This window comes from Microbacterium sp. MM2322, assembly GCF_964186585.1.
In the GTDB taxonomy this organism is placed as follows: Bacteria; Actinomycetota; Actinomycetes; order Actinomycetales; family Microbacteriaceae; genus Microbacterium.
In genome coordinates, this window is sequence record NZ_OZ075067.1 from 2,887,963 (window position 1) to 2,943,589 (window position 55,627).

The following is a 55,627-nucleotide window of genomic DNA, read 5'->3' on the forward strand; positions in this document are numbered from 1 at the left end:
CTCGACGAGTACGTCGGCCTGCCGGTCGACCACCCCGAGAGCTACCACGCGGTCATCGCCCGTGAAGTGACGGGCCCGCTGGGTCTCGACGCGACGCGGGTCCACGTCCCCGAGGGAGCGGCAGCCGACCCGGCCCAGGCGGCGGCCCGCTACGAGGCCGCGATCGCCGCGGCCGGCGGCGTCGACCTGCAGATTCTCGGCATCGGGGCGAACGGCCACATCGGCTTCAACGAGCCCGGCTCGCCAGCGGACTCCCGCACGCGGGTCGTCGAACTCGCCCCGCGGACCGTCGCCGACAATGCGCGGTTCTTCGACGGCGATGCCGGTCGCGTCCCGACCCACGCCCTCACGCAGGGGATCGGCACGATCCTCGACGCCCGCGAGATCGTCCTCATCGCGTGGGGTGAGTCGAAGGCCGACGCCGTGGCCCGCGCTGTCGAGGGACCGCAGACCGCGGACCTCCCGGCATCCTTCCTGCAGCGCCACGATCGTGTGACGCTGGTGCTCGATGACGCGGCCGCCGCGAAGCTGAGCGCCGCGTCGCTTGCCGTGGAGGTGACCCGATGACCGCCCCCGTCTTCGACGTCGCCCGCATCGGGCCCGGCGAGGGCTCGGTCGCTCCGCGGACCCGGCTGCGATCCGACGCCCCCAGCCAGTCGCTCGACGGTCGCTGGAGCTTCCGTCTCTCCCCCTCGCCCGCGCTCGCGCCGCACGACGGCTGGACGAAGGGCGAGACCGACGGCTGGGACCAGATCAGCGTCCCCGCGCACTGGAACATGAGCGGCTTCGGCACCCCCGCGTACTCGAATGTGCAGTTCCCGTTCCCCATCGACCCGCCCCACCCGCCCGACGAGAACCCCGTCGGCGACTACGTGCGCCGGATCGACGTCGACGGCGCGATCCGACAGGTGACGGATGCCGGGGGCCGCGTGCTCCTGCGCTTCGACGGGATCGAGTCGGCCGCCGACGTCTTCGTCAACGGCACGCGCCTCGGCTCGACCCGGGGCAGCCGCCTGACGCACGAGTTCGACGTCACCGACCACCTCACCGGCACCGGGGACGTCGTCGCCGTGCGCGTCGCGCAGTTCTCGGACGGGACCTACCTCGAGAACCAGGACATGTGGTGGCTGCCGGGCATCTTCCGGAGCGTCACCCTGCTCGCCCGCCCCGTCGGCGGCATCGACGACGCGGTCGTCACGGGCGACTTCGACTACGAGACCGGGCGGGGTGCGGTCGAGGTCACCACGTCGGCCGACGCCGTTCTCGAGATCCGCGAGCTCGGCCTCCGCGCCGAGGTCCCCGCCGGGCGCAGCACGGTCGACGCGGGCGAGGTCGGGCCTTGGTCCGCCGAGACGCCGCGCCTCTACACCGCGACCCTCCGCACGGCATCCGAGACCGTGTCGGTGCGCATCGGCTTCCGCCGTGTCCGCGCCGACGACGGCGTGCTGACGCTTAACGGGCGCCCGATCATGCTCCGCGGCGTGAACCGTCACGAGCACGACCCCGACCGCGGGCGGGTGCACACGACCGAGCTCGCGCGGCGCGACCTCGTGCTCATGAAGCAGCACAACATCAACGCGGTCCGGACGTCCCACTACCCGCCGCATCCGGAGCTCCTCGACCTCGCCGACGAGCTCGGCCTGTACGTCATCGACGAGTGCGACCTCGAGACGCACGAGTACGAGTACGTGTCGTGGCGCGGCAACCCGAGCGACGACCCGGCGTGGGAGGCATCCTTCGTCGACCGCATCCGTCGCACCGTCACGCGCGACCGCACCCACCCGAGCGTCATCATGTGGTCGCTCGGCAACGAGTCGGGCGCCGGCTGCAACATCCGCGCGATGGCGCGGTGGGTGCGCGAGAACGACGACACCCGCCTCATCCACTACGAAGGCGACCACTCCAGCCGCGACACCGACGTGTACTCGCGGATGTACGCCTCTCACGACGAGGTCCGGCAGATCGGCGAGGAGGCGGACGAGATCGCACCCGCCGACATCGGCGCGGCCGAGCTGCGGCGCCGGTCGCTGCCGTTCGTGCACTGCGAGTTCGGCCACGCGATGGGCAACAGCCCCGGCGGGGTGAAGGAGTACTGGGAGCTCTACGAGCGCTTCCCGCGCCTCGCGGGTGGGTTCATCTGGGAGTGGATCGAGCACGCGATCGCCGTCGAGGACGAGCACGGCCGGCGCGCCTTCCGCTACGGCGGCGACTTCGGCGAATCGGTCCACGACCACAACTTCGTGATCGACGGCCTCATCAGCGCCGACCGCGACGTCCGCCCCGGCCTCGTCGACTACGCCGCGATCATCGCGCCCGTCGTGATCAGCGTCGACGGCGACCGTCGCGGCATCCGTCTCGAGAACCGTTACGACCACGTCGACACGACCCACCTCGCCTTCCGCTGGCGGCGCGAGGTGGACGGTGAGGTCGTGGCACGGGGCGAACTCGACGTGCCCGCGATCGCGCCGCGGCAGCGCGGAGTCGTGGCGCTTCCCGCCGAGGCGCGCGCGGTCTCCGCCTCGAGCGTCGCCGACGTGCTGACGATCGACGCCGTGCTCCGCGACGCGACGAGCTGGGCCACGGCCGGCCACGTGGTCGCGACGGGCCAGCGGGTGGATGCCGGGGCTCCCCGCGTGGGTGCGCCGGCAGCCCCCGACCAGGGCGGCTTCGACCGGCGCGGTCGGCCGCTGCGACTCGGCTCGCTCGACGTGGTCGAGGGCCCCGGCATCGGGATCTGGCGCGCGCCGACCGACAACGACCTCTTCCCCGGGTGGGACGAACCGACCCTGCCGCCGATGGCAGAGCGGTGGGCGCTCGCGCGGATCGACCGGATGCAGACCCGCGTCCGCGGCATCCACTCGGACGCCGCTGCCCTCGTCGTCGACACGCGCGTCGGCGCGCCCTCGTTCGACAGCGGCGTCGATGCGCTGTGGCGCTGGTCCGACGTACCCGAGGGCCGGCTGCTCGAACTCGACCTCCGCAGCATCGGGTCGTGGGACAACGCCTGGATCGAGAAGGCGCCGTTCGCGTGGACCGTCGACTGGGCCCGCCTCGGCATCGACGTGGCCTTCGCGGGAGCCCCGGTGGGCATGGAGTTCGCGGGTTACGGCCCGGGGCCGAGCTACCCCGACACCGATTCGGGCGTGCACTTCGGGTGGTTCGAGGCCGGCGCCGACGAGCTCGTCACCCCGCACGTCCGCCCGCAGGAGAGCGGATCGCGCCGAGGCGTGCGGACCGCCGTCATCCGGACCACCGAGGGCGCCGTCCGCGTGAGTGTCGTCGGCGGCGAGGCCCTCGATTCCGGTGTCGCACTCACCGTCTCGCCGTGGGACCGGACGACCCTCAGCATGACCTCCCACGCGTCGCTCCTGCCGACGCCGACCGCCACGCACGTGTCGATCGACATCGCGCAGTCGGGCGTCGGCACGGCCACGTGCGGACCGGGCGTGCTGCCGCGGCACCGTCTGCCCGCGCGCGACGCGTCGTTCGCGCTGCTGTTCGAGGCGGTGTAGCCGGGGTCAGTCGCGGGGCCAGGATGCTGCGAGCTTGCCGAGCAGCCGGACGAGTTCCGCGCGCTCCTCGTCGCTGAAATCGGCGAGCGCCGCGGAGAGGCGCTCCCGTCGCTCGCCGCGGAAGTCGCCCGCTCGCCGCCGCCCCTCGGAGGTCAGCGCGATGCGCGTGCGTCGAGCGTCGTCGGGGTCGGCGTCGCGTTGGGCGAGTCGCAGCTCGACGGCCTGCTGCACCAGGCGGGATGCCCGGGGCTGATCGACGCCGATGGTCTCCGCGATCTCGCTCACCGAGAGGGGCTGCTCGGCGTGCACGAGTGCGTCGAGCAGGCGGATGCGTGCGGGGGCCCCCGCGAGCCTGGCGGCCGGGCCGAAGCCGCGCTCGCCCCGCATCCACGGCGGGCCGGGCATGTCCGCGTGGGGACCGTGCGCGTGAGGCCCACCGGGGTGGTGGCGCCGATGCGGTCCTCGACCGCGCATCTGCGCGAAGGCGGCGAGCAGGGCGTCGAGGTCGCCGGTCGGGTCGGTCACCCCTCGACGATACCGCGTCGAGCCGGATACATGTCACTTGACATGCGTCGGCATTGCATGTCACACTGCATGTACTTGCACCATGACATGCAATGGTCATCACGGACAGTCCGTCGGTGACACGACGTCCCGAAAGGACACCCCATGAACACCTCAACCAACGACACCCTCGGATTCCGCCTCAAGCTCGTCCACCGCCTCTGGGCGCGCGAGCTGCACGACAAGCGGGTCGAGGCCGGCCCCGATGCACGACGCGACGAGATCGTCGCCGCCGTGCAGGCCCGCGTCTCTGCCGCCGTCCCCGAGGAGGACTACGACACCCTGCTGCGCTCGCTCGACGCGATCGCACGGGAACTCGGCTGGGACGAATCCCAGCCGATGCCTCCCCGCCCTGATCGCGGCCACCGGCGCGGCCCGTTCGGACGCGGCTTCGGTCGCGGGTTCGGCGCCGGATTCGGACCCGGGTTCGGTCCCGGCCACCGGTTCGCGCACTCCGACGCCGAGCACGACGAGCCCCACGGGCACGGCCACCACGGTCACCACGGCCGCGGCTGCGGCGAGCGGCGCGGTTCCGCGCAGCATCCCGCCGTCGCCGAGGCCTTCGAGCGCGGCTTCAGCCGCGGCTACGAGCAGGCCCAGCGCGACTGATCGTGGTCAGTTCCCCTTCGCGCCGGCGTCGGACGATCCGACGTCGGTGCGGTGGAAGTTCTGGAACGAACGGGATGCCGTCGGCCCCCGCTGCCCCTGGTACCGGTTCTTGTACGGGCCGGTGCCGTAGGGGTTCTCGGCGGGCGAGGTCAGGCGGAAGAAGCAGAACTGCCCGATCTTCATGCCGGGCCACAGCTTGATCGGCAGGGTCGCGACGTTGGCGAGCTCGAGCGTCACGTGACCCGAGAACCCGGGGTCGATGAACCCCGCGGTCGAGTGGGTGATGAGCCCCAGGCGGCCGAGCGAGCTCTTGCCCTCGAGGCGTGCCGCGACGTCGTCGGGCAGGGTGATCTGCTCGAACGTCGCCCCGAGCGCGAACTCGCCGGGGTGCAGGATGAACGGCTCGTCGGGCGCGACCTCGATGAGGCGCGTCAGCTCGGGCTGATCCTCGGCCGGGTCGATGAACGGGTACTTGTGGTTGTCGAACAACCGGAAGTACCGATCGAGCCGCACGTCGACGCTCGAGGGCTGGACCATCGCCGGGTCCCACGGGTCGAGGCCGATACGGCCACCGTCGATCTCGAGCCGGATGTCACGATCGCTGAGCAGCACGCGGCCAGCCTACTGGCCGCGGCCCGCCCGCATGCCCGCGCGTCCGGCCGCTCGGCTACCTGCCGAATGCACGACCGCCGGGGCGTGTGTTGTCACCACGGGGCTTCGAGGCCACAGCAGCCCCACCGGTCGTGCACACGTCACCGGGCCGCGCGTCAGCGCGCGCTGCGGACGACCGAGATGCTGCGCGGCGGGACGACGACACCGGATGCCGCAGCCTCCCCGACGAGCACGTCGCCGACCACCGGCGCCACGACCTCGTCGTCAGTGCGGTTCGAGAGGAACACGTACCGGGCGGCGGCATCCCCGCGCTCGATGACATCGAGTCGGCCGGCGGCGGACCGCGGATCACCGGCAAGCGCCTCCAGCCCGAGGCCCGCGAGCACCACCCGCACGCCGTCCCGCCCGATGTCAGCCGAGACATACGTCGCGCTTCCGCCGCCGGCCAGGCGCCGGCGCGTGACCGCGGCCGCCCCCGCGAGGTCTCCCTCGGTGTAGGTGTCGAGCACCTCGACGTCGTCGCCGACGTGGACGATCCGCTCGGTCCAGCCGCGGGCCACGGCTCCCGAGGCGAGCGCGACCTGCTCGTCCGGGAGCAGCGGCACGAACTCCTCGACGAGGATGCCGAGCATCTCGCGCAGCGCCCCGGGGTATCCGCCGAGCCAGACGCGGTCGTTGGCGTCGACGATGCCGGAGAAGTACGTCGTGACGAGGTGGCCACCGGCATCCGTGTACGCCTCGAGACGCGCACGCAACTCGGACGGCATGACGTGGAGCACCGGCGCGATCAGCACCTCGTATCCCTCGAACGATGCGCCGACAGGGATGACGTCCGCGCGGACGCCGAGGTCGAGGAGCGCGCGGTACCAGGCGAGGGTCTCGTCGTCGTAGGCGGGCGAGTCCGACGGGTGCGCGTCGCGCCCGCTGACCCACCACGACTCGTAGTCGAAGACGATCGCGACGCGCGCCTTCTCGCGGCGCGAGCCGTGCACGGGCGACAGGTCGCGGAGCGCGCCGCCGAGCGCGACGACGTCGCGGAAGACGCGGCTGTTCTCACCCGCGTGCGGCACCATGCCGGAGTGGTACCGCTCGCCGCCGGCGCGCGACTGGCGCCACTGGAAGTAGCAGACGGCGTCGGCGCCGTGTCCGACGTGGGTCAGCGCATCGCGGACGAGCTCACCCGAGCGTTTGGGCGGGTTCACTTCGCGCCAGTTCACGGCGCTCGTCGCGTGCTCCATGAGGAACCAGGGCAGACCACCGGCGATGTTGCCGGTGAGGTTCGCCCAGAACGACAGGTCGTCGCGGCCGTGCTCACCCGGGCGCAGGTAGTGGTCGTTCGAGACGAAGTCGACGTCGGGCACCCACGACGGGTAGTCGATGTCGCGGACGTTCTGCGCGACCATGAAGTTCGTCGTCAGCGGGATGCCGGGGGTCACCTCGGCGAGCACGGCGGCTTCGGCGCGGAGGTGGTCACGGACGGCATCCGACGAGAAGCGCTCGAAGTCGAGCTGCTGCCCGGGGTTGCGGATCGTGGGCGCCGAGCGAGGCGGCAGGATCTCGTCCCACTCCTCGTAGTGCTGGGACCAGAACGCCGTGCCCCACGCGTCGTTGAGGGCGTCGATCGTGCCGTACCGGGCTTCGAGCCAGACGCGGAACGCGCGGGCGGCGTCGTCGGAGTAGTCGTAGAGGTTGTGGCATCCGAGCTCGTTCGAGATGTGCCACGCGACGACGGCGGGGTGGTCGCCGTACCGCTCGGCGAGCGCCCGGACGAGACGCAACGCGTATTCACGGAACACGGGCGACGTGGGCCGCCAGTGCTGGCGCGCGCCCGGCCAGAGGATCGTGCCGTCGACGGTCTGCGGCAGGATCTCGGGATGCCGCCGGGCCATCCACGACGGCGGCGAGGCGGTCGCGGTGGCGAGGTCGACGTCGATGCCGTTCGCGTGCAGCAGGTCGATGATGTCGTCGAGCCACGCGAAGTCCCACTCACCGGGGCGCGGTTCGAGCAGTCCCCACGAGAAGATGCCGAGCGAGACGATGTTGACGCCCGCCTCGCGCATGAGTCGGACGTCGTCGTCCCAGACCTCGCGCGGCCACTGCTCGGGGTTGTAGTCGGCGCCGTAGCGCATGGTCCCGGGCTCCTGCGAGCCGTCCTTCACCCAGCGATAGTTCTGCACGCAACCACGCTAGCTCAAAAACGTGCACCTGCACGGTTTCGCGTGATCTAGTGTTCGACTATGACCGATGCACCGGCCCGCGGACCGTACGCGAAGTCCGCCGCGCGGCGCAGCGAGATCATCGCGACCGCCACGGCCGTCTTCGGCACGCACGGGTACCGCGGCGGATCGCTCCGGCAGATCGCGAAGCAGCTCGATCTCGGCCTGACGACCGTCATGCACCACTTCCCCACGAAGGTGTCGCTCCTCGCCGCGGTCCTCTCGCAGGAGGATGCCGCCGACACGGACTTCCTCGACCGATCCGCCCGCGACGGCTTCATCCCGACGGTGCTCGCGATCGTCGAGCGGAACATCGGCCGGCGCGAGCTCGTCCGCATGTTCACCGTGGTGCAGGCCGAGGCGACCCACGCCGACCACGAGGCGCACGCGTGGCTGCAGGCGCGCTACGCGTCGGTGATCCCCGACTACCGCGATGCGATCGAGCACGACCGCTCGCTCGGTCGCCTGGCGACGACGCAGGACGCGACGATGCTCGCGGATCTCGTCATCGGCACGTGGGAGGGCATCCAGGTGCGCTGGCTCGCCGACGACACCGATCCGGTCGCCGCGATGCATGTCGCGCTCGAGGCACTGCTCCAGCCGACGGCGGGCTGACCGCGATCAGCGGCGCGGGTCGATCATCGTCATCCCGGCGGGCGACGCCGAGTCCATGACCGGCAGGAGCTCGGCTGCCTGCTCGAGCGACACCGTCCGCTCGATGAGGTCCTGCGGGCGGAGCGTTCCACGGACGATGAGCTGCAGCATCCCGGGATAGTCCTCGGCCGCCATGCCGTGACTGCCGAGGAGGTCGAGCTCCCACGCGATGGCGCGCGCGAGCGGTGCAGGGGTGAGACCGGATGCCGAGGGCAGCAGCCCGACCTGCACGTGCCGGCCGCGGCGGCGGAGGCTGTGGATCGCGTCGGCGCAGGTCTGCTCGCTGCCGACGGCGTCGACGGAGACGTGCGCGCCGCCACCGGTGAGCGCATTGACGGCCGCGGGAACGTCGCTGCCGTCGGCGACGATGACCTCGTCTGCACCCAGCGACCGCGCGACGTCGAGCGCCGCGGTCGAGCGGTCGACGGCGACGACCTTCGCGCCGAGCGCCTTCGCGATCATGACGGCGCTGAGTCCGACGCCGCCCGCCCCGACGATGACGACCCACTCGTCCGTTGTCAGACGGGCGCGCGACGTGAGCGCGCGATAGGCGGTGGCGAAGCGGCATCCGAGTGCAGCGGCAGAGGCGAACGAGATCGACGCGGGGACGGCGACGAGGTTGCGGTCGGCGGCGTGGACGACCACTCGCTCGGCGAACGATCCCCCGTGGGTGAACCCGGGCTGCTGCTGGTGGGGGCACACCTGCGCGTTGCCGCTGAGGCACCATTCGCACCGGCCGCATCCGCAGACGAACGGCACGGTCACGCGATCGCCGACCGTCCAGCGTTCGACGCCCGAGCCGACCTGGGCGACGATGCCGGCCAGCTCGTGGCCCGGGATGTGCGGCAGCGCGATGTCGTCGTGCCCTGCCCAGGCGTGCCAGTCGCTGCGGCAGAGGCCCGTCGCGTGGACCTCGATGACGGCGCCGCCCTCGGGGGCGGTCGGCTCGGGCACCTCGGTGACCACGAGGGGTCCTGCGATCTCTGCCATCACCATCGCGCGCATGCCTCGATTCTGCCGCGCGGCGGTGGTGCGTCAGGACCGGGTCAGGTCGACGAGCACGGCGATGACGTCGTCGAGGACCGCCGGGCGTGCGCCGGGCCGGAAGACGACTCCCATGTCGCGCGCCGCCCGGGGATCATCGATGGGGCGTTGCACGCAGCCGTCGAGCGGATGCGGCACCTCGGGGCCGAGGGCGATCCCGAGTCCCGCCGCGACGAGACCGTGCAGGGTGCGGAGGTCGTCGCCCTCGAACGCGATATCGAGCGCGGCACCCTCGGCGGCGAACAGCTGCTCGAGGGTGCGGCGGAGCCCGTAGCCGGGCTTGAGGGTGACGTGCGTCTCGCCGACGACGTCGGCGAGGGTGATGCGCGCAGCCGTCGCGAGCCGGTGCCCCGCGGGCACGACGGCGACGAGCGGTTCGTCGTAGAGGTGCACCGTCTGGCCTGCGGGATGCGTCGCCGCAGCGCCCGACACGATCGCGAGGTCCGTGCGCCCCGAGTCGAGCTCGGCGAGGCACGCATCGCGGGCGCCCTGCCAGAGCTCGACCCGGATGTCCGGCCGCTCCTCGCGCAGGCGACGGACGAGCCGCGGGACGAGGTGCTCGCCGAGCGAGTTCTGGAACGCGAGTCCGACCGTCGAGCGCGCGCCGTCGAGTGAGTCGAGGGCGTCCTGCGCGGCGCGGAGCGAGACCCGGACGGCGGGCAGCATCCGTCGAGCGGCATCGGTGAGACGGATGCCGCGCCCGTCCGGGATCACCAGGGCAACGCCGAGCCGCGCCTCGAGCTGCCGCAGGGCGCGGCTCACGGTCGGCTGCGGCACGCCGAGCGACTCGGCGGCCCGCGTGACGTGCTCGTCGTCGCCGAGCGCCTCGAGGAGGGGCAGGTGCGGGAGGAGGTCGGTCAGGCGATCACGACTCATTCGGGAATGCTATCGGTGCACGTCGTTTGCCATTGGATCCGTATCTGACGGATGCCTACCGTAGAGCGAGTGACGACTGTCGGCATCCCTCCCCTCACCGCATCGCCGCGGCGGCTCGGCGCAGCGATGTGGACGACGGGCATCGCGACGTTCGGTGTGCTCTATGCACCGCAGGGGCTGCTGACCGGCATCGCCGAGACCTACGTCCTCACCGCCGCCGACGCGTCATGGGTGGTGTCGGCGGCGACCCTCGGGCTCGCGCTCGCGATCCTGCCGTGGGCGCTCGCGGCAGATCGATTCGGTCGGCGACGGATGCTGCGGGCCGCCGCCGTGGCCGCCGCGGTCATCGCCATCGCGTCGCCTCTGCTGCCGGGGTTCGCGGGGCTGCTCGTCGGGCGGTTCCTGCTCGGGGCGGCGCTCGGCGGCATCCCGGCCCTGGCGGTCGCCTATCTGCACGAGGCTGCCGGGCCGCAGCGAGCGGGCGTCGCCGCGGGAGCGTACGTGGCGGCGACGAGCGTCGGCGGCCTCGCAGGACGGCTGGTCGCCGCACCCGTGGGCGAGCTCGTCGGGTGGCGCTGGTCGCTGGAACTGCTCGGCACCCTCGCCGCGGCGCTGACGATCGTGTTCGCCGTGCTGCTGCCGGCGACCGAGGCACATCGCCCGGTGCCGCTCCGGCGAAGCCTGCGAATCCTGGGACGGCAGGCCGTGAACCCCCGGGCGCTGCCGCTGTACGCGATCGGGGCGATGGTCGTCGGCGCGATGGTCGCGGTGTTCAACGCCCTCGGGTTCCGGCTCGAAGCCGCGCCGTACTTCCTCTCGGCGGCCGCAGTCTCGCTCGTGTTCCTGACGTACCTGTCGGGCACGGTGACCTCGCGGATGTCGGGCGCCCTCGTCCAGCGCTTCGGGACACGGATGCCGCTGGTCGCCGGTGGCCTCGCGATGACGGTCGGCGCGGCCGTGACGCTGGCGAGCAGCGTGGTCGTCATCGTGCTGGGCGTTCTGCTGATCACGGCGGGGATGTTCCTCGCGCACGCGACCGCGAACGCCGCGACCGCACGGGCCGGTGGATCGGGTCGGCAACACGCCGTCGCGGTGTACAGCGTCGCGTACTACCTCGGCTCGAGCGTGCTCGGAACGGTCGGCGCGGCGGCGTGGACGACGGGCGGGTGGTTCGCGTTGGCCGGGCTCGTCGCCGTGCTCGGGGTTCTGGTCGTGGTCGCTTCCGTCAAGGTGCGGGACTAAGTCCAGCCGGTTCGCTACAGTTCCGGGCATGAACAGCTATGGAGATTACGCAGGGCTCGGCGTCGGTCTGATCATCCTGATGGTCGTCCTCTACGTGGGCTTCATCGCCCTCATGATCTGGGTGGGCTACCTCATCCAGCGCACCGCAGTGAAGAACGGGATGCTGCGCGCCATGCAGGAGAGCGGGATGACTTTCGCCCCGCGACCCGGACCGCCGTACCCCGGAGCGGTAAACCCGGGCGCTCAGCCCCCGCATCCCGGCCAGGCGCCACAGGTGGGTCAGCCGCCGCGTCCCGCCCAGCCGCCGGTGGGAGGCCAGCCGCCCGTTCCCCCGACCACGCCTCCGCACACTCCGCCGGTGCCCCCGACGAGCGAGTGAGCGCCACGACGGACGGACGCCTCCGAGCCTTGCTAGGCTGACGGGGTGCCTCCGGGCGCACGGGGCTGTAGTTCAATGGCAGAACTTCTGCTTCCCAAGCAGATAGCGCGGGTTCGATTCCCGTCAGCCCCTCCACAGTTCCCCTCTGTCTCACGAGGGGCGCCCGAACGAGATCGCTGTGGGCTGGGCTTCCTGCGACGCAATACAGCACTGGCCACGCCTCGTCGAAGAATGCAGGAGCCATCAGTCCAATCTCGGCCAGCCCGCGCAAGGGCTCGCAACCGAACGCGCGCGGGCATGCACACGACACGCCTCGAGCGCGCACTGCTCTCGCGCCGACCGGCTATCGTGCGGCGCGACCGCAGGCCGTCTGACCTGCCGCCGTTCGCCCACTAGCGTCACCCCGCCGTGGCGGCTCCCTAGGGTGGTCCTGTGGCTGACCTAGTGCGCGAGGATGACCTAGACGACGAGTCCTACCAGATTCGAGAGGTACTAGCGCAGTACGGCGCGGCCATGTATCAAGCGCAGGTTCTAGAGAGTGGACTGATCAACGTCCTTGCCATCGCCGAGGGAAACGGCATCCCCAACGCGACAGTCCGTGACTTCGACGCGGTCATCGACGCTGCTTCACGGAAGACGATGGGCGCCCTGCTGCGGAAACTTCAGCCACATCTCGGCAGCGACACCGAACTAGTCGAGGATCTTCAGGCTGGCCTGCGGCTACGCAATCGTCTGGCCCATTCCTTCTTCGGTGAATACTCGGTCGGCTTCACCCGCCCGGAGGGTCGTGAGTCGATGCTCGTCGAGCTCCACATTGCGATCGAGCGCTTCGAAGGACTTGATCGGAGGCTCGACCCAGTGCTCGGACGATATCTCGACGCCCGCGGCATCGACGAGGCAGGGCGGTCCGAGCTTCTTGCTGCCGCGCAGACTGAATTGATCCGCAGGTATGAAGAGGAAGAACGCGGGCAATAGTCGCCGCGCTTCTCGGGGAATCTGTCATTCCCAGTGTGCGCCAAACGCACGGCCACAGACCGGCCCGCGTGCGGCCGGGCGTCATCGCGAGGGGCGCTCCGGACGTGGCCAACTCCTCTGGTGGCATGTCGGGTCCACCGTGCCTGAGTTCGCGACAGTTCCGGGCCGCGCGTCTGCCATACTCGGCCACGTGGAGGACGGAATGGACTGGGCGACGGTGCTCGACGATCGCACCGGCTGGCTGCTGCCTGGCGTGCATGAAGTCGAGATGGAAGACGTCTACCGTGAGTTCGCGGCGGACGGCGGAAGCGATCGCCGCACGGCCTGGCTGGCGCTTGAACAACTTCTCACGCACCTGAAGGAGCTCTTCCCCAGCGGCAGGCTGCTGCTCGCCGGCACCTTCGTGTCCCGACAGGGAGGCCCGTGCGAGGCCCTCGAGGTTGCGATCATTCCCGATGAGCCGAGCGCGATGGAACATTGGAGCGACAACGAGGAGCACCGCTTCCAGTTGTGCATGTCGCTCCACGATGTAATCGTCGCTTCACTGGGGCCCGAGTACTTCGAGGTGCTGCACCCGTTTGGCGGGCGGATGGAGTCCTATTTCGTAGTGCCCAAGGATGCCGATCAAGTCGTCATGTGGATGGGTACCGTTACCCTTCCGACAGGCGACGATGTCCCTGGGTATCGAGGAGTGGTGGAGGTGGTCTGGTGATCCGCGACGAGATCGACAGTCTCCTTTCCACGATCGGCACCAACACGCGCGTTGACAAATATCGACGCGGCTCGCTCCTCGCCCTCAGGAAGAAGTTCAGTCCTCCCACCACACAACTGCGCGTCGACATCGACGGCCCCGTGACTGCGACGATCATCGCGAACGTCACGTCCGCGCTCCAGCGGGCCACTGCTCTGGCAGCGAAGGCGCTGCTGTACCCGTCGAACGCGGCCATCACCGTGCAGGCCGGGCTTCTCGATCGCGCACCGCTCGTACCGGTCGGGCAGTCTCGGGGCACGCTCTATTTCGAGTTCCCCACGACCGATGTCGACCCTGACGCGATGGAGCGTTCTCCCATGGCTCACCTTGCCGAAAGCGCCGTGCGGGAGCTGATCGAGATCCTTCCTGAGAACTCCGACGATAGTCAGACCCTCCGCGCGCTCCCGCTCCGCAGGCCGCAGTACAGGTCGGCGGTGAAGTCGCTTGCCGAGGCCCTAGGCGGTACGTCGTCGATGTCGATGTCGCTGACCCCCACAGGCGAGTCAGAGCAGCAATACTCCGTGCTCACGATCGAACAGGCCCGAGAAGTCCCTGATCTCCTTTCCGACGCTCAGGACAAGAAGGACACGCTGACTGTCTACGGAATCATGGATGGCATGCGTACCCGCCGCCGCTTGTTCTACATCGAAGAACGAGACAGCGGCCACGAATTCTACGGCGCAATCGATGAATCACAACTGTCGACCGTGATGGAACTGGTCAGCCAGGCGGTGGTCGCGCGCATCGAACGACTCGTCACGCTGCGCGCTGACGGGTCGAAGTCTCACCCGAGCTACTCCCTGATCTCCGTGGCGCCGGATACGCGCTTGCTGTAACGAACGCTGGCGAGCTTGCGATCGCGAACCGATTCGGGACCGCTCGCACGCGGAGAAGCTCCGTAACCGCGCCATGTTCGACGCAGGATCAGCTATCCACCGCACGCCCGGGCAGGGTTACCTACTTGCTCGTGGGGAGCACCGCGAGCAGCCTCATGCCGATGCGAATCTGGCAGTCGTCCTTCACAAGGGGCGTCAAGGCAGCGGTGAGCTCGTCTAGCGCTCCATGTGGCCGGGCCTCGCCCGCAAGGGGTCGCTAGGGACGACGACGGCGGTCCGCTGCTTCCAGGCGTAACCGTTCCAAAAAATTCTCCGAAAGAGCCCAGCCATCAGCTCGACGGCGCACAAGAGCCGCGATCCGGGCCTTTTGATCCGCGATGGTACGAGACACCTGAAGGACCTCCACTACCGCATCGATGATCTCATCACCGGTCAACCTCGACTCCCAGTTAGCCACTTCGACCGCCGCCGCGGCCCGTGCGCGCTTCAGGGTGTCTCGCGGAAACATGAGATCCGCGACCAGGTTGGGGTGGGCGTCCATGACGATTTGAGCCTGCGCAGTGCGCCGATTCGTAGTTTCGCCTCGAAACGCGGGCGCTTCGAGTATGAGCTCAAGCAATTTCTGACTCGCTGAGCGGCTACTCACTAGCCGCAACTCGTGGCCAACTCGGTCGATTCCCCGCGCTTGATACTCCGCAAGCTCCTCTTCCTCGGTGAGATCGTCGTGCCACCGAGCAGTAGCGAGCCACTCCCATATCAGGCCATCCGCGGCCCATCGCAGAGAGACGCTTACCAGCTCGCCATCGTGGTCCTCCGCGATCCGTCGAAGGCTCTCGTTGGGCGCGTCGAACTGCGATGCATCAAAAGCCTCGGACGCGAGGAAGGCCACCTTCGGCGAACTGAGCGACACAATTTCGACGAGCTCGTCCACGCCTACCTGCGGGTAGGCAAACAAGATGTCCGGCCCCCTGGACGTGACCTCGGCGACTGACACAGGCACGCCTGCGTCAGCTGCGCCGCTACTGACGCTCACAGCGAGGTCATTCAGCTCCACTCACTAAACGTATATCGCCTACCGCATGCCGACTAGAGTGCAGACCACAGCCTGGACAATCAGCACCGCAAGGGAAATTCGTGCATCCACGTACCTGGGTTGAAGGCAACGAACTCTGGGCTCGGTTCTGTGAGGCTCACGAGGCAGCCGTCGCGGCAGAGTCCGATGTCGAGATTCCTCGCGTTCGGATCGACAAGATCGTTCGCGGCGCGGATGAACTCGAGTCATCCGTCACGCAGGACACGGGCATCATGCAGCGACTGTGTGAACTCGACCCCGCCTTCCTCGACGAAGACGGTTTGGACCTTCTCGACACTCTCCTCGGCCGACCGATGGATGAATGGGAAGACGACGCTACTGACTTCACTCAGCGATATGGGTCCGCCGGTTTTCTGATCGCCCCCGCCATCTACTTCGCGGGCGTCGAGCAGCAGGACCGCGCCCACGACGGGGAGGCGGGCCCCTACACCGGCGAGTATCTTCGCGAGCCTGAGGATCAGCGGCAGCGACTGCTGCACCGCGTGGGCGGAGTGCCGACAACCGTCCCCGGCGTCGACACACCTGACTCCGTGTTCCTGATGCAGGTCGACCTCCTGTGCCTTCACGACGCCTTCTCGTGGGACGAGTCCATCGCGTCGTTCCTGGAGGATTCGCTGCTCCCTTCTGGTGGCGTGCTCCAGCTGTTCCACACCACGACGGGCGACAGCACCACGGACCCCTTTCTCCGCGGCGGCGGTGCGCAGGTCCTCCACCTGCCCGAGACTCAACTCCGGGATCGCGATGATCCCCGTCTTGAGGCGACCGATTATCCAGTCAGCCTCCCTTCCCCGTCTGTCTTTCCGACCTTCGCGCTCGCCAGTCGCCGCGAGGCCGACACCGACCTCGCGGTCAGCCTGCAGAACGAGGCAGACCGCGCTGCGGGCCTGCGGGGTGGTGTCGACGTCCCGACGCATCGGCATCAAACTGCGCCGCGGTGGAGTCGCATCCTCGGGCTTCCGGACCTCTCCTATGGTCTGGATGATGGCGACCGGGACGTCCTGAAAAAGGAACTTCCCCTCAGTGGGGACGACCGCCACGTCCTCCTCTTCAACCTCGCCTCCGACCGCCAGTTCGATGGCGTGTTCGGAGACGGCGGGCGACTCGAGGTCTGGATGAGAAGAACTGATCTCGCGGAGGCACGATTCAGCGAGGTCGTCTCTTTCCTGAGATCGCCGTAGCGAGGGTGGCGATGACGTGGATCCTCAGCGCGAGCCACGCCGCGGTTACAGCCTCTGATCAGGGGCATCCTTCGACTAAGTGTCGGCAAAAATGAGAATCGCCACCCACCAAACGGCCTTGCCCGCAAACGTCTCGCCGCTCCGTAAGTAGCGCCAAGGTGGGCACACCCTGGCCACATATTGATCACAAGCACCCTGATCCATCCTGCATGCTGATTACGCATCCGCTGGTCTACTTCGCATAGTTCCGGGCCCCTGCGAACATCCCCGCATCACCACGGAGTCGATAGCGCGGGTTCGATTCCCGTCAGCCCCTCCACTTGTCACTTCTCACTCGAGTACGGACACAGAAGCCTATGGATGGCTACGGTGAACGACATGGGCTGGAACGATCGCGTACCGCAGGACCGGGCCACCGCACAGATCGTCATCGTCTTCGGTGGCATCGTCATCGTCCTCAGCGTGCTGCTGCTCTTCTCGATCATCGCGAACGGCGACCCAGGACACCTCAGCCGCCGCGGCATCCCCGTGTGGCTTCTGACCGTCCTCGCCGCTGCTTTCGGCGGGTGGCTCATCTGGAAGGGCGTCGCCATCTGGCGCGCCGATGAGCGCCGCGAGAAGTAGATCGGAGGTCACCCCGCGTCGGCATCAGTCTCGTCCTGCGGCATCCGCGGCTGGCTCGCCAGCCACATCGACCGCCAAAAGGCGACCTGGAACACGACGAACGCAACGATCCACAGCACCATCCAGAGCGAACGAAGCGGGCCTTCACCACTCGCGAAAAGGGCGATCGATCCGATCCACACGACCAGGCTGATGATCTGGACCAGCCGAAGCCTGCGGATGCTTCCCATGGCGTCACCATAGGGGTCGAATGGCGTCGTGACGAGACCGTCCCCTAGATGTTCGCGAGGACGGCGAGCGTGAGCACGAGGACGACGACGGAGAGCGTCAACACGGTCCAGCCCCACCGAGTCGACCCCGTGGCGATCGGGGGCCGGGAATCTTCGACGCCGAGCCGCTCTCGTATCTCGGCGGCCTCCCACTCCAGCCGGTCGCGGTGCTCGAAGTTGGCGTAGTTGCACCCGAGGGACAGCCGCGACACTTCGATGAGCTCCACCCGGGTCTCTTCCAGCCGCTCGCGGTACCGCTGAGGCCCGGGATCCGCGGATGCCGGGGTCATCGCCCCAACGTAGCTGCCGGCCGCTCCGCGGCATCCACCTCGTCAACGGTCCCGACACTGTCGTATGCGTCGAACAGTTCCGGAGAGCCCCACACGGTCTTCGACGCGGTGCCATCCGGCCACAGCACGATGACGTCTGCCGGTCCGAGCCACACTCTGCTGATCTCGATCTTCCGCCCGTCCGTCAGGACGAACCGAGTCGACTGCGTCTGCCCACCGGCGAGGTCGTCCAGGGCAGACGGGGAGGCGTCGGTCACCGGCATGTCGGAGTACGCGCGCACGAACTCGCTCAGGACCTCAGGATTGTCGATCGTCAAGCGCTCGATCGTGTCGGGCACGTCACCCCACGGGTACTGGTAGTACTCGACGGAGGCGACGTCGTCCGCCGAGATCCCGAGCGACTTCTCCGCCGTCGGAGCGCATCCGGCGAGCAGGGTTACGCAGATCGCGCTTGCGGCCAGAGTCGCAATCTTGGTTGTTTTCATGTGAGACGAAACCTCGTGTGTGATCCGACCGTGGCCCCACTCAGGACGATGTTGGTGTATTCAGCCCAACCGTAATGGGTGATCGGATACCCGCTGTTGGTTTCGCCATCTGCAACAACGGCGTGGGCGGTCTTCTTCTAGTTCGAGGTTGCCCCTCTGATCGTCCGCACGGCGCGTGCACCGCGACCACCTCAGACGAGGCTCGCGACCAGTGCCTCCACCCGCCCGCGGATGTCGTCGCGGACCTCTCGGACGACTTCGATCGGCTGGCCGGCAGGGTCGGTGAGCGCCCAGTCTTCGTAGCGCTTGCCGGGGAAGATCGGGCATGCGTCGCCGCATCCCATCGTGATGACGACATCGGCGTGACGGACGGCGTCGGTCGTGAGGATCTGCGGCACGGCGCCGGTGAGGTCGATTCCTTCTTCTGCCATGACCGCGACGGCGTTGGGGTTGATGGCGTTGCCGGGCTCGCTCCCTGCGGAGAAGACGTCGATGCGGTCGCCGGCGATGTCGCGGAGGTATCCGGCGGCCATCTGCGAGCGGCCGGCATTGTGGACGCAGACGAAGAGGACGGCGGGCTTGGTGGTGTCGGTCATGAGTGCTCCGGTCAGCGAGTGGTGGTGAGGGTGGCGAGGAGGATGTCGACGCGGCGGGCGATGTCGTCACTGATGGCGGCGACACCCTCTGCGGAGGCGAGAGCGGGGTCGCCGACGGTCCAGTCTTCGTAGCGGACGCCGGGGATGATGGGGCAGACGTCTCCGCAGCCCATGGTGATGACGACGTCGGCAGCCCGGACGGCATCGTCGGTGAGCGGCTTGGGGAATCTGAGTTCCTGGTCGCCGTCGGGGATCAGCTCGTCGAGGAGGGGCTGCACGTTCGGGTGGATGTCGTTGGCCGGAGTAGAACCGGCGGAGCGGGCGATGACGGCCCCGGCGGAGCGCTGGTTGACGAGGGCCGCGGCGAGCTGGGACCTGCCGGCATTCGCCACGCAGACGAAGAGCACCTGCGGGAGCCCGGTGTCGCGGTCGCGCGTGATGTCGATGAGCCGCTGACGCGCGAATCGCTCGGTGAGTGACAGCAGGTGGGTTTTCACCCGGGCAGCCTTTGCGAGCGACGTGTAGGACTCGCGGACGATGGTCGCGACGAGCCCCCCGCTGAGGCTCGGGTAGAGCCCGCCGAGAGCTTCGGCGAGGTGGGTGAGGGCGTCGTCGACGTCTTCGAGCCCGGTGTGCTCGGGGCGGACGGTCGGGATGACGGCCGCGGGAGCGAACGAGTCGAGCAGGGTGGTGACGGCGGGGCGAAGTGCAGGGTCGATCCGGTACCAGACCCACGTTCCGCGTCGCTCGGATGTCAGCACGCCGGTGTCTCGCAGCACTTTCAGGTGGTGCGAGACGGTCGGCTGCGACACCTCCGCCAGCTCGGCGAGGTCGCACACACACGACTCCCCGCGGGCATCCGTGGCGATGGCGGACAGCATCCGCAGCCGCAGCGGGTCCGACAGGGCCTTCAACGTGGTGGCGAGGGCGGTGGCCGCCGCTTCCCCGATGGCGTGCGTTGACGAGGGTGCGCAGGTGTCGTCGTTCGTGGTGGAGGTGAGTGTGGAACTCATCGTCGAGTCCTTTCTATGACTGCTTCTGCAGAGAGCGCGTACGGGTCGGTGTGGAACCAGGTGCGCGCCGCCCACAGCGAGACGTAGACCAGGCCGACGAGCACCGGCACCTCGATGAGCGGTCCGACGACGCCGGCGAGGGCTTGGCCGGAGGTGGCACCGAAGGTGCCGATCGCGACGGCGATGGCCAGCTCGAAGTTGTTCCCCGCCGCGGTGAAAGCGAGCGTCGAGGAGCGGGCGTAGCCCAGGCCGAGGGTCTTCCCCGTGAAGAGGCCGACGAACCACATCACAGCGAAGTACACGAGCAACGGCACGGCGATGCGCAGGACGTCCACCGGCCGCGACGTGACCTGCTCACCCTGGAGGGCGAACAGCAGAACGATCGTGAACAGCAGCCCGTACAGCGCCCACGGCCCGATCTTGAGCAGGAACGTCTCTTCGTACCAGGCACGCCCCTTCCGGCGCTCCCCGATGAAACGGGACGCGAAACCGGCGATCAGTGGGATGCCGAGGAAGACGAGCACGTTCAGCGCGATCTGCCAGATCGAGACATCGAGGCCCTGACTGTCGAACCCCAGCCAGCCGGGGAGGACCGTGAGGTAGAACCACCCCAGGAGCGAGAACGCGACAACTTGGAACACCGAGTTGATCGCCACGAGGACCGCAGCGGCCTCCCGGTCACCGCAGGCGAGATCGTTCCAGATGACGACCATGGCGATGCACCGGGCCAGGCCGACGATGATCAGCCCCGTCCGGTATTCGGGGAGGTCGGGTAGGAACGTCCAGGCGAGAGCGAACATGAGCGCGGGGCCGGCGATCCAGTTCAGCGCGAGCGACGAGATCAGCAGCTTCTTGTCGCCCGTCACCGCGGCGACTTTGTCGTAGCGGACCTTCGCGAGAACCGGGTACATCATGACCAGCAGCCCGAGCGCGATCGGTACGGAAATGCCGCCCACCTCGAGGTGGGACAGCAACTCGGACAACCCGGGGACGAACCTCCCGAGGAGGATGCCCGCGACCATGGCGAGGCCGATCCACAGCGGCAGCCACCGGTCGAGCGTCGACAGCCGGCGGGTCGCTGGCGCAGCGACGCTCATGCGAAGTCCGCCTGAAGCGCGAGCTCAACCTCTTGAATCGACATGCTTCTATATTGACAGACACCTATCCAGGACGCAATCGTGACCCCATCCGTCCGCTTCGCGAAGCGGTCTCGCAGACGATCCGGCGATCAGAGCCACTTCTTGCGCTTGAAGATGGCGTGGAGCGCCACCCCTCCGAGCACCATCGCCACGACAGCCAGGGGGTAGCCCAGCGGCCAATCGAGTTCGGGCATGTGGGTGAAGTTCATGCCGTAGATGGTGCCGATGAGTGTGGGGGCGAAGAGGATCGCGGCCCACGAGGAGATCTTCTTGATCTCCTCGTTTTGAGCGAGTCCCGTCTCGGAGAGCTTTCTCGTCTCCTCGTTCTGAGCGAGGCTGGCCTCCGAGAGACGGCGCATCTCGTCGTTCTGCTGCTGAGTCACCAGTGTCGAGTGGACGGTGAGAGCGTTTTCCAGGAGCGACCGGAATCCGTCGACCCGCTCCGTGATCCGGATGACGTGATCCAGGACGTCGCGAAGTGACCGCTGCAGCTCGAGGTCCACGCGGTACTTGTCGGCGCCGCGCTGCAGCGCGTCGAGCATGTCGCGGAGCGGCCGGGTTGCGCGCTGGAAGGAGATGACCTCCCCCAGCAGTTCGTAGATCCGGCGCGACACCGCGGGATCCCCGGCGAAGAGCTGATCTTCGATCTCGTCGATGTCGTTCTCCAACCCCGCTGCCACGGGCGCGTAGCCGTCGACCACCTCGTCGAGGACGGCGTACAGCACGGCCTCCGGCCCCAGGGCCAAGAGGTCGGGGCTGGCTTCCAGACGCGATCGCACTCTGCCCAGATCAGGGTTCTCGGCGTGCCGAACCGTGACGACGAACTGCGGTCCGATGAACAGGTGAACCTCGCCGAACTCGACCACCTCACGGCTGTCGATGTACCGCGCCGGTCGCAGGACGACGAACAAGGTCTCGCCGAATCGTTCGAGCTTCGCGCGCTGATGTCCCTTCAGCGCGTCTTCGACCGCGAGAGGGTGGAGGTCGAACTCCCGCGCGACCGCGTGAACCTCGTCCGCATCCGGGCGGTACAGCCCGATCCACGCCATCCCCTCGCGTTCGTGCAAGAGCTCGAACGTCTCGTCGAGTGTCGTGGGGTTCCCGGTGCGTCGGCCGGCGACGTAGATCCCGTTGTCGATAAGTGCCATGTGTTCCTCCGTCGATGTCGACGGACGGTCAACCGCAGCAGCCACCGCAAGAACACGTGCCCGTGCGGAGAAGTCAGACACCCCGCGAGTGAGCCCGGCTCACCTCAGGGGAAAGCGGCACGGGCAACGCGAGGCGCAGCGACTATCACTGTCCACAGCTGCCTCCGCCCTCTCCGTGTCCTGCCGGGCCCTCAAAGACCCTCGGACACATTACCCCGTCGCTAAGCCTGTCCCTCAGCTGCGCCGGGGTCGGACAGACCGAGGGCGCGGTCGCGGAAGCTGGCGAAGTCGCCGAAACTCGACCCCAGAGCATGAGCGAGTTCCTCAGGGGTATGGACCCAGACGTTGGCGTCCGGATCGGGGAGGTCGCCGCGATCATGTGTGCCCGCGGGGACGATGTACATCGGTTCGCCCTGCGGGTTGATGATCATCATCTTCCCGGCCGCGCACAGCCCGAAGATGAACGTCACCTCTTGCTCGGTGAGCGTCGCGTGATCGATTCCCCCCGACACCGGCTCCGCCTGCGTCAGGGGATCGAGGTGGAGGTCCGTCCATTCGCCGTCGAACGTCAGCGCCTCACCGTCGGAAACGCGGACGAGCTCCCCGGTTTCCGCCGAGGAGGAGAGGCCCTCTGCCGCCAGAAACTCGGCCAGCCCGACCCGATCGGCGTCGACCACTTCGGGGTTGCTCACGCGCATGAACATCAGACCAAAGCCCATACGCGCACCCTACAACCCGGCCGAGAACCGCACGGCGGCGTGACACGCTGGGATCGTGATGCGGAAAGACGAGCTCGTCCGCGCGGTCGAGGCCGCGGCATCCGCCGACGGGTTCGCCCTCGATATCGCGCAGCGCGCAGTGCTGGATCGCTTGTCCGCGCTCGGGAGCGAGACGGACTCCTCCCGCAGCGTCTACATCTACGGCGAGGCCGGCCGGGGGAAGTCGTGGCTGGCGGATGCGGTCTACACCGCGCTCCCGCTTCGCGAGAAGACCCGTGTCCACTTCCACGGGTTCTTCCGTGAGCTGCACGGCAGCATCCAGAACCACCGGAGCGAGCCCGACGCGGTGGAGCGGGCGATCGATGACATCACCGGCAACAGCACGGTGCTCTTCTTCGACGAGTTGCACGTCCACGACCCCGGCGATGCGCGGCTCCTGACGAGGCTCCTCGACCATGTCTTCGCCCGGAGGGTCACCGTCGTCGCGACATCCAACTACGCACCCGATGACCTGCTCCCCGACCCGGACTGGCATCACATCTTCGAGCCCGGCATCGCCCTCATCACCGCGAACATGGACGTCCTGCCGCTCCGCGGTCCCACGGACTACCGGACGGTCAACGACACCCACACGCACGGCTTCGCCTCGGGCACCTGGTCGACACGGACACCGCCACGCACGACTTCCGCGCCGCGCAGTCTCACGCTCAACGGACGGGTGTTCCCGGTGACGTCGACCGACGACGGCGAGCTGACTGTGACGTTCGACCAGCTCTGCCGCACCCCGACCTCCACGATGGAGTACCTGCGGTGGGCACGCGATTTCACCCGCTGGACCGTGACCGGCGTACCTCACTTCGACGACGCCGGCTACGCGGCACAGCAGCGGTTCATCAACCTGATCGACGTCCTCGTCGCCGAGAACGTGCCGGTCGATTTCTTCGCCGACGTCGACATCGACGACTTCCTGGATGCGGCGTCGCAACGTCCCGACGCGTTCCGGATGGCCAGCCGCCTGCGGCTGTTGGAGACCGCCGTCGCGCCCGAGCTCGGCCCCGGGACCTGACCGTCGGCATCCCGCCACCGAGAAGGTCGCCGCCTGGTTCTCGCTCACCGTATGCGACTGCATAATTGGATCCCCGGATGCAAGGACGCACCACCCGTGATCACAGAGCCCCGCAGCGAGTTCGTCGGCAGGAGACGCGAACTCGACGCGCTCGCCGAGACCCTCGAGCGCTCGCGCCTGGTCACCCTGACCGGCATCGGCGGTGTCGGGAAGACGCGCCTCGCCGTGCGGGCCGCCAACGCCTACGCCCCGCGCACGTCGACCGGCGTCGTCTTCGTCCCGCTCGACCGCGTCAGCGACGCCCGCCTCGTCGCCGAGGCGATCGCACAGGCGCTTCCGTTCGGGGAGCTCACCACCCGCGACCCCCTCGAGTACATCGTCGACACGCTCGCCGACGAACGGACGCTGATCGTCCTCGACAACTGCGAGCACCTCATCGACGCCGTCGCCTCGATCGTCGACGAACTGCTCGACGCCCTCCCCCTCCTGACCGTCATGGCGACCAGCCGGCGTCGCCTCGACGTCGACGGCGAGCAGGTGTTCCCGGTGCCTCCTTTGACCACCAGAAGCCCCGAGGATCCGACCGTCGCAGCCGGCCCCGCGGAGTCGGAAGCGGTGACCCTCCTCGTGGCTCGCGCCCGCGCCGCGGATGCCGGGTTCACCCTCAGCGACGCGGACCGGCCTGTGGCGGAACAGCTCTGCCGGTCGCTGGACGGTCTCCCCCTCGCGATCGAGCTGGCGGCGGCGCGGCTTCGCACCCTCTCGGTCATCGAACTCACGAGGCGCCTGTCGCAGCGGTTCACGCTCCTGCGCGGCGGCGGACGCGCGCCCGTCTCGCGCCAGCGGACGCTCCGGGCGGTGGTGGATTGGAGTCACGAGCTGTGCACGCCCGTTGAACGCGACCTGTGGGCTGCGCTCAGTGTCTTCGCGGGATCCTTCGACCTGGCCGCCGCCGTCGCCGTCTCGGGCGGCGACGAGGCGGACACCGTCGACACGCTCGATGCGCTCATCGCCCAGTCCCTCGTCGAGGCCGACCGCGACGCGGGGCGCTTCCACCTGCTCGAGACGATCCGCGGCTACGGTCGCGACCGCGCCGAGGAATCCGGCAGCCGCACCCTGCACGTGCGCCGACACCTCGACCACTTCCGCGGCCTCGCCCGGCTGGCATCGCGCCACTGGCACGGTCCCGCGCAACGCCGCATCCTGTCGGGTCAACGCGCGGACCGGGCGGAATTGGATGCCGCGCTCCGCACCGCGATCGCCCTCGACGCCGACGTCGCGCTCGACCTGTTCCGCGACCTGCGCTACCACTGGGCCGTCGGCGGGTTCCTCCCCGAAGGCCGCCGGTGGGCGCGACGCGTACTGGCGCTCCCCGGTGCGTCGCCGGCCTCCCGCGGACCGGCGCTCCTGGTCGCGGCGTGGCTCAGCGTGCTGCAGGGGTCGCTCGTCGAGACGCAGGCTCAGCTCGACGAAGCCTGGTCGCTGCGCGCCGCCCTTCCCCCCGAGAGCGCCGAGCTGTACGAGGTCGAGTGGCGGCGATGGTGCGGAACCCGCGCGCTGTTCGCCGGGGACGGCGAGCGCGCGCGCGCCGAGTTCACCCGGTCGATCGAGCTCGCGCGGGCGCTCGACCACCCCGAGGAGGCGTTGATGGCGCAGTTCCAGCTGACCGTCGCACTCCTGCAGCTGGATTCCCCGGACGCAGCCCTGCCGGCCGGCGAAGGGCTGCGATACGCGGAGGGGATCGGCGACAGGTGGCTGCGTTCGATGTCGCTGTGGGCGATCGCCCTCGCCCTCTACGCCGACGGTGAGCTCGACGAGGCCGAGGCGCGGGCACGCGAAGCGCTCGAGATGGAAGAGGGCATCGACGACCCCGTCGGCGACTGCCTCGTGCTCGAACTCCTCAGCTGGATCGACGCCGACCGCTCACCCACCGAACGCACCGCCGTCCTGCTGGGCGCGGCGCGCAGCTGGTGGCGTCGCATCGACTCCGGCATCGAGGTGCACGGACCGCATATGGCTGCGCGCCACGACCGCTGCGTCGCGACGGTCCGCCGACGACTCGGCGACGACACGTTCCAGCGGATGTCCGCGGTCGGCGAGCGCCTCACTCCCACCGAGGCGGCGGCCTTCGCGGGGGCACCCGGGCGCCCGTCAGCGGGACTCAGCGCCCGTGAGGGGGAGGTGGCCGCCGGCATCCATCAAGGGCTCAGCAACCGGGAGATCGCGGCGAATCTCGTGCTGTCGGTGCGGACGGTCGACACGCACGTCCAGCGCATCCTCGCGAAGCTCGGCTTCACGTCTCGCGCGCAGATCGCCGCCTGGTACCAGTCGACGCTCGCGGTGCGTCCCGAGCACATTCGGTAGTCCTACGGATACCGCCCTGCGCGGCCGCGGCCGACACTGAGAGCCTGGGCGACATCGAGGTCGCCCCCGTTCGAGGAGCGACCGTATGTCATCTTCCCCTCCGCGCATCGTCCTCGTCCACGGCGCCTGGTCCGGCCCGTGGGTGTTCGACCGGCTCACCGCACAGCTGCGGGGGCGCGGCTTCGACGTGGACACCGTCACACTCCCGAGCGTCGGCGGCACCGTCGACATGCTCGCCGATGCCGAGGCCATCACGGCGAGACTGGATGCCGCGACGGGCCCGGTCACGCTCATCGCCCATTCCTACGGCGGCATCCCGACCACGCAGGCCGGGGATCACCCGGCCGTCGAACGGATCGTCTACATCGCCGCGTTCGCTCTCGACGAGGGCGAGTCCCTGCAGGGGTCGCTGGGCGGCAGCATCCCGGATTTCTGGGGCGTCGCCGACGGCATGGTGTCGTTGGGACGATCCCGCGAGGAGCGGATCGCGATGGCGTCAGCCGATCTGCCCGAGGATGCACCGGCCGAGCTCGCGGTCGCACTCGCCGACATGTTCCAGCCGCAGTCGCTCACCGCTTTCACGACGCCGGTCAACCGCGTCCCCGCCTGGAAGACGAAGCCCACGACCTACATCCTCGCCGAGCAGGACCAGCTCGTTCCCCCCGCCTTCCAGGAGCATGTGGCGGCCCGCGCCGGCGCGCACGTCATCCGCGTGAACACCGGTCACACGCCGTTCGAGGAAGACCCGAGCTGGTTCGCCGACCTGCTCGTCGGCGTCGTCACCGCCGAACGGACGGTGGCGTGATGCTCACCGGTCAGACCACCCTCGCTTTCCCCGGCCGCCTGTTCATCGGAGGGAGCTGGCACGATGCCGCCGACGGCGGCCGCATGGACGTCATCGCTCCGTCGACGGGCGAGAAGATCACGGACGTCGCGAAGGCCACCGTCGCCGATGTGGATGCCGCTGTCAGCGCCGCGCGGCGGGCGTTCGACGAGGGCCCCTGGCCACGGATGTCGAGCCGGGAGCGTGCCCGCATCCTGCAGCGCGCGTACACGCTGATGCGGGAGCGCAGCGAGGAGCTCGCCCAGCTCGAGAGCCTCGATGTCGGCAAGCCGATCACGTTCGCGCGGGTCGTCGACGTCAACAACGCCGCCGAGCTGTACGAGTACTACGCGGCGCTCGGCCACCACCTCGACGGCGACGTGCGCGAGATCACCGGCGACGCCCACGCCTATGTGCGGAGCGAACCGCTCGGCGTCGTCGCCGCGATCACGCCCTTCAACTTCCCCCTGATCCTCTCGAGCACGAAGATCGCGCCGGCGCTCGTCGCGGGCAACACCGTCGTGCACAAGCCCGCGAGCGACACCCCGCTGAGCGCCCTGTTCATGGCGGAGCTGCTGCGCGACGCGGGCGTTCCCGAGGGCGTCTTCAACGTCGTCACCGGACCGGGCTCGACCCTCGGCGACCACCTCGTCGGGCACCCCGACGTCGACAAGGTCGCCTTCACGGGCTCCACCGACATCGGCGCCCACGCGGCCGCCCTCGCCGGCCGCAGTCTGACTCCCTTCACGGCAGAGCTCGGCGGGAACGCCGCGAACATCCTCTTCGCCGACGCCGACCTCGACCGCGCGATCCACACCGTCATCTCGGCGTTCGTGTTCAACGCGGGGCAGTTCTGCATGGCGGGTCCGCGCCTGCTGGTCGAACGATCCCTCTACGGGGTGGTCCTCGGCATCCTGAAGGATGCGGTTCCCCACGTCCCGTTCGGCGACATCGCCGACCCCGAGACAGTGATCGGCCCCCTCGCGAGCAGGACCCAGCTGGAGAAGGTCGCGAGCATGGTCGACCGGGCGCGCGCGGCCGGCGCCCGCGTCGTCACCGGCGGCCATGTCATCGAGCGGGGTGGCGGCTTCTTCTACGCGCCCACGGTTCTCGCCGACGTCGCCGACGATGCCGAGGTCGTCATGGACGAGGTGTTCGGCCCCGTCCTCACGGTGCAGCCGTTCGACACGGAGGACGAAGCCGTCGCGCTCGCCAACGGCACGGCGTTCGGCCTCGCCAGCGGCATCCAGACTGCCGACCTCGCGCGGGCGCACCGGGTCGCCGCGCGCCTGCGCGCCGGGATCACCTGGGTCAACGGCTGGGCCATGCTCGACCCCGCCGTCCCCTTCGGCGGCGTCAAGGCGTCGGGGTGGGGACGCGAAGGCGGACCCGAAGCTCTGCAGTCGTACCAGAAGGCGCATTCGATCGTCTTCGACCTGGGCGGTGCCCGGTGACCGCGGGGCGCGCTGCGATCATCGAGGCGCCGTCGCAGGTCGCCGTGGCGGATGTGGAGTACGGCGACCCCGGTCCCGGCGAAGTGCTCGTGCGCCTGACGGCGACCGGACTGTGCCACACCGATCTCGGCGTGCTGGCCGGCGGCATCCCGTTCCCCACTCCCGGGATCATCGGTCACGAGGGAGCCGGGCGCGTCGAGAAGGTCGGGGCAGGCGTGGCCTCGGTCGTGCCGGGCGACGCGGTCCTGTTGAGCTTCACGTCGTGCGGTACCTGCGGCTCGTGCCGTTCCGCGCACCCCGCGTACTGCGAGACGTGGCTGCCGCGGAACCTGCTCGGCGGCATCCGCGCCGAGGGGTCGGCGGGCATCACGCGCGACGGCGCGGCGATCGCCTCGCACTTCTTCGGCCAGTCCTCGTTCGGCACGTACGCGATCGCCGACGAACGGTCCCTGGTGCGCGTCGCCGACGACGCCGACCTCACCGTGCTGGCGCCACTCGGCTGCGGGGTGCTCACCGGGTTCGGCTCGATGTGGAACGTGCTCGATCCGGGTGCGAGCGACATCGTGGCCGTTTACGGCGCGGGCGCCGTGGGGCTGTCCGCCGTCATGGCGGCGGCCATGCGCGCTCCGGCGCAGCTGATCGCCGTCGACCGGGTACCCGCACGGCTCGACCTGGCCCGCGAGCTCGGCGCGACGGCCGTGATCGACGCGTCGACGGAGGATGTCGCAGCCCGCCTCGCGGAGCTCACCGGCGGCCGCGGCGTCACGCTCGCCTTCGACACGACGGGCCACCCCGGCGTCGCGCGCACCGCGCTGGACGCAGCGGCCGCTCGCGGCACGGTCCTCGTCTGCGGTGCGCCGCCGCCGGGAACCGAGATCCCCGTCGACATCCAGGGACTCCTGACGGGAAAGATCCTCCGCGGCGTCACGATGGGCGACACGGAACCGCGCGAGCTGATCCCGCAGCTCGTCGCCCTGCACGCCGAGGGCCGACTCCCGCTCGAGAAGCTGGAGAAGCGCTACGCCCTCGACGACATCGAGGACGCCATCGCCGACATGCACAACGGCATGACCGTGAAACCGGTCATCGTCTACTGAACTTGGGGACGGTGGGACACCGTTCGCCGGTGACATGCCCCTCACGAATCGCCGTCGCGGGCGGGGCGGTGGACGGTGTTGACGTAGATGAGCGAGCCCTGTGCGCGACGGGCGAAGTAGTAGGAATCGACCGTCACTCCGTCGGTGTAGACGACGATCGTCGTCGGGTCCTCCGCCAACGCGGACTCAATAGCCCTCGCTACGCGGGCGGGCATGCCCCCTCCGCTCCCGCAGCCCCGGCGAGCGCGAGGAGCACGACGATCGTTTTCACAGAGGGTCCTTTTCGATGACGGAGTGGGTCAGCGGATGCGCAGGTCGGCGACCATGGGACACACGAAGGGGTCCCGCGCGGAGAGACCGACCCGGTTGAGGTAGCGGATGACGATCCCGTAGGAGCGGAGGAGCGTCGTCTCGGTATAGGGCACGCCCATCTGTGCGCAGTGCGCGCGGACGATCAGCCGCGCATGCCGCAGCGCCGGGCGCGGCATCGAGGGGAACAGGTGGTGCTCGACCTGGTAGTTCAGGCCGCCCATCAGGGCGGTGACCCCCCAGCCGCCGCGGATGTTCCGCGAGGTGAGGACCTGGCGCGACAAGAAGTCGACCTTGGCATCGGCGGCGATCGTCGGCATCCCCTTGTGGTTCGGGGCGAAACCCGCGCCCATCAGCACACCGAACACGGCAAGCTGCACGCCGAGGAACGCCCACGCCAGCCCGAACGGCAGCGCCACGAACAGCGTGGTCAGGTAGATGCCGAACCGGGCCACCAGCAGCACGCCCTCGATCAGCCGCCCCTGCGGGTCGGGTCGTCCCCCTGCGCCGCGCACGATCGAGACGACCGCGTGACGATGCAGGTTGAGACCCTCCAGCGTCAGCAGCGGGAAGAACAGCCACCCCTGGTGACGGATCACCCAGCGCACCGGCCCCCGCGCCCGCGCGGCATCTTCGGGGAGGAAGACGATCGTGTCGGGTTCGATGTCGGGGTCCTTGCCGACGGTGTTCGGGTTGCCGTGGTGACGGTTGTGCTTGTTCATCCACCACGAGTAGCTCAGCCCCACGATGAAGACCGCGACGTACCGACCGGCTCGGTCATTCCACTTGCGGGATTCGAAGACCTGCCGATGGGATGCCTCGTGGGCGAGGAACGCGAACTGCGTCAAGACCACGCCGAGCGCGGCCGCGACGAGCAGTTGCCACCAGGAATCACCGGCGAGGACGAACGCGACCCCGCAGCCCGCGAGTGCGAGCACCAGCACGGCGAAGAGCGTCCAGTAGAAGCCGAGTCGCCGCCGCAGAAGACCCGCATCCTTCACCTGCGCCAGCAGCTGCGAATAGGTCGACGTGACTCCCGCCCCCGTCGCGCGTACCGCCGACGACTCGCGCCGAAGAATCGGTTGCCCGCTCATGTGCCCTCCTGGTCGGCAACGGATCAGTGAAACAGTCCGGCAACCAGGTTCAGGGGCAGCTGACGACAACGTTAGAACGGATCCGACCCCCCTCGCAAACCCGCCGAGGCGGGGACAGGGGCAAGACAGGGCTACCTTTGTGTTCGCGTCAGCGAGAGGACACCGACATTGACTGACACCCGCGAGTCACGACTGGTCGAGACCTTCGTGACCCTGACCGACAACCTGGTCGCCGACTTCGACGTGCTGGATGTCCTGCAGACACTCGTCGACCGCTCGGTGGAGTTGTTCGACGCGGCCGCCGGGGCGATCCATCTGCTGAACTCGCAGGGAGAGCTCGAAGTAGCGGCATCCACCAACGAACGAAGTGAGTTCATCGGGCTCCTCCAGCTCAACGCCGGCGAAGGCCCCTGCATCACGGCCGTCACCTCGGGGGAACTGGTGACCTCGCACGATCTCGCCGAACTCACCCGCGGCTGGCCGCGCTTCGCGGCGGCATCCCTGCAGCGCGGATACGTCGGCGTCCACGCCATTCCGCTTCGTCTTCGCGAGGAGGTCATCGGATCGCTCAACCTGTTCCGCGAGACCGAAGGCGCGCTGAACGGGATCGATGCCCGCGCCGCTCAGGCGCTCGCCGACGTCGCGACGATCAGCGTGCTGCAGCAGCGCAGCCTGCAGAGTGCGACCCTCGCGTCGGAGCAGCTCCAACGCGCGCTCGACACCAAAGTGGCGATCGAACAGGCCAAGGGCTATGTCGCCCGCGCACTGGATACCGACATGGACACGGCCCGCGAGATCCTGCGCCGCTACGCGCGGAACAACCAGATGCGGCTCAGCGACGTCGCCGGCGCGGTCGCCCGCGAGGAGATCGATCTCGACACGCTCACCGGGGTCGACAAGTCCTGACCCGGCGGTCGAGGTCGCGCTCAGACCGTCGGCGCCGCTTCGATGTGCGCGACGGAGCGAAGCTCCAGGTACCCGCAGAGGGCGCCGGCGGTCGCGAGTTCGGCGACGAGTGCGCCCGTCTCCTCGGCGGAGAGGGCGACCTCGTCGAGCTGCGGCTCGAACACGACCCGCCAGCGGGCGTCGTCGCCCATCGGGGGACGGACGTAGACCGTGGTCGACGCGTTGCGCAGGGGCACGACGACGAGGCCCCCGTCGTCGCCCCAGGAGTCGTCCTGAATGACGACCTTGATGAGGTCGCCGTCTTCACGGGCGGCGGTGAAATCGTTGAGCCAGCTCTGCAGGGTGGCGCGACTGCGGTACGGCATATGTGTCTCTCTCGCGAGACAGTGCCGGCATACCCGGCGGGACGATGTCGCGCTCTGTCGCGAGGCTAACACCCCCCGGCGACATCGCCATCGCCCCGCGGGGAACGAACTCAGGCCTGCAGCGTCTCGATGTCGATCACGAAGCGGTACCGCACGTCGGAGCGCAGCACGCGCTCGTACGCGTCGTTGACCTCGTCGACACCGATCAGCTCGGTCTCGGGGGCGATGCCGTGCGCGGCGCAGAAGTCGAGCATCTCCTGGGTCTCGGCGATCGATCCGATGCTCGATCCGGCGAACGAGCGGCGGTTGCCGAACAGCGTGAAGACGCGCAGCGGCAGCGGCTCGGGCGGGGCGCCGACGTTGACCATCGTGCCGTCGAGGCGCAGCAACCGCAGGTACGAGTCGAGCTTCAGCGGCGCACTGACGGTGTTGACGATGAGATCGAACGTGTTGGCGAGGGTGTCGAACGTCGACGCGTCGCTCGTGGCGAAGTAATGCGTCGCACCGAAGCGCATGCCGTCCTCCTGCTTCGAGAGACTCTGCGACAGCACCGTGACCTCGGCGCCCATGGCCGCAGCGATCTTGACGGCCAGGTGGCCGAGCCCGCCCATACCGACGACGGCGACCTTCGAGCCGGGGCCGACCTTCCAGTGCGCGAGCGGCGAGTACGTGGTGATGCCGGCACACAGGAGCGGCGCGACCGACTCGTAGGGGATGCCCTCGGGGATGCGGAGCACGAAGTCCTGATCGACGACCACGTGCGTCGAGTAACCGCCCTGCGTGACGGTGCCGTCGCGGTCGACCGAGCCGTAGGTCTGCGTGTTGCCCTTCAGGCAGTAGTTCTCCATGCCGGCGAGGCAGTTCTCGCACTCGCGGCACGAGTTCACCATGCAGCCGACACCGACCCGGTCTCCGACGGCGAAGTCGGTCACCTCGGAGCCGACCTCGACGACCTCGCCGGCGATCTCGTGGCCGACGACCTGGGGGTAGGTCACCGGACCCCAGTCGCCTCGGACGAGGTGGATGTCGGAGTGGCAGATGCCGGCGTAACGAATCGCGATGAGGATGTCGCGAGGACCGGTCTCACGGCGCTCGATGGTCGTGCGGATGAGCGGATCGGTCGCGGACGGTGCAGCGAATGCGGCAACGGTAGGCATGGGGTCTCCTTGCTGATCGATAGACGGATGCCGCGGGTCGAGGCATCCGTCCATACCGACGCTACGCGCGCCCGGTGATGAGTCTCGTCAGAGCCCCGTCAGCGCGTGCCGAACCCGTCGAGGTCGGGATCCCAGTACGTCTCGGGCTCGGCCTCGTACGTGCTGTCGCCCGAACCGCTGTCTTCGCGGGGGAACAGGGGGTGGTGGCGGAGTTGGGCTGCAGCGAACGAGAAGTCGGGCTCCGGACGGTCCCACTCGGTCGCGACGGACAGCACATCGTTGCCGACGCCGATGACGAGGGATGCCTCGCCGATCTCGCCGTTCTTCTCGAAGACGATGGGAATCGTGACGGCGTCCGCGCGTCCGCGTTCGGCGACGGCTGCCGTCAGGGTGATGAGAGCCTCCGCCACATCATCGGACGTGACAACCGTCTCGCCGGCGTAGGTGATGCATCTCATAGGACCACTATGAATCGCCGAACCCGTTTCGACGGAGGCGTTGCGTTCTCTCCGCGAGCCGGGTACGGAGGCCGTTGCGTCAGGCGTCGGCGGCCACGACCGGAGCGACATCGTCGACGGCATCCGACATCCGACGAAGGAAGTCGACGACGTGCTCCTGCGCTTCGGGGCTCATCCCCGCGGCGACGTCGTACATGAGGCCGTGCATCCGGCCGAGGGTCTCGCGCACCTCGTCGTCGGCATGCGACGTCGCCTTCACGAAGATGCTGCGACGATCGGTGGGGTTCGCCACGCGCTGTATCCGCCCCGACTTCTCGAGGCGGTCGAGCATCGTCGTGATCGACGCCGAGGTCACCCCCAGGTATTTCACGAGCTCGGCGGGACGGGCGGAATGGTCGGGCTGGCGCAGCAGGAACCGGAGGGCGAGCATCTCGTTCTCGCCCATCGACATCGAGTCACGCGTGCGTCGTCGCATCGCCGACTCGGCGGCGCGGTAGGTGCGCAGGGCTTCGAGCACGCGGCGGGCACGCTCTCGGTGGCCGGGCGACTCGTCGTACCAGTAACCGACCGTGGCCGGCTGGCCCTCACTGATCTCCGCGCCGGCGTCCGCCACATCCACTCCCCGATAATGACGCCGATAGCGGCGATCTCGTCGAGAATAGGGGATGAGAGAGGGTGCCGACCTGCCTGTAGCCCCGTGTCCACGGATCGGATACCCTCGCGCCGACCCTGGGGAGTCCCGATGCCGTTCCGCAGTAAAGAGACACTCGAGAAGTGGGTGTCGGACTTTCACGCCGCCCGCGGCGCCGGTGACCTCATCAAGGTGATCGTGCAGGACGGATCCGACGGGTCCGACACGGGACTGGTCGTCGTCCCCCTGGAGAATGCGACCGCCACGATCTTCATGGAGCCCGCGGCGCTCGGAGAGGCGCAGTGGCGCGTCACGTTCGAGCCGCAGCCCGACACGACGGTGCTCAACAGCCACCAGCTCCACGGGATGGCGGTCGAACTGGCTGTCGCCGCCGAGCTCTGCTCCTACCTCGAGGGCCGCTCCGTCGGACACGACGAAGCCGGTCAGGCGTAGCCCCGGCATCCGTTCTCACATCGCCTCTACCTCCGATGAGAGGAAGAGGTAACCAAAGCGGTCGATCCCCGTGCGATCGGGGGAAACACCGGGCCTTTAGCGTCGAGCCTCACACCCGGCTCCACGACTGAAAGGCCCGCGATGACATACGTCAAGCCCACCGAGCTCGTCCAGACCGTGATCGACGCGGGCGCGTCGAAGGTCATGCTCTCCACCCGCGACACCCTCATCCGCTCGATCATGGGCGGCGCGATCCTCACCCTCGCCGCCGCCTTCGCGGTGACCATCAGCGTCACGACCGGCAGCCCGCTCCTCGGGGCCGTGCTGTTCCCGATCGGCTTCGTCATGCTCTACCTGCTCGGCTACGACCTGTTGACCGGCGTGTTCGTGCTCGCCCCGCTGGCGTGGCTCGACAAGCGCCCGGGCGTCACGCTCGGCGGCATCCTCCGCAACTGGGGGCTCGTCTTCCTCGGCAACTTCATCGGCGCCTTCGCGATCGCGGTGCTCATGGCGATCGTCTTCACGAACGGTTTCTCCACCCCGCCGAACGAGGTCGGCCAGGCGATCGGCCACATCGGCGAGGGACGCACGGTCGGCTACGCCGAGCACGGGGCCAACGGGATGCTGACGCTCTTCGTCCGTGCCGTGCTGTGCAACGCGATGGTCGCCACCGGCGTCGTGCTCGCGATGGTCTCGAAGGACGTCATCGGAAAGATCGTCGCGATGTGGATGCCGATCATGCTCTTCTTCTTCATGGGCTTCGAGCACTCGATTGTGAACATGTTCCTGTTCCCCTCGGGTCTTCTCCTCGGCGGTGACTTCACGATCGGCGACTACCTGATCTGGAACGAGATCCCCACTGTGGTCGGGAACCTCGTCGGCGGGATCCTGTTCGTCGGTCTCCCGTTGTACTTCACGTACGGTCGCCCCGCTGCGCCGCGTCGCCTCCGTGGCTCGCGCCGTGAGACGGCGGCTCTCACCGCGTCCGCGGACGCGACCGTCGCCGCGCGGTGACCGCCGTGGTCCGCATCGTAAAGAGCCCGCAACACGGCGAGACCGACGACGCAACGTCGCCCGCCTACGGTCGCGACATGAGCTCCATCGGCCCCGCCTCGCCCCACGTGGTCGTGGTGGGAGCCGGGATGGTCGCCCACCGCTTCGTCGAGAGCCTGCTCAGCCGCACCGACGACGCCTGGCGGGTCACCGTGATCGGCGAGGAGCCCCGGCATCCGTATGACCGGGTCGGCCTCACCTCGTTCTTCGCGGGAGCGTCCGCCGACGACCTCGCACTCGACTCCTCTCCGATGGCCGACGAGCGGGTGCGCTTCCTGAGCGGAATCGCCGTCACCCGCATCGATCGGGATGCGTCCGAGGTCGTCACCGACCGCGGCGAGCGCATCGGATACGACCGGCTCGTGCTCGCGACCGGCTCGTACGCCGCGCGGCTCGCAGTCGACGGATACGACCACGACGGATGCTTCGTCTACCGCACCCTCGACGACGTCGAGGCTCTCGCGACGTTCGTCGAACGACGGTCGGCGCAGCTCGGCCGCCGACTGGTCGGCACCGTCATCGGTGGAGGACTCCTCGGGCTCGAGGCGGCGGGCGCGCTTCAAGGGCTGAACGTCGACAGCACCGTGGTGCAGTCCTCCGACCGCCTGATGTCCGCCCAGCTCGACCTTCCCGCGGGCGACGCCCTGCGCCGTCTGATCGAACAGCGCGGTATCGAGGTCAGGACGTCCGCGCTGACAACCCGCCTCGACGCCGACCGGAGCGGCCATGTGTTGGGCCTCGAGTTCCGCGACGGGTCGTGGGAGAGGACGGACGTCGTCGTCTTCACCGTCGGAGTGCGGCCACGTGACGAGCTCGCCCGCGTCGCCGGCCTCGCCGTCGATCCGCGCGGCGGGATCGTCATCGACTCCGGATGCGACACCTCGGACCCGCAGATCCTCGCGATCGGCGAGGTCGCGAACTTCGGCGGACAGTGCGTCGGTCTCGTCGCCCCCGGCTACGCCATGGCAGAAGTCGCCGCTGCGCGCCTGCTGGGCCTGGAGGCGTCCTTCGGCGGCTTCGACGTGTCGACCAAGCTCAAGCTCTCCGGGGTCGACGTCGCGAGCTTCGGCGACGCGTTCGCCGAGACACCCGGTGCGCTCGACGTCGTCTACGCCGACCCGATCGCCGGGGTCTACAAGAAGCTCGTCCTCTCGGACGACGCGAAGACGCTGCTCGGCGGCATCCTCGTCGGGGATGCCTCGGCCTACGGGTCGCTCCGCCCCCTCGTCGGCGGCGCCCTCGGCGGCGACCCCGTCGCGTACCTCATGCCGCAGGACGGCGTCACCGCCCCGACGGGTGAGCTAGTCGACGAGGCGCTCGTGTGCTCCTGCAACAGCGTCACGGCCGGCGGCATCCGCTCCGCCGTCCACGACGAGGGATGCACGGACGTGAAGGGCATCAAGGCCTGCACGAAGGCGGGCGCGGCCTGCGGGTCGTGCGTCGGGATGATCACGAAGCTCCTCGGCAGCGAACTCGCGAAGACGGGCGCCGCGCTCAGCAACGCGTTGTGCGAACACTTCGCGATGTCCCGGCGCCAGCTCTTCGACGCCGTCCGCGTCTCGGGACTGTCCACCTTCAGCTCGGTGATCGAACGGTTCGGCACGGGCCGCGGCTGCGACATCTGCAAGCCCGTGCTGGCCAGCATCCTGTCGACCCTCACCGGCGGTCACGTGCTCGACGGCGAGAACGCGACACTCCAGGACACGAACGACCACGTGATGGCGAACATGCAGAAGGACGGCAGCTACTCCGTCGTCCCGCGCATCCCCGGCGGCGAGATCACTCCCGAAGGGCTCCTCGTGATCGGCCAGGTCGCACAGGACTTCGGGCTTTACACGAAGATCACCGGCGGTCAGCGCATCGACATGTTCGGCGCCCGCCTCGAGCAACTGCCCGAGATCTGGCAGCGTCTCGTCGACGCCGGCTTCGAGTCCGGCCACGCGTACGGCAAATCCCTCCGGACGGTGAAGTCGTGCGTCGGCTCGACCTGGTGCCGCTACGGCGTGCAGGACGCGGTCGGCATGGCGGTGCAGCTCGAACTCCGCTACCGGGGGCTCCGCTCGCCGCACAAGATCAAGCTCGGCGTCTCCGGCTGCGCGCGCGAGTGCGCGGAGGCCCGGGGCAAGGACGTCGGAGTGATCGCGACCGAGGCCGGCTGGAACATGTACGTAGGCGGCAACGGCGGGTTCACGCCGCGCCACGCGGTGCTGCTGGCGGAGGGCCTCGACGACGCCGGGCTGCTGCAGGCGATCGACCGCTTCCTCATGTACTACGTGTTCACCGCCGACCGACTGCAGCGCACGGCCCCCTGGTTCGAAGATCTCGAGGGTGGCATCGACGAACTGCGGCGGGTGATCTTCGAGGACTCGCTCGGCATCTGCGCCGACCTGGATGCCGCCATGGCACGCCACGTGGACAACTACGAGGACGAGTGGAAGGCGACCCTCGACGACCCCGAGAAGCTTCGCCGGTTCGCGTCGTTCGTCAATGCACCCACCACCCCCGACCCCTCCCTCGCCTACACCGCGGAGCGCGGCCAGGCCCGACCGGCGACTGCCGAGGACCGCGATGCCGGCGTCCTCATCGCCGGCACCACGCTGGAGGTGCGGCGATGACGATGGTGACGCACGAGATGGATGCCGCGGCCCCGCCCGCCGGCTGGACGGCGATCTGCGCGCTGGCCGACCTCGAAGTGGAACGGGGACGCGCCGCGTTGCGGGGAGACACGCAGATCGCGCTCTTCGTCACCCACGGCGGACGTGTCCACGCCGTGCAGAACCTCGATCCCTACAGCGGCGCGCACGTGATCTCGCGCGGGATCGTCGGCACGCGGGGCGACGTACCGACTGTCGCGTCGCCGATGTACAAGCAGGTCTTCGATCTCCGCACGGGCACGTGCCTCGAGACGAACGGCAAGGAAGCGAAGTCCCTGCGCGTCTGGCCCGCGGCCGTCGTCGACGGAATCGTCTACATCCGGGAGGAGCAGCCGTGACCACCATGATCGGGCTGTCCTTCACCGGTCGCCGCGTCGTCTTCATCGGCGGCGGCGCCGTCGCCGGCCGGCGGGTGGGACGCTTCCTCGCCGAGGGCGCCCTCGTGACGGTCGTCGCCCCCGAGCTCGGCTCGACGATGCGTGCGCACCTCGACGCCGGGCGCGTGACCTGGATCGCTCGCGACGCCCGCGAGGCCGATGTCGTGGATGCCTGGTTCGTCCACGCTGCGACAGCCCGGGCATCCGTCGACGCAACCGTCGCAGCCTGGTGCGAGTCGGCTCGGGTGTTCTGCGTCAACGCGTCAGACGGCGCTCACGGGACCGCCCGGCTGACGGCCGAGACCCGCTCGGGTGACGTCATCGTCGCCGTGGCATCAGATGCCGGAGTCGACCCGCGCCGGTCCGCGCGGCTGCGCGACGCGATCGGTGCCGCGCTTCGCGACGGGATGCTGCCTCTCCGCCGACGGCGGAAGGCAGCCGGACGCGTCGACCTCGTCGGCGGTGGCCCCGGCCCTGCGGACCTCATGACGATCCGCGGCCGACGGCTGCTCGCCGAGGCGGACGTCGTGATCGCCGATCGCCTGGGGCCCACCGATGTCCTGAACGAACTCGACCCCGACGTCGAGGTGATCGACGTCGGCAAGGCACCCGGTCACCACCCTGTGCCGCAGGAGGAGATCAACGCCCTGCTCGTCGCGCACGCCCAGGCGGGCAAGCGCGTCGTGCGTCTGAAGGGCGGCGATCCGTTCGTCTTCGGACGCGGCGGCGAGGAGGTCGCCGCGTGCCTCGCCGCGGGTGTACCCGTCGAGGTCGTGCCGGGACTGACGAGCGTCGTGTCGGTCCCCCAGGCCGCCGGCATCCCGGTCACCCACCGCGGCACCGCCGCCGGCCTCCACGTCACGATCGGTCAGGGTCCGGTCACCGCGGCCACTCGGGCCGCCCTCGCGGACGACACGATCACAACCGTCGTCCTCATGGGCGTCGCCGCCCTCCCGAAACTCGTCGCCGCCGCCCTCGCGGCCGGAGCTCCGTCGCAGCGTCCCGTGGCCATCGTCGAGCGAGGGCATACACCGACGCAGCGGACGACCCGCACGACCCTCGCTTGCGCGGTGACGGATGCCGCGGCCGCCGGTGTCAGCAACCCCGCCGTCATCGTGGTGGGAGACGTCGCCGCAGCGGGGTTGCTGCTGCCCGCAGCGACAACGGCAGCCGCCCCCGCGAGAGGAGGCGATCCCTTCCGGTGACCACCGCCCGCCCCGCCCTCTCCGCCGCACTCGGCGGCTGCACGATCGTCATCGCCGTCGATCGTCGGTCCGCCGAGCTCGCGTCTGCGCTGGAGCGGCACGGCGCGACCGTGCGACACGCCCCGGCTCTGACGATCGTGTCGCACATCGACGACGAGGCGCTGATCACGGCCACGCGGGAACTCATCGCCGACCCGCCGGACATCGTGGTGGCGACGACGGGAGTCGGGTTCCGAGGCTGGATGGAAGCCGCCGACGAGGCGGGTCTGCAGGGCGCACTTCACGAATCGCTCGAAGGCGCTCAGATCGTCGCTCGCGGGCCCAAGGCGCGCGGCGCAATCCAGCAGGCGGGCCTCACCGCCGACTGGGTCGCCGAATCCGAGACGTCGGAGGAGCTCGGCGCCTTCCTCCTCGCCGAAGGCGTCGCCGGGCGCCGCGTCGCCGTGCAGCACCACGGCTCGGGATCGGACGGGCTCGACGAGCTGTTCGCCGCCGCCGGTGCCGACGTCGTCAGCCTGACTGTCTACCGATGGGGTCCGCCGCCGGACGCCGCCGCCGTCGCGCGCTCGGTGGCCCAGACGGCGCAGGGCGACGTGGACGCGGTCTTGTTCACGTCCGCCCCCGGTGCCGCCGAATGGCTCGCGACCGCACGTCGACAGGGCGCGGTCGACGACATCGTCCGCCGCTCGGTCGAGGGGAGTCTCCTGCTCGCCGCCGTCGGCCCGATCACCGCGGGACCGCTCGTCGGCGCGGGGGCAACACCCCTCATCGCCGAGCGCGGTCGCCTCGGCTCGCTCGTCCGCGCCGTCGTCACCCATTTCGGTGGCGGCGGTGCCCCCGCGCTCGAGACCACGGCCGGTCGCCTCGAGCTGCGCAGCGGCGCAGCCGTGTTGGACGGCGCGCTTTTGCCCCTGTCTCGGACGTCCGCCGCGATCCTCGCCACCCTGTTCGCGGCGGGCGGGGGTGTCGTCGGCCGCGCCGAGCTCGCCGCGGTCCTCCCCCGCTCCGGAGCATCCGCCGGCGACAGTGCCCACGCCGTCGACGTGGCGATCGCGCGCACGCGCGAAGCCCTCGGCATCCCAACCCTCATCCGTACCGTCGTGAAGCGCGGCTACCGCCTCGACGTGACCTCTCCGGAAGGATCCGCGTGACTCCCGTCCTCATCGCCTGCTCGCACGGCACCAGCTCGCTCGCCGGCCGCGCGGCCATCTCGGCCGTCGTCGAGAGGGTGCGATTGCTCGTTCCGAACGTCGCCGTTGAGGAGGCATTCGTCGACGTGCAGCAGCCCGAGATCGACGACGTCGTGCGCTCGACCGCGCCGCGCCCGACGGTGGTCGTGCCGCTCCTGCTGTCCACCGGGTTCCACACCAAGGTCGACATCGCCCGAGCCGTGAAGGATGCCGGTCCCCGCGCGACCGCGACCGTCGCCCTCGGCCCGCATCCCCTCCTGGCCGACCTGCTGGCGGCGCGACTGCACGACGCCGGACTCGAACCGGGTGATGCGGTCGTGCTCGCCGCCGCCGGATCGAGCGACCCGGCGGCATCCGTCGACGTCGCCGCGATGTCCAAGCTGTTGCAGGAGCGCGTCGCCGCGCCGGTCTCCGTCGGGTTCGCCGCGGGCGCGGGAGTCCGCATCGGCGAAGCGGTGTCGGCCGCGCGGGACCGCGGGGCACGGCGGGTCGTTGCTGCCAGCTACGTCCTCGCGCCAGGGTTCTTCGCCGATGTCATCGGCCGGGCCGGTGCCGATCTCGTGACTGATCCGCTCGCTCCCGACGACGCCGTCGCCGCGGTCGTCGTCGAGCGCTATCTGGATGCGGTCGCGAGCGTCGCCCGCGCGGCCTGAGTCCGCTCAGCCGACCGGCTCGGCGACCTCGTCGGCTCGGCGCCCCGCGGTGCGGACGGCTCCGATCGACGCCGCGATGACGAGGGCGATGCCGGCGAGCTCGACGACGGTGAGGTGCTGCCCGAGCAGCACGAAGCCGGCCAGCGCGGCCGTCGCCGGGGCGAGTGCCATGAGGATCGCGAAGGCGCCCGCCGGCAGGCGCCGGAGCGCGATGAGTTCGAGGGCGTATGGGATGGTGGAGGACAGCAGCGCGACAGCTGCGCCGAGCGCGACGAGGTCGATCCGCAACAGCGCGCTCCCCGCGTCCACGATTCCGAACGGCAGAGAGATGACGGCGCCGACGGCCATCGCGAACGCCAGTCCGTCGAGCTTCGGGAAGGCCGCGCCGACCTTCGCCGACGCGAGGATGTAGAACGCCCAGCTGACCGCTGCCCCGAGCGCGAAAAGCACTCCGAGCAGATCGAGCCGATCGAAGCCACCACCGCCCAGCGCGACGACGCCCACGAGGGCGAGACCCGCCCAGAGCCACGCCGACGCTCGCTTGCTGGCGATGATCCAGAGGGCGAGCGGCCCGAGCACCTCGATCGTCACCGTCACTCCGAGCGGGAGTCTCTCGAGGGCGAGGTAGAAGAACCCGTTCATGACGGCGAGTGCGGTACCCAGCTGCACGACGCCGACCCACGCTGCTCGGCTGCGACCTCGCCAGGACGGCCGGGCGATGAGCCCCAGGATGAGAGCGGAGAACACCAGCCGCAGCATCACCATGCCGAGTGGGCCGACCTCGGGGAACAGGAAGACGGCGAGCGATGCTCCCACCTCTTGGCAGCAGAGACCGACGACGACGAAGCCGATGGCCGTCGTCGAGGTGCTGCGCGCGGTCACTCTCCGCAGATGGCGTAGCCGGCGAGCTCGTCGCCGAGGCTCTCAACCGTCCACGGCAGGCCGATCTCAGGCGCCGTGCGCCCGTCGGCGGCCGGCGCCTTCGAGGCCAGAGCGGCGAGCTGCCACGCCAGGAGTCGAGCGACGTTGGATGACGCTCGCGAATCGTTCAGGACGACGACCACGGACATCCCGGTCTCCCGGTCGGCGAACGCGGCGACCATGTAGCCGGGGAGCGAGCCGTACTGGCCGACCAGGCTGCCGCCCTGATACGCGCCGCCCTTGGCCGTGAACCACGTGGGCTGCTCCGCACTCACCGGACGTGCGTCCGCGAAGCGCGCGTCCGTGTCGTACGGGCGCGCGCCGACGGCGAGAGCCCGGACGTAGGTCGAGAGGTCCGACACGGTCGACACGGCGCCGGCGGCCGAGGAACCCACGCTGGAGGTGAGATCCGTCATGTCGAGGGGCGCCGCGCAGTCGGGATTCCCGTCCTCACCCGTGTCCAGGTAGGACCCCTTGAGACGGTCGCCCCCGCCCACGCCGAGGGGAACCGCGCTGGAGGTCATCCCGAGCGGGTCGAAGACGTACTCGTCGTACAGTTCGTCGAGGGGCTTCCCGGCGGCGCGTTCGAGCGCAGTGCCCAGGAGGACGTAACCGGTGTCCGACTCGCTGAAGCGCGCACCCGGCTCGAAGGCCGTCGGCTGTCCGAGTCCATAGGCGATGAGCTCGCGCGGGTTCCACACGCGCTCGGGCGTCGCCCGCACACGGGTGACGATCGCGTTGAGATAGCCGTGCAGCCCGCTGGTGCTGTCGCACAGCTCTCCGAGCGTGACGTTGCCCTGCGCCGGGTAGGAGTCGAGCCACTTGGTGACGCTGTCGTCGAGCTTCACCGTGCCCTTCTCTACGAGGGCGTACAACAGGTCGCAGGTCATGGGGCGCGTGACGTTGACCGCTTTGAAGGTCATCGAAGGGTCGACCTTGGGTCCACCCTTGCCCGACGTTCCGAGACCTGCGGTCCACTCGCCGGACCATGGCACGGAGACCGAGACGATCGCTCCGCTGGCGCCGATGGACGTCATGGCCGTCTCGGTGAGGGTCTGCATCTGCGTCGTCAGGTCCGCCGGGAGTGCCCCGTCGGCCTGGTCGACGCCGATATCGATCCGCTCGGGCTCGGGAGCGCACGCGCTCATACCGATCGCGATGCCGAGCGCCGTCACTGCAGCGACCACTCGCTTCGACACACGTCCTGCCACGCGCAGATCACCCCCGTCTTCCGTCCATTGATTACAGCACACCCGTCAGCGCCTCCCGTCGCAGACGGCGCCGGGTGACGGATGCCGCGACTCACACAGCGTTCTGCGCGGCGCGCACCCCGGCCATGAAGCGCCGGACGTCCCGGTCGACCAGGATGTCGGCGGGGCGGAGGGGGCGGGAGAGGTACAGCCCGTCGAGCGTCGTCAACCGCGACAGCGCGACGTATGTCTGCCCCGGTGCGAACGCACCGTTTCCGAGGTCGATGATCGCCCGGTCGTACGTCTTGCCCTGCGACTTGTGGATCGTGACCGCCCACGCCAGTCGCAGCGGGAACTGCGTGTACTCCGCGACGATCTCGCGGGTCAGCTTGCGGGTGGCCGGGTCGTACGCGTAGCGGAACTTCTCCCACACCGTCGGCTCGACGTCGTGCTCTTCGCCGTCGAGCTCGACCCGCACCGTGCCGCCCGCGATGCGCGTCACGGTCCCGATGGATCCGTTCACCCAGCGGGGGCCGTCACCGCCGAACCCGCCGATGTCGTTCCGGAGGAACATGACCTGCGCGCCGACTTTGAGCTGCAGCTCCTGGTCGGCGGGGTACGACGCGTCGCCGCGACCGAAGTCGCCGCTGATCTCCGCCCGCGCCGTCTGGGCAGGACCGGGCAGTGCGTCGAGGTGGCGCTGATTGATGCGGGACACGATGTCGTTGCGGGTCGCGAGCGTGATGATGGGCACCTCGCCGACGGCCGGTTCGGGCGGCTTCCGTGCGCCGGCAGTGTTCAGCGCTTCGGCGATGTCGGCGGTCACGATCCCGTGCCGCACCGCGTTGAGCATCGTCTTGAACGAGTCGTCGGACTGCCGGTGGATGTTGCGGAGCTCGGCGATGTGCAGCGGAGCGCCGACCCGGCCGAGGTCGAGCAGTCCGTCCGAGCGGATGGCACCGGCATCCGCTCGGGGGCCCGACCAGACCTGCGCGTCGAAGAACCAGAACGAGCGGTAGTGGTCCTGGATGTAGCGCAGCTCGTCGCCGCGGGGCGGCACGGGCGAGAGCTGGTACGGATCGCCGAACATGACGACCTGGACGCCTCCGAACGCCTCGGCGCGCTTGCGTCGCGCCTGGCGGAGCGACCGGTCGATGGCATCCATCACGTCGGCGTTCACCATCGAGACCTCGTCGATGATGAGCGTGTCGATCGCATTCAGGATCTTGCGGGTCGCCTCGGTCTGCTCGATCTCGCTGTCGGCGATGAGCCCGATCGGCAGCTTGAAGAGCGAGTGGATCGTCTGACCCTCGACGTTCAGGGCGGCGACACCGGTCGGCGCGCACACGGCGATCTGCTTGTCGGTGTTCCACGAGAGGTGCTGCAGCAGCGTGGACTTGCCCGTTCCGGCGCGCCCCGTTACGAACACATGCTCACGAGTGTCCTCGATGAGACGGAAAAGCGCGTCCTGTTCAGGCGACAGGGGCGGCAGGCTCACCGGAACCATGCTAGCTACCAGCCGGACTTTCCTAGACTGGGCTCGTGGAACACGACGGGGGCGAGGTGGCGACGGATGCCGCGCGCCCGGACGCACCCGTCGCGCGTACCCGGACCGCGACGGTCTCCGCCCCGCGGCGTCGGCGCAAGCTGGCAGTTGATCTCACGGTGCTGGGCGTGATCGGCGTCCTCCTCGCCGGATCGATCGGCGCGACATCCGCCGTCCTCTACCGGCAGCTCTACAGCCCCACGGCGTTCGTCCTCGACTACCTGCACCTGCTCGCCGACGGCCGCGCGACCGACGCCCTGCTCGTCCCCGGCGTCTCGACGACGTCCAAGGCTCTCGCCGCCGCGGACCTCCCGGCCGACGCCAGCGGCGCGCTCCTGCGCAGCAGCACCCTCACGCCCCTCTCCGATATTGAGCCGGTGTCGGAGAAGACCGATGCCGACGGCACGACGACGGTCACCGTGACGTACCGCGTCGGCGGCCACGCCGGCGAGACGACGTTCGAGGTGGAGCGCGACGAGCAGGAGGGCGGGCCCCTGCCCCGCTGGCGCTTCGCCGAAAGCCCGCTCGCGGTCATCGAGCTGGCCGTACGCGGATCGATGAAGTTCGAGGTGAACGGCTTCGCCGTCGACAAGCGGCAGGTCTCGCCCGACGGCGACGACGCCGACCCGCTCGCACCCATCCCCATGCTCGCGTTCTCGCCCGGTCTCTACTCGATCACCGTCGACACCACGGCCACCCGCAGTCCCGGCGTCGCCGTCCTCTCGGACACCCCGCTCGCGGAGATCCCGGTCTCGTTCCAGGCGGAACCGACCGAGGCCTTCATCGGCGTCGTGCAGAAGGAGGTCGACTCCTTCCTCGCGCAGTGCGCGACGCAGAAGGTGCTGCAGCCGACGGGGTGTCCCTTCGGCTATTACGTCCGCAACCGCATCGTCAAACCGCCGACGTGGAAGATCGAAGAGAACCCGGTCGTGACGCTCGAGCCCGACGGCGCCGGCTGGGCGATCACCCGCACGCAGGCGGTCGCGAAGATCGACGTGCAGATCCGGTCGATCTTCGACGGATCGATCTACGACGTCAACGAACTCGTCCCGTTCTTCCTGACGGGCAAGATCACGATCCTCCCCGACGGGACGGCGTCGATCGCCGTCTCAGCCGCGGACTGACCGGACTCAGCGCGCGGCCTGGCGCCGGGCATCCCGTTCATCGCGAGCGGCGATCTCCGCGAGACGCGCGTTGTACGCCTGGAGTTCCGCATCGCCGCTGCGGTCGGCCTGGCGGTCGCTGCTGCGCTGGCTCCGCTCGTCGGAGCGGCTCCACTGCACGGCGACGACGATCGCGAGGATGAGCGTCGGGATCTCGCCGATCGACCACGCGATGCCGCCACCCGTGTACTGGTCTGCGAGCGGGTCGAGTCCCCAGGTGCGGCCCATCGAGCCGAACCACTCCGCGACGAACAGTCCCGACGACATCATGATCGCGATGCCGAAGAAGGCGTGCATCGCCATGACGCCGATGAGAAGGAGAAGACGCCCGGCGTGCGGCAGGCGGAACGGGACCGGGTCGATGCCCACGAGGGACAGGACGAACAGGTACCCGACGGTGAGGAAGTGGACCACCATCCACTCGTGCCCGAGGTGCTCGTACAGCGTCCACCGGAACAGGTCGGTGTAGTAGAACGCCCACAGCGACACGATGAAGAGCGCCCCTGCGACGAGCGGGTGGGTGATGATCTTCGCGTAGGGGCTGTGCACGGCCCACAGGATCCACTCCCGGCCGCCGCGAGTGCCGTCGTCGCGCTTGCGGATCGCGCGCGAGGCCAGCGTCACCGGAGCGCCGAAGACGAGGCACATCGGGATCGCCATCGACAGCAGCATGTGACCCACCATGTGCATGCTGAACAGGTAGTCCTGGTAGGCGTTCACGGGCCCGCAGGTCACGTAGAACAGCAGCGCGAGACCGGTGATCCAGAGGATCGTCCGGCCCACGGGCCAGGTGTCGCCGCGGCGCACGAGGCGGCGGACTCCGGCCAGGTAGAAGAACAGGCCGAACCCGACGGCGAACGCCCAGATGAGGTCGATATCCCACGCGGTGACGAACCGGCCGAGCGTGAGCTCGGGCGGGAGGGGCGACCCCGTCAGCACCTCCGCCGGAGTCTGGTCCGGCGGGAGAGTGGTGTCGACGGGAGGCGGCGTGAGCGAGAGCGCGACAGCCGCGCCCGAGGCGATGCCCATGAACACGATCTCGACGACGACGAGGGTCCAGAACCGGGCGGCTACGGCCGTCTCCCGGATGCCGGAGATCAACCGGCGACGGTAGAAGGCGCCCAGCACCCCCATCGCCAGGAGGGCGACGACCTTCACCATCAAGAGCGCACCGTACGCCGAGAAGAGGTTCTGGAAGGACAGGATGCCGGCGGCCGCCCGAGCGACGCCCGACACGGTCACGACGACGAACGCGGCGAGCGCGATGCTCGAATAGCGCTGCAGGACGTCGGCGATCTTCTCCCGCGTCATCAGCGGACGCAGCAGGATCATCATGAGCAGTCCGCCCAGCCACGCTGCGGCCGCGATGATGTGGAGCGCGAGGGAGGTCACGGCGATGTTGTGGTTGGCCTCGCTGCCGGTGTGGCCGGCGGTCGCCATCGGCACCATGGCCGCGATCGCGAGGAGCGTCACGAACAGGGTGGCCAGCCATCCGCGGACGGCGAACGCGAGGACGGTGAGCACCGCGCCCGCGACGGTCGTCATGAGCCAGGCGCGCCCCGGATCCGTGTCTACGAGGAAGCGGCCGAGCTGTTCACCGAACGCCGCGTCGGCGCTCGGCTGGGCGCCCAGCACCTTGAGAAACGTGAGATACGCGGTCGTGCCCGCCGCGACCGTGAGGATCGCCGCGCCGGCAGAGGCGGCATCCAGCGCCAGGTCGAACTCCTTCGACCCCGATACGAGGGCGAACAAGGCGAGGACCAGCGATCCGACGAGCAACGCCGCCGACAGGTTCACGGTGAGCTCGGCCACGGGGAGAAGCCACCGGACGACGGGACCGGGATCGCCGATCACGAGGGGTCGGGCGCCTCCGCCATAGGCCAATCCCAGGAGCACGGCGATCAGACCGGCGCCCGCGAGGATCGCCGGCCCGGCGAAGCGGAGAGCGCGCGGATTCACTCCCTCAGCCTACGCGCGGGCAGGTGGGGGAACGCCGAAGGGGGATGCCTCGCGGCATCCCCCTTCGTACGACTGCAGCGTCTTACTTGACGGCAGCCTTCAGCTTCGAGCCGGCGCTGACCTTGACGCGCTTGCCGGCGGGGATGTTGATCTCGGCACCCGTCTGCGGGTTGCGGCCGGTGCGAGCGGAGGTCTCAACCTGCTCGAACGCGATCCAGCCCGGGATCGAGACCTTCTCGCCCTTGGCGACAGCCTCGGACACGGACGCGAACAGGCCGTCGACGACGCGCGAGACGGTGGCCTGGCTCTCGCCGGTGGCGCTGGCGATGCTGGCGACGAGTTCGGTCTTGGTGATGGCCATGGTGCTCCTCCAGACGGCGGATCGCCGTCTTCAGTTACTCGGACCGACGGGATGACCGCCGGCTGGTCGTTGCGACCGGTCCCGAATATACCCACGAACCGCGGAATTCCGCGGATTTTCGGTCATCTCCGCCGTAATCGACCGGCGTGTCGCGTGTCTGATGGGACTTTTGGGGCTGGTGGGGCGGTTTCCGCCGATTCTGGCCGGATTCGGCGGAGGGGGTTGCGCAGGCGGCCCGTTCTCCGGATGGAATGCAGAATCGGGCCGGATTCGACCGACTGGGCGCCGTTTCGTCCGGAGAACGGCACGCTCACATGCGGGCGAACGCGTCGGCCGCAGCGGCGGCGAGGGCGACGGATGCCGGACCGCCGTGCCCCTCGTCCTCGAGGATGTGCAGCTCGCTCCCCGGCCAGGCTCGGTGCAGGCGCCACGGGGTGACGGCAGGGCCGCTGACGTCGAGCCGGCCGTGGATGAGGACGCCCGGGATGCCGACGAGCCGGTCCATCCGCTCGAGGATGGGCACGTCGAGGAAGCAGTCCTGTGACCAGTAGTGCGTGACGAGGGTGGCGAAGTTCGCCCGCATCCGCTCGTCGTCGTGAAGGGGACCGGGACCTGCCCAGGGCGAGAGCGCGATGTGCGCGGACTCCCAGGCGTCCCACGCGTCGGCGGCCCGCATGCGGACGGCCGGGTCGGGGTCGCGCAGCATCCGCGCGTAGGCCTCGACCACCCGCTCCCCCGGTGGGACCAGCGCGGCGAGCTCCGCCCACGCCTCGGGGAAGATGCGGCCGACGCCCTCGGTGATCCAGTCGATCTCGTCGCGGGCGCCGGAGGTGACGGCGAGGAGGATGACCTCGGTCACCCGCTCGGGGTGCGCCTGCGCGTACGCGAGGGCGAGGGTCGATCCCCACGAGACGCCGTAGACGAGCCAGCGGTCGATGCCGAGGTGCTCACGGAGCGCCTCGACGTCGGCGATGAGCGCGTCGGTCGTGTTGGTGTCGAGGTGCTCGAGGTCGTCGATCGCCCAGGGGGTGCTGGCGCCGCATCCGCGCTGGTCGAACCCGACGATGCGGTAGCGCTCGGGGTCGAACACGCGCCGGTACCCGCCTTTGCCGAGCCCGCCGCCGGGCCCGCCGTGGAGGTACAGGGCGCCGCGGCCCGAGGGCGACCCCGAGGTCTCCCAGTGCAGGCGGGCACCGTCGGGGCGGTCCAGCATGCCGGACGCGTGGGGCTGGATCGGGGGATGCACGCGGGGCACGCTACCAGTCGGGTGCGGCGCGGCATCCGTGTGCCGGATTCGGAGATTGCTCGCGGATTCGGATGCGAAAGCGCTTCACGGTCCGAATCCGGTGCACATCTCCGAATCCGCGAGGGGGGGGATGGCGACGGCCCGCGGGTCAGAGCCGGCGCAGGGCCGCGACGACGTCGTCCTCCCAGCGGCGGGCGGCGGGGAGCGCGCCGACGTAGAGCGGGGTGTCGTGCGTCACGCCGAGGTAGCGCGTCGCGCTCGCGTCGACCCCCGCGGCGCGCAGTGTGGCCGCGTACGTCGCGCCGTCGCGGCGGAGCGGGTCGTACTCGGCCGTCAGGACCACCGCCGGCGGCAAGCCCGCGTGCGACGCGGCGCGCATGGGCGACGCGTACTGCTCGCGCGCGCGACTCCGGTCGCCGAGGTACGTGCGGGCGACGGAGCGCAGCTCGCGCAGCGCGACGAGGGCCGGGATGCCGAGGGCGTACGTCGCGCGCAAGTCGATCCAGCGCCCGGTCAGGTCGGTGACGGGAACCTCGAGGATCTGCAGTGTCGCCTGGCGCGTACCCCGGTCGCGATTGAGGAGGGTGAGGGATGCCGCGAGGCACCCGCCCGCCGACGCACCGTTCAGGCCGATCCGAGCCGGATCGATGCCGAGCTCGGCCGCGTGCGCGTGGAGCCACACCCACGCGGCGTGCGCCTGCTCGATCTGCGTCGGGTACCGATGCTCGGGCGCGAGCGAGTACCCGACGGCGACCAGCACGACGCCCGAGCGGTCGGCGCGACGGCGGCACGAGGCATCCGCCGTCGGGTAGTCGATGCCGCCGATGCGGAACGCTCCGCCGCCGATCACGAGGCACGCGGGCGCCGGCGTCGGCGCGGTGGCGGGACGGTAGATGCGGATGCGGACGTCCGGGTAGCCGTCGACCGGGACCGTGTGCTCGGTGGTCTCCATGTCGGGACCGGGGAGTCCGGCGGTCCGGAGCTCCATGCGGTCCCAGTTGAGTGCCGCGCGACGGTGTCGCTCGCGCGGGGTGAGCGGCTTCTTGGCGGGCTTTCCGGGAACGGCGGATGCCGCGGGCGCGGCCTGAGCCGGCCGGAACCGTGCGGTGAGGTCGGTCCACGCCTTCTTCGCGAGGTAGCGGCGGTGGGTGCGCAAGCGGTCACGGAAGTACGGATCCAGCGGCACGGGTCTCCCTCCGACCGTCCGAGGATATCCCCGGGTGCCGTGGAGGGGCGCGGGTTGTGCGGCGGGACGTTTCGGCGAGTCGAGCTGCGAGAAGATGGCGCATGCGCTCCCTCTCCCCCGACGACCTCGTGCAGACCTATCTCCGCGCCTTGAGCTACGCGGATGCCGAGCTGGCCGCCAGCCTTTTCACGCCTGACGGGGTCGTGGATTCTCCGCTCTACGGCATGCAAGCCGCGAGAGACTTCTATCCCGCTCTCTTCGCCGACACTGCCTCATCGGTGCTCACTCTTCGCAAGACTCTCGTCAGCGCCGATGCCGCAACGGTCGCCTTCTGGTTCGATTTCGACTGGGTCCTCGCGAACGGCACACCCGCGCCGTTCACCGTGGTCGACGTCGCGGAGATCGGCGAGGACGGACTGATCACGCGCCTGCACATCGTGTACGACACGCACCCGATCCGGGAGTCCTGGGTCGCGCAGAATGAAGGATGACGCTGCGGAGAGAAGATCGTCCCTGGCGGCGGCCTGCCGACTCGACCGGTCCTCAGCTGGCTAGGCGCGTCTCCACTCCGGCAGCGGGTACTCGCTGTGGGGAGGCGGCGTCGCCAGCACCGCGACGAGGGCTCCCACCACGAGGACCGAGCTGAGGCCGAGGACGATCCACACGGCGACCCGCCGGGCGCGTGTCGGTCCTTCGCCACCCAGACCGGCATACCCGGCGAGGAACGTCAGAGACAGCCAGGCGACCAGCGCGAAGACACCCATCCCGATACCGATCGCCCGCTCCGCGTCATCCGCGTCGGAGTAATCGATCACGGTGAGACCCGGGCCCGCCAGGCTGAGCCCGGAAAGTCCGAGCATGAGAGTGGTAACGGCGACGGAAAAAGCTACTTTCGGCTGATCCAGACGTTGTCGGAGATCATGTCCCGAACCTCCCCGCCCCGGTGGTTGATCTCGGCCGCGACACTGGCGCTGTCGCTTATCCGGACGGACACGTAGTCACGCTCGCAGTCTGTGCTCTGCCACACGGCATCGAGAACGAGCGAGAGACACAGCGTGGCACCGTCGTCAGATCCGCGTGCGAAGTAGACGTCGTACTCATCCGCCATTCCGACGTAGCGAAGCGTCGCCACGTCGACCTTGCCGGCGGATCCGTCGACGACAGAGTCTGGTCGATCCTCTGCAGTCTGCGCCCGCGCGAACTCGGCCGGCGAGCAACTTGCCAACAGCAAAACGGTCGCGACCAGGGTCGGCACCACGAAGCGGCGTGAGCTCATACGCCGGAATGTACACGGCAGCCAGCTCTCGCAGCACCCCGCGGCATCCGTCGCATCCCCGCGGAGAACGACGAAGCCCCCGTCCGAGGACGGGGGCTTCGTGTGTGAAACAGGTGCTTACCAGCTCGACTTGGTCACGCCGGGCAGCTCGCCACGGTGTGCCATCTCGCGGAAGCGGACACGCGAGATGCCGAACTTCGACAGGTGGCCGCGGGGGCGTCCGTCGATGGCGTCGCGGTTGCGCAGGCGAACCGGCGACGCGTTGCGGGGAAGCTTCTGCAGGCCGACACGAGCGGCCTCGCGGGCCTCGTCGGTCGCGTTCGGGTCCACGAGGGTCTTCTTCAGCTCGGCACGCTTCTCGGCGTAACGGGCGACGATGACCTCGCGCTGGTTGTTGCGCGCGATCTTGCTCTTCTTCGCCATGCGATCAGCGCTCCTCTCGGAATTCGACGTGCTTGCGGATCACCGGGTCGTACTTCTTGAGCACGATGCGGTCGGGGTTGTTGCGGCGGTTCTTGCGCGTCACGTAGGTGTACCCCGTGCCGGCGGTCGAGCGCAGCTTGATGATCGGACGTACGTCCTGAGCCTTCTTCGCCATTAGAGCTTCACACCCTTCGCGAGGAGGTCCTTCACGACCGACTCGATGCCGCGGGCGTCGATGACCTTGATGCCCTTAGCCGAGACGTTCAGCGTGATCTTGCGACCAAGCGAAGGAACGAAATAGGTCTTCTTCTGCACGTTCGGGTCGAAGCGGCGCTTCGTCCGGCGGTGCGAGTGCGAGATGTTGTGACCGAAGCCGGGAACAGCTCCAGTCACCTGGCACACTGCTGCCATAGTGATTCTCCTTAGTACCGTGACACCGGACGGTGCCACCCAAGATCCCTTGTCTGCACCCCGCATCCGGACACGGCTGTAGGCCGTCTTCTGGAGGTGGGATGCGAACTGCGTGCTGGAGTGCGCGCAGACGAAGAGTCAGTCTAGCACGGCCGGGCGTGTCGGCTTGACTCAGCCGGATGCGGCGGCCATGGCCTCGTCGTATGTCTGCTCCGGGTCGTCCATGAGTCGCGCGGTCACGGCGGCGTGGGCGCGGGTGTAGGGACCGCCCGTCGCGAGAGCCCACTCGACCTGCGGTCGGCCGGGCTCGCCGATCGTCGCGAAGGCCTCGCTCAGGCTCCGCCGGGTGTCGTCCTCGCCGCGGGCGAACTGCGTCGCCAGGGTCGTTGCGAGAGCGGATGCCTCGTCTGCCGGCACGTGCCGGGCTGCGGTGCGCCACGCGACGCGTGCGACGGAGTCGTCGGCATCCGTCAGCAGTTCGGTCGTGATCGCCGGCCAGACGCGCGGACCGCCGATCTTCGACATCGTGTGGAGCGCCTGCGCGCGGATCTGCGCCCCGCGGGAGCGCAGTTCGCCGATGAGCTGGTCGAGAACCTCGTCGGCGTCGTGGCGGGTCAGCGCCCATGTGAGCATCTCGCGCACGAGGAACTGCGGCTCGATGCGGCACTGCGCCACGAGCACCGGCACGTACTCGGGCTGCGGGTAGGTGCCGGCCGTCATGGCGGCCTGCACGCGCGATGACGGATCGAGCGAAGTGAGCGCCGCCTCGAGGCGGTCTGCTGCGGACGTCTCGGTCATGGGTCACCTCGCGGGGTCGGGCGGGATGCGGCATCCCACACCTTCGGCAACGTCAGGGCCCGTGCGGGTGTTCCCGGCGGCCGGTTCGCGAGGAGATGCGGCGTCGCGAGGAGCGTTCGGTGTGAATCGCTCCTCGCGAGCCGACATCTCCTCGCGAAGCCGCACCTCGATTCAGCCGATCTACCTCAGCCGGCGGCGTCCTGCGCCCCGCGCCCCCAGCGGAACGCCGACACCGTCGGGTCGCCCGCGATCCAGAAGCGCCACGGGAAGGCATCCGTCCCGGCGACCCCCGCTACGCCGACGCGGGGCCCCGTCGCGATCTCGGCCAGCGGCTCCGCAGGCAGGGACAGCCGCGCACTCGCGCCGGCCCGCTCCTCCCCCGTGATCGCATCGATACCGTCGTGCACGGGATGCCGGAGCCCCACCGCCTCGCCGAGCCGACCCGGTCCGCGCGCCAGGTCCCGCGCGAGGCGCGCCGCTGGCCGGCGCGCGTGCGCGGCATCCGCGCCCTCGACGACCTCGCCGCCGCGCAGCAGGATTCCACCGGCCACACCCTCCGGACCGCAGACCACGTTGACGCACGAATGGATGCCGTGGCTCAGGTACACGTACAGGTGCCCGGGTTCTCCCCACATCGTCGCGTTGCGGGCGGTCGGCCCCATCCGCGCGTGCGAGCCGGGGTCAACGAGGGGGCCGGTGCCCTGCCCGTGATAGGCCTCGGCCTCGGTGATCCGGACGGCGACGACGCCGGTCGCCGTCGTCACCCGGAGGACTCCCCCCAGCAGCGTCGGCGCGACATCGGCGGGGAGACCGGCGAGCGCCTCACGCGTCGCGGGGGCGAGCGAGGTCACAGTGCGGGAGCCTTCCGGCACCACGCGACGTCGAACCCGTCGATGGTGGTCACCTTCGTGCCGTCGAGCGCGAAGATCCTCGTCTCGAGCTTCTGAGGCAACGGCAGCGTGTACCCGTCGTACGCGTTGTCGACGACGTCGGGCGCGACGACGAGGGCGGCGT

General features: G+C 69.4%; 61 protein-coding genes and 1 tRNA gene (2 of these 62 running past the window's edge). 26 read left to right on the forward strand and 36 right to left on the reverse strand.

The features are described 5' to 3' along the window. Positions 1–567, forward strand: partial view of a glucosamine-6-phosphate deaminase gene (locus ABQ271_RS13965; RefSeq protein WP_349309336.1) — the 3' portion only. Its footprint begins 192 nt before the window's first position; 567 of the gene's 759 nt are visible here — the last part of the coding sequence; its start codon lies off the left edge, out of view; the stop codon is at positions 565–567. Then, positions 564–3,512, forward strand: a complete 2,949-nt coding sequence (locus ABQ271_RS13970; protein ID WP_349309337.1) for a glycoside hydrolase family 2 TIM barrel-domain containing protein — start codon at positions 564–566, stop codon at positions 3,510–3,512. The genes ABQ271_RS13965 and ABQ271_RS13970 overlap by 4 nt, the downstream gene beginning before the upstream one ends. A 6-nt stretch (positions 3,513–3,518) precedes the next feature. Here ABQ271_RS13970 and ABQ271_RS13975 read toward each other — a convergent pair whose 3' ends face one another. After that, complete coding sequence (locus ABQ271_RS13975; RefSeq protein WP_349309338.1) at positions 3,519–4,037, reverse strand: MarR family winged helix-turn-helix transcriptional regulator; 519 nt, start codon at positions 4,035–4,037, stop codon at positions 3,519–3,521. Positions 4,038–4,181: 144 nt separating this feature from the next. Between ABQ271_RS13975 and ABQ271_RS13980 the strand changes: the two genes are divergently transcribed. Next, on the forward strand, positions 4,182–4,685 hold the full coding sequence (locus tag ABQ271_RS13980; protein ID WP_349309339.1) for a hypothetical protein: 504 nt from the start codon (positions 4,182–4,184) through the stop codon (positions 4,683–4,685). Between the two features lie 6 nt (positions 4,686–4,691). Here ABQ271_RS13980 and dcd read toward each other — a convergent pair whose 3' ends face one another. Beyond that, positions 4,692–5,297, reverse strand: coding sequence for a dCTP deaminase (gene dcd, locus ABQ271_RS13985; protein ID WP_349309340.1), 606 nt, complete (start codon positions 5,295–5,297; stop codon positions 4,692–4,694). A gap of 155 nt (positions 5,298–5,452) precedes the next feature. After that, entirely contained in the window at positions 5,453–7,474 is a 2,022-nt protein-coding gene (locus tag ABQ271_RS13990) for a beta-galactosidase (protein WP_349309341.1), read from the reverse strand. A 60-nt stretch (positions 7,475–7,534) separates the two neighbouring features. On the opposite strand from ABQ271_RS13990, the gene ABQ271_RS13995 reads away from it, so the two are divergent. Then, positions 7,535–8,128 (forward strand): TetR/AcrR family transcriptional regulator, encoded by a 594-nt coding sequence (locus tag ABQ271_RS13995; RefSeq protein ID WP_349309342.1) that lies wholly within the window; start codon positions 7,535–7,537, stop codon positions 8,126–8,128. A gap of 6 nt (positions 8,129–8,134) precedes the next feature. On the opposite strand, the gene ABQ271_RS14000 is transcribed toward ABQ271_RS13995, so the two are convergent. Then, positions 8,135–9,172: a zinc-binding dehydrogenase gene (locus tag ABQ271_RS14000; protein WP_349309343.1), complete on the reverse strand. Its 1,038-nt coding sequence runs from the start codon at positions 9,170–9,172 to the stop codon at positions 8,135–8,137. A 30-nt stretch (positions 9,173–9,202) separates the two neighbouring features. Further along, positions 9,203–10,087: a LysR family transcriptional regulator gene (locus ABQ271_RS14005; RefSeq protein WP_349309344.1), complete on the reverse strand. Its 885-nt coding sequence runs from the start codon at positions 10,085–10,087 to the stop codon at positions 9,203–9,205. A gap of 69 nt (positions 10,088–10,156) precedes the next feature. On the opposite strand from ABQ271_RS14005, the gene ABQ271_RS14010 reads away from it, so the two are divergent. The 6 genes from ABQ271_RS14010 (at position 10,157) to ABQ271_RS14035 (ending at position 14,270) form a co-directional block, all read left to right on the forward strand. After that, on the forward strand, positions 10,157–11,329 hold the full coding sequence (locus ABQ271_RS14010; protein ID WP_349309345.1) for an MFS transporter: 1,173 nt from the start codon (positions 10,157–10,159) through the stop codon (positions 11,327–11,329). Between the two features lie 28 nt (positions 11,330–11,357). Beyond that, a complete protein-coding gene (locus ABQ271_RS14015; RefSeq protein WP_349309346.1) occupies positions 11,358–11,708 on the forward strand; it encodes a hypothetical protein in 351 nt (116 codons plus the stop codon). A gap of 61 nt (positions 11,709–11,769) precedes the next feature. Beyond that, positions 11,770–11,843 (forward strand) — tRNA-Gly (locus ABQ271_RS14020). Between the two features lie 297 nt (positions 11,844–12,140). Further along, the gene (locus ABQ271_RS14025) at positions 12,141–12,683 is read left to right on the forward strand and encodes a hypothetical protein (protein WP_349309347.1); all 543 of its coding nucleotides are present in this window, start codon (positions 12,141–12,143) and stop codon (positions 12,681–12,683) included. A gap of 139 nt (positions 12,684–12,822) precedes the next feature. After that, positions 12,823–13,395 carry a DUF6932 family protein gene (locus ABQ271_RS14030; RefSeq protein ID WP_349309348.1) on the forward strand — a complete coding sequence of 191 codons (573 nt, stop codon included), beginning with the start codon at positions 12,823–12,825 and terminating at the stop codon, positions 13,393–13,395. Next, a complete protein-coding gene (locus ABQ271_RS14035) occupies positions 13,392–14,270 on the forward strand; it encodes a hypothetical protein (protein WP_349309349.1) in 879 nt (292 codons plus the stop codon). Before ABQ271_RS14030 ends, ABQ271_RS14035 begins: the two co-directional genes overlap by 4 nt. 256 nt (positions 14,271–14,526) lie before the next feature. Here ABQ271_RS14035 and ABQ271_RS14040 read toward each other — a convergent pair whose 3' ends face one another. Together ABQ271_RS14040 and ABQ271_RS14045 are read right to left on the reverse strand one after the other, a co-directional pair. Then, the gene (locus ABQ271_RS14040; protein WP_349309350.1) at positions 14,527–15,324 is read right to left on the reverse strand and encodes a hypothetical protein; all 798 of its coding nucleotides are present in this window, start codon (positions 15,322–15,324) and stop codon (positions 14,527–14,529) included. A 224-nt stretch (positions 15,325–15,548) separates the two neighbouring features. Then, positions 15,549–16,400: a hypothetical protein gene (locus ABQ271_RS14045; RefSeq protein ID WP_349309351.1), complete on the reverse strand. Its 852-nt coding sequence runs from the start codon at positions 16,398–16,400 to the stop codon at positions 15,549–15,551. A gap of 501 nt (positions 16,401–16,901) precedes the next feature. Here ABQ271_RS14045 and ABQ271_RS14050 point away from each other — a divergent pair. After that, positions 16,902–17,165: a hypothetical protein gene (locus ABQ271_RS14050; RefSeq protein WP_349309352.1), complete on the forward strand. Its 264-nt coding sequence runs from the start codon at positions 16,902–16,904 to the stop codon at positions 17,163–17,165. An 8-nt stretch (positions 17,166–17,173) separates the two neighbouring features. Here the strand turns inward: ABQ271_RS14050 and ABQ271_RS14055 are convergent, their stop codons facing one another. The 8 genes from ABQ271_RS14055 to ABQ271_RS14090 all read right to left on the reverse strand — a co-directional run bounded on the left by ABQ271_RS14055 (position 17,174) and on the right by ABQ271_RS14090 (position 22,824). Then, positions 17,174–17,395: a hypothetical protein gene (locus ABQ271_RS14055; protein WP_349309353.1), complete on the reverse strand. Its 222-nt coding sequence runs from the start codon at positions 17,393–17,395 to the stop codon at positions 17,174–17,176. A 44-nt stretch (positions 17,396–17,439) separates the two neighbouring features. Continuing rightward, positions 17,440–17,724: a hypothetical protein gene (locus tag ABQ271_RS14060; protein WP_349309354.1), complete on the reverse strand. Its 285-nt coding sequence runs from the start codon at positions 17,722–17,724 to the stop codon at positions 17,440–17,442. Further along, a complete protein-coding gene (locus ABQ271_RS14065) occupies positions 17,721–18,209 on the reverse strand; it encodes a hypothetical protein (protein WP_349309355.1) in 489 nt (162 codons plus the stop codon). Before ABQ271_RS14065 ends, ABQ271_RS14060 begins: the two co-directional genes overlap by 4 nt. 191 nt (positions 18,210–18,400) lie before the next feature. Beyond that, entirely contained in the window at positions 18,401–18,805 is a 405-nt protein-coding gene (locus tag ABQ271_RS14070) for an arsenate reductase ArsC (RefSeq protein ID WP_349309356.1), read from the reverse strand. A gap of 11 nt (positions 18,806–18,816) precedes the next feature. Then, positions 18,817–19,818, reverse strand: coding sequence for a metalloregulator ArsR/SmtB family transcription factor (locus tag ABQ271_RS14075; RefSeq protein ID WP_349309357.1), 1,002 nt, complete (start codon positions 19,816–19,818; stop codon positions 18,817–18,819). After that, positions 19,815–20,915, reverse strand: a complete 1,101-nt coding sequence (gene arsB / locus ABQ271_RS14080) for an ACR3 family arsenite efflux transporter (protein WP_349309358.1) — start codon at positions 20,913–20,915, stop codon at positions 19,815–19,817. The genes ABQ271_RS14075 and arsB overlap by 4 nt, the downstream gene beginning before the upstream one ends. Positions 20,916–21,046: 131 nt before the next feature. Beyond that, complete coding sequence (locus tag ABQ271_RS14085) at positions 21,047–22,105, reverse strand: magnesium and cobalt transport protein CorA (RefSeq protein WP_349309359.1); 1,059 nt, start codon at positions 22,103–22,105, stop codon at positions 21,047–21,049. A 221-nt stretch (positions 22,106–22,326) separates the two neighbouring features. Next, positions 22,327–22,824 carry a hypothetical protein gene (locus tag ABQ271_RS14090; RefSeq protein ID WP_349309360.1) on the reverse strand — a complete coding sequence of 166 codons (498 nt, stop codon included), beginning with the start codon at positions 22,822–22,824 and terminating at the stop codon, positions 22,327–22,329. 58 nt (positions 22,825–22,882) lie between these two features. Here ABQ271_RS14090 and zapE point away from each other — a divergent pair, with 58 nt between their 5' ends. The 5 genes from zapE (at position 22,883) to ABQ271_RS14115 (ending at position 29,628) form a co-directional block, all read left to right on the forward strand. Then, positions 22,883–23,890, forward strand: coding sequence for a cell division protein ZapE (gene zapE, locus ABQ271_RS14095; RefSeq protein WP_349310911.1), 1,008 nt, complete (start codon positions 22,883–22,885; stop codon positions 23,888–23,890). A gap of 96 nt (positions 23,891–23,986) precedes the next feature. Next, entirely contained in the window at positions 23,987–26,254 is a 2,268-nt protein-coding gene (locus ABQ271_RS14100) for a LuxR C-terminal-related transcriptional regulator (protein ID WP_349309361.1), read from the forward strand. An 85-nt stretch (positions 26,255–26,339) separates the two neighbouring features. Further along, positions 26,340–27,059 (forward strand): alpha/beta hydrolase, encoded by a 720-nt coding sequence (locus ABQ271_RS14105; protein ID WP_349309362.1) that lies wholly within the window; start codon positions 26,340–26,342, stop codon positions 27,057–27,059. Next, entirely contained in the window at positions 27,059–28,531 is a 1,473-nt protein-coding gene (locus ABQ271_RS14110; protein WP_349309363.1) for an aldehyde dehydrogenase family protein, read from the forward strand. Before ABQ271_RS14105 ends, ABQ271_RS14110 begins: the two co-directional genes overlap by 1 nt. Next, positions 28,528–29,628, forward strand: a complete 1,101-nt coding sequence (locus tag ABQ271_RS14115) for an NAD(P)-dependent alcohol dehydrogenase (protein WP_349309364.1) — start codon at positions 28,528–28,530, stop codon at positions 29,626–29,628. Before ABQ271_RS14110 ends, ABQ271_RS14115 begins: the two co-directional genes overlap by 4 nt. Positions 29,629–29,669: 41 nt before the next feature. On the opposite strand, the gene ABQ271_RS14120 is transcribed toward ABQ271_RS14115, so the two are convergent. Both ABQ271_RS14120 and ABQ271_RS14125 read right to left on the reverse strand, forming a co-directional pair. Continuing rightward, on the reverse strand, positions 29,670–29,807 hold the full coding sequence (locus ABQ271_RS14120) for a hypothetical protein (RefSeq protein ID WP_349309365.1): 138 nt from the start codon (positions 29,805–29,807) through the stop codon (positions 29,670–29,672). 120 nt (positions 29,808–29,927) lie between these two features. Next, entirely contained in the window at positions 29,928–31,031 is a 1,104-nt protein-coding gene (locus ABQ271_RS14125) for an acyl-CoA desaturase (protein WP_349309366.1), read from the reverse strand. 168 nt (positions 31,032–31,199) lie between these two features. Here ABQ271_RS14125 and ABQ271_RS14130 point away from each other — a divergent pair, with 168 nt between their 5' ends. Further along, positions 31,200–31,937 carry a GAF and ANTAR domain-containing protein gene (locus ABQ271_RS14130; RefSeq protein WP_349309367.1) on the forward strand — a complete coding sequence of 246 codons (738 nt, stop codon included), beginning with the start codon at positions 31,200–31,202 and terminating at the stop codon, positions 31,935–31,937. 20 nt (positions 31,938–31,957) lie between these two features. Here the strand turns inward: ABQ271_RS14130 and ABQ271_RS14135 are convergent, their stop codons facing one another. The 4 genes from ABQ271_RS14135 to ABQ271_RS14150 all read right to left on the reverse strand — a co-directional run bounded on the left by ABQ271_RS14135 (position 31,958) and on the right by ABQ271_RS14150 (position 34,536). Further along, complete coding sequence (locus ABQ271_RS14135) at positions 31,958–32,302, reverse strand: hypothetical protein (protein WP_349309368.1); 345 nt, start codon at positions 32,300–32,302, stop codon at positions 31,958–31,960. Between the two features lie 110 nt (positions 32,303–32,412). After that, the gene (locus ABQ271_RS14140; RefSeq protein WP_349309369.1) at positions 32,413–33,459 is read right to left on the reverse strand and encodes an NAD(P)-dependent alcohol dehydrogenase; all 1,047 of its coding nucleotides are present in this window, start codon (positions 33,457–33,459) and stop codon (positions 32,413–32,415) included. Positions 33,460–33,557: 98 nt separating this feature from the next. Continuing rightward, positions 33,558–33,917 (reverse strand): hypothetical protein, encoded by a 360-nt coding sequence (locus tag ABQ271_RS14145; protein ID WP_349309370.1) that lies wholly within the window; start codon positions 33,915–33,917, stop codon positions 33,558–33,560. 79 nt (positions 33,918–33,996) lie between these two features. Then, complete coding sequence (locus ABQ271_RS14150; protein ID WP_349309371.1) at positions 33,997–34,536, reverse strand: MarR family transcriptional regulator; 540 nt, start codon at positions 34,534–34,536, stop codon at positions 33,997–33,999. A gap of 123 nt (positions 34,537–34,659) precedes the next feature. Between ABQ271_RS14150 and ABQ271_RS14155 the strand changes: the two genes are divergently transcribed. The 7 genes from ABQ271_RS14155 (at position 34,660) to ABQ271_RS14185 (ending at position 42,133) form a co-directional block, all read left to right on the forward strand. Continuing rightward, positions 34,660–35,001 carry a hypothetical protein gene (locus ABQ271_RS14155; RefSeq protein ID WP_349309372.1) on the forward strand — a complete coding sequence of 114 codons (342 nt, stop codon included), beginning with the start codon at positions 34,660–34,662 and terminating at the stop codon, positions 34,999–35,001. A 141-nt stretch (positions 35,002–35,142) separates the two neighbouring features. Next, positions 35,143–36,015 carry a formate/nitrite transporter family protein gene (locus ABQ271_RS14160; protein WP_349309373.1) on the forward strand — a complete coding sequence of 291 codons (873 nt, stop codon included), beginning with the start codon at positions 35,143–35,145 and terminating at the stop codon, positions 36,013–36,015. Positions 36,016–36,092: 77 nt separating this feature from the next. After that, positions 36,093–38,669 (forward strand): nitrite reductase large subunit NirB, encoded by a 2,577-nt coding sequence (gene nirB / locus ABQ271_RS14165; RefSeq protein WP_349309374.1) that lies wholly within the window; start codon positions 36,093–36,095, stop codon positions 38,667–38,669. Further along, positions 38,666–39,046: a nitrite reductase small subunit NirD gene (gene nirD, locus ABQ271_RS14170; protein ID WP_349309375.1), complete on the forward strand. Its 381-nt coding sequence runs from the start codon at positions 38,666–38,668 to the stop codon at positions 39,044–39,046. Before nirB ends, nirD begins: the two co-directional genes overlap by 4 nt. 5 nt (positions 39,047–39,051) lie before the next feature. After that, positions 39,052–40,290, forward strand: a complete 1,239-nt coding sequence (gene cobA / locus ABQ271_RS14175) for a uroporphyrinogen-III C-methyltransferase (protein WP_349310912.1) — start codon at positions 39,052–39,054, stop codon at positions 40,288–40,290. Beyond that, positions 40,287–41,441, forward strand: coding sequence for a uroporphyrinogen-III synthase (locus ABQ271_RS14180; protein ID WP_349309376.1), 1,155 nt, complete (start codon positions 40,287–40,289; stop codon positions 41,439–41,441). The genes cobA and ABQ271_RS14180 overlap by 4 nt, the downstream gene beginning before the upstream one ends. Then, positions 41,438–42,133 (forward strand): CbiX/SirB N-terminal domain-containing protein, encoded by a 696-nt coding sequence (locus tag ABQ271_RS14185; protein ID WP_349309377.1) that lies wholly within the window; start codon positions 41,438–41,440, stop codon positions 42,131–42,133. The genes ABQ271_RS14180 and ABQ271_RS14185 overlap by 4 nt, the downstream gene beginning before the upstream one ends. 6 nt (positions 42,134–42,139) lie before the next feature. Here ABQ271_RS14185 and ABQ271_RS14190 read toward each other — a convergent pair whose 3' ends face one another. The 3 genes from ABQ271_RS14190 to ABQ271_RS14200 all read right to left on the reverse strand — a co-directional run bounded on the left by ABQ271_RS14190 (position 42,140) and on the right by ABQ271_RS14200 (position 45,751). Continuing rightward, positions 42,140–43,015: an EamA family transporter gene (locus ABQ271_RS14190; RefSeq protein WP_349309378.1), complete on the reverse strand. Its 876-nt coding sequence runs from the start codon at positions 43,013–43,015 to the stop codon at positions 42,140–42,142. Then, complete coding sequence (locus ABQ271_RS14195) at positions 43,012–44,265, reverse strand: serine hydrolase domain-containing protein (protein WP_349309379.1); 1,254 nt, start codon at positions 44,263–44,265, stop codon at positions 43,012–43,014. The genes ABQ271_RS14190 and ABQ271_RS14195 overlap by 4 nt, the downstream gene beginning before the upstream one ends. Before the next feature lie 91 nt (positions 44,266–44,356). Next, positions 44,357–45,751 carry an AAA family ATPase gene (locus ABQ271_RS14200; protein WP_349309380.1) on the reverse strand — a complete coding sequence of 465 codons (1,395 nt, stop codon included), beginning with the start codon at positions 45,749–45,751 and terminating at the stop codon, positions 44,357–44,359. 35 nt (positions 45,752–45,786) lie between these two features. Here ABQ271_RS14200 and ABQ271_RS14205 point away from each other — a divergent pair, with 35 nt between their 5' ends. Beyond that, the gene (locus ABQ271_RS14205; protein WP_349309381.1) at positions 45,787–46,914 is read left to right on the forward strand and encodes a hypothetical protein; all 1,128 of its coding nucleotides are present in this window, start codon (positions 45,787–45,789) and stop codon (positions 46,912–46,914) included. Positions 46,915–46,920: 6 nt separating this feature from the next. Here the strand turns inward: ABQ271_RS14205 and ABQ271_RS14210 are convergent, their stop codons facing one another. The 4 genes from ABQ271_RS14210 to ABQ271_RS14225 form a co-directional block, all read right to left on the reverse strand. Next, positions 46,921–48,912, reverse strand: coding sequence for a cytochrome c oxidase assembly protein (locus tag ABQ271_RS14210; RefSeq protein ID WP_349309382.1), 1,992 nt, complete (start codon positions 48,910–48,912; stop codon positions 46,921–46,923). A gap of 82 nt (positions 48,913–48,994) precedes the next feature. Next, positions 48,995–49,273, reverse strand: coding sequence for an HU family DNA-binding protein (locus ABQ271_RS14215; RefSeq protein ID WP_018187642.1), 279 nt, complete (start codon positions 49,271–49,273; stop codon positions 48,995–48,997). A 310-nt stretch (positions 49,274–49,583) separates the two neighbouring features. Next, positions 49,584–50,519, reverse strand: a complete 936-nt coding sequence (gene pip, locus ABQ271_RS14220; RefSeq protein WP_349309383.1) for a prolyl aminopeptidase — start codon at positions 50,517–50,519, stop codon at positions 49,584–49,586. A 148-nt stretch (positions 50,520–50,667) separates the two neighbouring features. Beyond that, positions 50,668–51,705 (reverse strand): alpha/beta hydrolase, encoded by a 1,038-nt coding sequence (locus ABQ271_RS14225; RefSeq protein ID WP_349309384.1) that lies wholly within the window; start codon positions 51,703–51,705, stop codon positions 50,668–50,670. Positions 51,706–51,806: 101 nt separating this feature from the next. Between ABQ271_RS14225 and ABQ271_RS14230 the strand changes: the two genes are divergently transcribed. Further along, positions 51,807–52,196: a nuclear transport factor 2 family protein gene (locus ABQ271_RS14230; RefSeq protein WP_349309385.1), complete on the forward strand. Its 390-nt coding sequence runs from the start codon at positions 51,807–51,809 to the stop codon at positions 52,194–52,196. 60 nt (positions 52,197–52,256) lie between these two features. Here ABQ271_RS14230 and ABQ271_RS14235 read toward each other — a convergent pair whose 3' ends face one another. The 8 genes from ABQ271_RS14235 to ABQ271_RS14270 form a co-directional block, all read right to left on the reverse strand. Further along, positions 52,257–52,565 (reverse strand): hypothetical protein, encoded by a 309-nt coding sequence (locus ABQ271_RS14235; protein WP_349309386.1) that lies wholly within the window; start codon positions 52,563–52,565, stop codon positions 52,257–52,259. A gap of 26 nt (positions 52,566–52,591) precedes the next feature. Then, positions 52,592–52,981 carry a hypothetical protein gene (locus ABQ271_RS14240; protein ID WP_349309387.1) on the reverse strand — a complete coding sequence of 130 codons (390 nt, stop codon included), beginning with the start codon at positions 52,979–52,981 and terminating at the stop codon, positions 52,592–52,594. Between the two features lie 117 nt (positions 52,982–53,098). Continuing rightward, on the reverse strand, positions 53,099–53,404 hold the full coding sequence (rpsN, locus tag ABQ271_RS14245; RefSeq protein WP_018187657.1) for a 30S ribosomal protein S14: 306 nt from the start codon (positions 53,402–53,404) through the stop codon (positions 53,099–53,101). Positions 53,405–53,408: 4 nt separating this feature from the next. Further along, entirely contained in the window at positions 53,409–53,579 is a 171-nt protein-coding gene (gene rpmG, locus ABQ271_RS14250) for a 50S ribosomal protein L33 (RefSeq protein WP_005051772.1), read from the reverse strand. Beyond that, a complete protein-coding gene (gene rpmB, locus ABQ271_RS14255; RefSeq protein ID WP_018187658.1) occupies positions 53,579–53,815 on the reverse strand; it encodes a 50S ribosomal protein L28 in 237 nt (78 codons plus the stop codon). Before rpmB ends, rpmG begins: the two co-directional genes overlap by 1 nt. 171 nt (positions 53,816–53,986) lie before the next feature. Continuing rightward, positions 53,987–54,613, reverse strand: a complete 627-nt coding sequence (locus ABQ271_RS14260) for a HEAT repeat domain-containing protein (RefSeq protein ID WP_349309388.1) — start codon at positions 54,611–54,613, stop codon at positions 53,987–53,989. Between the two features lie 185 nt (positions 54,614–54,798). Beyond that, the gene (locus ABQ271_RS14265) at positions 54,799–55,464 is read right to left on the reverse strand and encodes a DNA-3-methyladenine glycosylase (RefSeq protein WP_349309389.1); all 666 of its coding nucleotides are present in this window, start codon (positions 55,462–55,464) and stop codon (positions 54,799–54,801) included. Next, positions 55,461–55,627, reverse strand: the final stretch of a protein-coding gene (locus ABQ271_RS14270; protein ID WP_349309390.1) for a hypothetical protein. 1,222 nt of this gene lie beyond the right edge of the window; only the last 167 of its 1,389 coding nucleotides appear in the window; the start codon falls outside the window, past its right edge; its stop codon occupies positions 55,461–55,463. Before ABQ271_RS14270 ends, ABQ271_RS14265 begins: the two co-directional genes overlap by 4 nt.

Bases quoted from the DNA above. Each gene is read 5' to 3' on its own strand.
- ABQ271_RS14240 (WP_349309387.1), bottom strand. From the start codon at position 52,981: ATGAGCTCACGCCGCTTCGTGGTGCCGACCCTGGTCGCGACCGTTTTG.
- ABQ271_RS14235 (WP_349309386.1), bottom strand. From the start codon at position 52,565: ATGCTCGGACTTTCCGGGCTCAGCCTGGCGGGCCCGGGTCTCACCGTG.
- ABQ271_RS14145 (WP_349309370.1), bottom strand. From the start codon at position 33,917: ATGAGATGCATCACCTACGCCGGCGAGACGGTTGTCACGTCCGATGAT.
- ABQ271_RS14215 (WP_018187642.1), bottom strand. From the start codon at position 49,273: ATGGCCATCACCAAGACCGAACTCGTCGCCAGCATCGCCAGCGCCACC.
- ABQ271_RS14110 (WP_349309363.1), top strand. From the start codon at position 27,059: ATGCTCACCGGTCAGACCACCCTCGCTTTCCCCGGCCGCCTGTTCATC.
- ABQ271_RS14000 (WP_349309343.1), bottom strand. From the start codon at position 9,172: ATGCGCGCGATGGTGATGGCAGAGATCGCAGGACCCCTCGTGGTCACC.
- rpmB (WP_018187658.1), bottom strand. From the start codon at position 53,815: ATGGCAGCAGTGTGCCAGGTGACTGGAGCTGTTCCCGGCTTCGGTCAC.
- ABQ271_RS13995 (WP_349309342.1), top strand. From the start codon at position 7,535: ATGACCGATGCACCGGCCCGCGGACCGTACGCGAAGTCCGCCGCGCGG.
- ABQ271_RS14050 (WP_349309352.1), top strand. From the start codon at position 16,902: ATGGCTACGGTGAACGACATGGGCTGGAACGATCGCGTACCGCAGGAC.
- cobA (WP_349310912.1), top strand. From the start codon at position 39,052: ATGATCGGGCTGTCCTTCACCGGTCGCCGCGTCGTCTTCATCGGCGGC.
- ABQ271_RS14230 (WP_349309385.1), top strand. From the start codon at position 51,807: ATGCGCTCCCTCTCCCCCGACGACCTCGTGCAGACCTATCTCCGCGCC.
- ABQ271_RS14060 (WP_349309354.1), bottom strand. From the start codon at position 17,724: ATGACCCCGGCATCCGCGGATCCCGGGCCTCAGCGGTACCGCGAGCGG.
- ABQ271_RS13980 (WP_349309339.1), top strand. From the start codon at position 4,182: ATGAACACCTCAACCAACGACACCCTCGGATTCCGCCTCAAGCTCGTC.
- ABQ271_RS13970 (WP_349309337.1), top strand. From the start codon at position 564: ATGACCGCCCCCGTCTTCGACGTCGCCCGCATCGGGCCCGGCGAGGGC.
- ABQ271_RS14085 (WP_349309359.1), bottom strand. From the start codon at position 22,105: ATGGCACTTATCGACAACGGGATCTACGTCGCCGGCCGACGCACCGGG.
- ABQ271_RS14125 (WP_349309366.1), bottom strand. From the start codon at position 31,031: ATGAGCGGGCAACCGATTCTTCGGCGCGAGTCGTCGGCGGTACGCGCG.
- ABQ271_RS14105 (WP_349309362.1), top strand. From the start codon at position 26,340: ATGTCATCTTCCCCTCCGCGCATCGTCCTCGTCCACGGCGCCTGGTCC.
- ABQ271_RS14055 (WP_349309353.1), bottom strand. From the start codon at position 17,395: ATGGGAAGCATCCGCAGGCTTCGGCTGGTCCAGATCATCAGCCTGGTC.
- ABQ271_RS14070 (WP_349309356.1), bottom strand. From the start codon at position 18,805: ATGACCGACACCACCAAGCCCGCCGTCCTCTTCGTCTGCGTCCACAAT.
- ABQ271_RS14065 (WP_349309355.1), bottom strand. From the start codon at position 18,209: ATGAAAACAACCAAGATTGCGACTCTGGCCGCAAGCGCGATCTGCGTA.
- ABQ271_RS14140 (WP_349309369.1), bottom strand. From the start codon at position 33,459: ATGCCTACCGTTGCCGCATTCGCTGCACCGTCCGCGACCGATCCGCTC.
- rpmG (WP_005051772.1), bottom strand. From the start codon at position 53,579: ATGGCGAAGAAGGCTCAGGACGTACGTCCGATCATCAAGCTGCGCTCG.
- nirB (WP_349309374.1), top strand. From the start codon at position 36,093: ATGAGCTCCATCGGCCCCGCCTCGCCCCACGTGGTCGTGGTGGGAGCC.
- ABQ271_RS14260 (WP_349309388.1), bottom strand. From the start codon at position 54,613: ATGACCGAGACGTCCGCAGCAGACCGCCTCGAGGCGGCGCTCACTTCG.
- ABQ271_RS14160 (WP_349309373.1), top strand. From the start codon at position 35,143: ATGACATACGTCAAGCCCACCGAGCTCGTCCAGACCGTGATCGACGCG.
- ABQ271_RS14015 (WP_349309346.1), top strand. From the start codon at position 11,358: ATGAACAGCTATGGAGATTACGCAGGGCTCGGCGTCGGTCTGATCATC.
- ABQ271_RS14155 (WP_349309372.1), top strand. From the start codon at position 34,660: ATGCCGTTCCGCAGTAAAGAGACACTCGAGAAGTGGGTGTCGGACTTT.
- nirD (WP_349309375.1), top strand. From the start codon at position 38,666: ATGACGATGGTGACGCACGAGATGGATGCCGCGGCCCCGCCCGCCGGC.
- arsB (WP_349309358.1), bottom strand. From the start codon at position 20,915: ATGAGCGTCGCTGCGCCAGCGACCCGCCGGCTGTCGACGCTCGACCGG.
- ABQ271_RS14135 (WP_349309368.1), bottom strand. From the start codon at position 32,302: ATGCCGTACCGCAGTCGCGCCACCCTGCAGAGCTGGCTCAACGATTTC.
- rpsN (WP_018187657.1), bottom strand. From the start codon at position 53,404: ATGGCGAAGAAGAGCAAGATCGCGCGCAACAACCAGCGCGAGGTCATC.
- zapE (WP_349310911.1), top strand. From the start codon at position 22,883: ATGCGGAAAGACGAGCTCGTCCGCGCGGTCGAGGCCGCGGCATCCGCC.
- ABQ271_RS14090 (WP_349309360.1), bottom strand. From the start codon at position 22,824: ATGGGCTTTGGTCTGATGTTCATGCGCGTGAGCAACCCCGAAGTGGTC.
- ABQ271_RS14005 (WP_349309344.1), bottom strand. From the start codon at position 10,087: ATGAGTCGTGATCGCCTGACCGACCTCCTCCCGCACCTGCCCCTCCTC.
- ABQ271_RS14200 (WP_349309380.1), bottom strand. From the start codon at position 45,751: ATGGTTCCGGTGAGCCTGCCGCCCCTGTCGCCTGAACAGGACGCGCTT.
- ABQ271_RS14075 (WP_349309357.1), bottom strand. From the start codon at position 19,818: ATGAGTTCCACACTCACCTCCACCACGAACGACGACACCTGCGCACCC.